Genomic DNA, 57,671 nt, shown 5'->3' with positions numbered 1-57,671 from the left:
GCTCGGTGCCGAGGGCGACCAGCAGGCCCACCACGGTCCCGGCCGTGAAGAGGACAGCCAGCGTCTCGGCCATCACCCGGGGCGTGGCCGCACCTGTCTGCGCGGGGTCCTGCACGCAGAGGTGTTCGGCAGCGGGTGCCTGCCCGTTGACCGGCCCTCCTCCTCCCGGGTGACCGGGGGCGCTGCTGGCCGTCGCGCGCTCAGCCGACAACGGGGTTTCCGGCGTTCTGGTGGTGCACAGAGGGCCGGGAACCTCGTTGTCGCGGGTGCTCCCCGCCGGGAGGACCTGTGCGCCCTGGGCCGGTGGGCCGAGGTGGGGTCAGGCGGTCCGGCGGTCGCCCGCGACGACGGTGGTGCGCAGGACGCCGAGCCGGTCGACCTCCACCTCCACGACGTCGCCGGGCTGCAGCAGCCACGGCGGCGTCCGGGCGTAGCCCACGCCGGACGGGGTCCCGGTGGCCAGCAGGTCGCCCGGGTGCAGCGTCATCGTGCGGGACACCAGCGCCAGGGTCTCCCCCACGCCGTAGACCATCTGGTCGGTCCTGCCGTCCTGCACGGTCTCGCCGTTGACCCGGGTCTGCACCCGCAGCCCGTCGCGGAGGTCGCCGACCTCGGCGGCCGGCACCATCGGGCCCAACGGCCCGGACCGGTCGGCGTTCTTGCCGAGGATCCACTGGCTGGTCAGCTTCTGCGCCCGGCGGGCGGTGATGTCGTTGAATGTCGAGTACCCGACGACGGCGGCCAGCGCCTGCTCCGGGGTGGCGTCGACCAGGGTCTCCCCCACCCAGGCGACGACCTCGCCCTCCCAGTCCAGCCCGTCCTCGTCGACCGGCACCGGCACCTCGGCGTCGCCCACGGTCAGCGAGGCGGTCCAGCGGGCGAACAGCGTGGGGTGCTCGGGCAGCGGCTCGCCGCTGAAGGAGCCCTCCGCGATGTGCTTGAGGTAGTTCAGCCCGATGCAGATCACCCGCGCGCCGGGCAGCACCGGCGGCACCAGCTCGACCTCGCCCACCGGCCGGGGGTCACCGGTCGGCTCGGCGGCCAGGTGCCGGGCCGGGTCGGCCCAGAAGTCGGCCAGCGGGGCGATCTCCCGCACCGTACCGCCGTCGTCGGCGAGGGAGCCGGCGACGACGCCGCCGTCCCGCGCGATGCCCACGAGTCTCATCCGTCCACCTCTGCCGATCTGAACCCTTGAAAGGTTCGGGGGTTTGCGATTCACTGCGACCATGGCACAGCGGACCGCACCGGGACAAGGCGTCCGGACCCGCGCCGAGCAGCTGGCCGCCGACCTCGGCGAGCGGCTGGCGACGGCGTCCCCGGGCGACCCGGTCGGCACCATCGAGTCGCTGCGCGCGGAGACCGGGTACGCCTACTCCACGGTCAGCGAGGCCGTCCGGCTGCTGCGCGACCGCGGGCTGCTGCAGATCCGGCCCGGCCGCGGGGGTGGGTTGTTCGCCGCCGACCGCGGGCCGGTCGTCCGGATGCGGCACACCCTGCTCACCGTCGCCGACGACCCGGCCGCGGTCGCCGACGCCGTGGAGCTGCGCGAGCACCTCGAGGTGCTCGTCGACGTGGGCGCCGCCCGGTGCCGCACCGAGGCCGACATCGCCGAGCTGCGCGCGCTGCTCGCCGTCCTGACCGAGGCCCCCGACTGGCCGTCGTTCCTGCACGCCAACTGGACGCTGCACGAGCGGATCGCCGCGGCCTGCCCCAACGCCACGGCCCGGGCGGTCTACACCGCCACGCTCGGCCAGCTCGACGCCGCCGAGGTCCGCCCGGACGACGTCGACCCGGCCTACCGCCAGCATCGCGTGCAGGTGCACCACGACCTCGTCGAGGCGATCGCCGCCGGCGACGAGGCCGCCGTCCGGGCTGCCGTCGCCCGGCACAACGAGTGAAGGGGACGACGATGTCCGAGTTCCGCCAGTACCTCTTCCCGTCCGGCCACCCCCGCATCGCCGAGGTCGCCGGCCTGGACCCCTACGACTACCGCGACCACGCCCGGACGCCGGGCACGTTCACCGGCGGCCTGGTCGAGGGCTGGACGCCGCTCTACCGGTCGCCGTTCCGCGGCATCACCGAGGACGGCACCCTGCGCGAGGGCCTGTACCCCCTGGAGCCCGCCCGGCCCGGCGAGGAGGCGCCGGTGGCCGCGATGGTCGACGCGGCGCACGCCCTGCTCGGCCTGCTGGACGACGACGACCGGTCCCGGGTGACCCACGAGGTGGACGCCGTGGAGTGGCAGACCTGGGCCAACCCGGAGTTCATGCAGTTCGACACCGGCCTGCGGCTGGAGTTCCAGCCGGTCGCCGTCCGGGAGGCCGCGCTCGCGATGATGGCGGCCTCGCTGTCCCCGGAGGGGTACGAGCAGGCGCACGCGATGATGCTGATCAACGGCTTCCTCGGCGAGGTCGTCGGGCTGCCCACCGTGCTCAACGAGTTCAGCTACAACATCGCCCTCTACGGCGAGCCCGACCTGCGGGCGCCCTGGGGCTGGCAGCTCTACGGCCACCACTGCGCGGTCAACTGCCTGGTGGTCGAGGGCCGGATGGTCGTCTCCCCGGTGTTCCTGGGCGCGGAGCCCGATGTCATCGACGAGGGCCCGCACGCCGGCACCGGCTCCTTCGCCGACCGGATCGCCGCCAACCGGGCGGTGATGGCCGGGATGACGCCCGAGCAGCGGGCCGCCGCGACGGTCTACGCGGAGATGGTCGACCCGGCCATGCCCGAGGGCCGGGTGCACCCCGGCGACGAGCGGCACCTGGGCGGGGCGTTCCAGGACAACCGGGTGATCCCGGTCGAGGGCGTCCGGGTCGCCGACCTGCCGCAGGCCGCGCAGGAGGCGGCGCTCGCCGTCGCCGCCCGGGCGCTGGCCCTGCTCCCGGAGGGTCCGCGGGCGGCGAAGCTCCGCGAGGTGCAGGAGCACTGGGACGAGACGACGTTCAGCTGGATCGGCGGGCACGCCGACGGCGACGTCTTCTACTCCCGGCTGCAGTCCCCCGTCCTGATCGCCGAGCTGGACCACCACTGCGGCGTGTTCCTGGACTACCGGACGCCCAAGCCCTTCCACATCCACACCGTGCTGCGCACCCCGCACGGCAACGACTACGGCCGGGCCTGGGTCCGGCAGTGGCAGGCGGGCCGGGCGTCCGCGGGTCGGTAGGTCGCACAGGGCAGGCTGTGCCCGTGCACCTCATCGGGATCGACCTCGCCTGGGGCTTCAAGAACCCGACGGGCCTCGCCGTCCTGGACGACGGCGGCCGGCTGCTGCACGTGAGCGCCGTCCGCACCGACGACGAGATCGTCGCCGCGCTGGACCCGTTCACCGCGGGCCCGTGCGTGGTGGCGATCGACGCGCCGCTGCTGGTGCCCAACGAGACCGGCAACCGGCGGGCGGAGCGGGAGCTCAACGCCGACTTCGCGAAGTTCCAGGCCGGGGCGCACCCGACCAACCAGGGCAAGCCCGAGTTCACCGACGGCGACACCCGGGGCGGCCGGCTGGGCAAGCGGCTGCGGCTGGACCTGGACCCGCGGTCGGGTCGAGACCGGCGGGCGATCGAGGTCTACCCGCACGCGGCGACGGTGGCGCTGTTCCGGCTGGGCCGGACGCTGAAGTACAAGAACAAGCCGGGCCGGACGGTGGACGGGCTGCGCGCGGAGCTGCTGGTGCTCATGGGCCACCTCGAGGGTGTGCCGGAGCTGGACCTGGGTCCGAGCTGGGTGGCGCTGCGCTCGGCGGTGCAGACCGCGACCCGCAAGAGCGAGCTGCGGGTGGTCGAGGACCAGGTCGACGCGGTGGTCTGCGCCTACGTCGCGTGGGTCGCCGTCCGCCGTCCGGAGGAGGTGACCACCTACGGCAGCGCCGCCGAGGGTGCGATCGTCACGCCGACCCTGCCGCCGGACCTCAAGCCCGGCCCGCCGGTCACCGCGGCGATCGACCCGGCGCAGCGGGCGATCCAGGCCTACGCCGACGGGTTCGCGGCGACGGCGGCCGCCGCCGAGCAGGCGCTCGCGCTGGTCACCGGCCTGTTGGACGAGGCGGGCATCAACTACCTGTCGGTCGCTGGGCGGGCGAAGACGGTGGCGTCGTTCGCGGAGAAGGCGACCCGCGAGGTGGACGGCGTGCGGATCTACACCGACCCGGCGGCCGAGATCGGCGACACGGTCGGCGTCCGGGTGATCACCTACGTGCAGAGCGACGTGGTCGCGGTGGCCGAGCTGCTCGGGGACCAGGTCGTGGTGCACGACGACCGCGACCTGGGCTCGCAGACCGCACGGGAGGGCAGGTTCGGCTACTCCAGCCGGCACCTGCAGATCGGTCTGGACGCCGCCCGCGCCGGTGAGTGGCCGGCGCTGGTGGACCGGCGGGTGCAGGTCCAGGTGCGCACGGTGCTGCAGCACGCGTGGGCGGAGTTCGAGCACGACATCCGCTACAAGGGCACGGTGCCGGCCGAGCACGCCTCGGAGTTCGACCGCCGGTTCACCCTGGCCGCCGGGCTGCTGGAGCTGGCCGACCAGGAGTTCACCGCGATCCGCGAGCGGCTGCGCGCCCCGGCGCCGGCCGCGGCCGTGGACGACGAGGACCCCGACGACCCGCGCATCGCCCCGCGCGAGCTGGCCGCCTTCCTGGCCGGGCAGTACGCCGACGCGGGCTGGTCTCGGCCGGACCACTACGACTGGATCTCCGGGCTGCTGCTCGAGCTGGGCGTGACGTCGTTGGTCGAGTTGGGCGAGGTGCTGCGGTCGGCGGACGACGCGGCGATCGCGGAGCGGATGGGTTACCGGTATCCGCCGGGTGCGGTGCGGCGGCTGGACGACGCGTTGCTGGCGGGCTTCGGGATGCGGTACGTGGACCTGCACGGCAACGCGGATCGGCGCGGTGCGTTGGCGGCGCGGTGGGAGAAGCTGAACGCGTAGCTAGCTTGGTGGCCGCGTGGCCGCTGGGCGTCACATGACGCTCACGCACCATTCGGCGGCGGTTCTGATGCCTCAGCGTCATATGACGCCTCGTCGCGGTGGGTGGTGGCCGCCGCGCTGGGCGTCGTATGACGCTCATGCACCATTCCGCGCCGATTGTGGTTCCTCGGCGTCAGATGACGCCTCGCTTGGCGGGCGCGGTCAGTCGTAGGGGTTCGTGAGGACGGCGTGCGCCTCGACCGCGGTCAGCTGGACGGCGGGCCCGTCGGTGGTGGTCGTGCCCGCGACGTCGACCGGAGCGCTGCCGTCGACGGTGAAGGTGCCGCCCCAGGTGACGGTGAGGTAGGTCGAGTAGCTGCCGGACGTGTAGTCGAAGGTGACCGTCTCGTCCGGGTACGGGGCGCCCGGACCGTCCGAGGTGACGACGGCGTCGCCGGCGCCGGTGTGCCAGGTGAAGCTCTGGGCGACCGCGGTGATGACGACCGCGAAGCCGCGGATGTCGACGGTGAACACCTGCTCGGTCGGCGCGTCGGTGTAGAAGATCGTTGGCAGCCCCACGAGGACGGTGCCGCCGGGCGGCTGGACGGCGGTGGTCAGCTGCGGGAGCGGGAGGGTCTGGAAGTACCGGAACACCTCCTCGGGAGTCGGTGCGGGGTTCAGGTCGGTGACGTCGACGCACCGGGCCCCGACGAGCGCCCAGTTCCCGTTGACCGCACCGACCTCCGGCCCCTCGACCACCAGCGCGCGCCGGGACACCACGTAGTAGTTGACGATCCGATCCGGCGGAGCGGCGCAGGTGGGCTGACCTGGGTTGCAGCCTCCTTGGTTCGCATCGTCGGCCTGACAAGGAGTCCTGAGACGCCACTCGAATGGCGGCGGTGGCGCGTCAGCCGGCCCTGCGTTGCTCGCGAAGTCGACTGAGCCTGGGCGCTCCTCGTAGTAGGACGGGAAGAGCGCGCCATCGCCGGCAGCTACCTCGGGGGCGTCTGGGCAAGTGCCGTATCCGCAATCTTCTCCGGCCGCGATGGCTGCTGCAGTCCCGCTCAGCAACGCTACGGCCATCGCGACGCAGAGCACGATCGTTGCCCGGCGGATCACGTGTCTTGGACCAAGTTGAGCTGGGTTGCGACCCACGCTTGTCGGGTCGAGTCCCATTCGAAGACCATCCCGCCGCGCAGCAGTACAGCGGGAGTGGAACGCACCTCAGCACCATCGGGCCCGGTGACGGTGAGCGCCGATTGCTGGACAGTGAACGGAACGTCCGCAGAGGAACCGCTAACGGTCAGAGTTCCGAAGTCCGGCTCATCCAACTCCGTGCCGCTGTACCGATACCCCAGGCTCTGACCATTTTCGAAGCTGGCGGCAATCTGCCCGCAGACATCGCAGTCGGCACTCAGGGCGCGCAGTGGCTCCGCATCCAAGGCAGGCGTACCCACCTCGTTCTTCGTGTGGTCGATTAGGTCCAGGTAGTACGTCGCCATCGTCATCGCGCCCGCCTCGGTCTGCTCACGCGCCTCCGGCGGCACCGGGAAATCCGCCGGCCCCAATGCCTCCAACGTCGGCTCCGCAGACGTGCTCACGGCGGTCGGCAGGCTCGTGCTCGGCTGCTCCGGCTCCGAGCAGCCGGCCACGGCCAGCGCCAGCACCGCGAGCACCGACGCCCACGCACCTCGTCGCACAGTCCGCTCCCGTGGTCATCCGACAGTTCGCGGGAGTCTATGCAGGTCAGTGACCCGCCGGGCACCTGCCTGTGGACGGGACGCCCTCCGTACTGTCGTCGGCGTGCGCGAGCCCCTGACCTACGACGACCTCGAGGCCACCGAGGGCCACCGCTCCCCCGACGCCCACCGCGAGCTGGCGGAGCAGATCCTGGGGTGGGCCGAGGTGGAGCACCCCGACGACGAACCGTCCACCGCGGAGTTGCTGGCCGAGGCCGGCTGGCATCTGGACCTCGCCGGTGACACCGACGCCGCGATCGCCGTCTTCCGCCGCGCGGTCGACGTCGAGGGCCGCCGCGCCGTCCCGGACCCGCGGTGCTCGATCGCCGCCGTCCTGCTGGCGTCCGACCGTCGGGACGAGGCCCAGGCCGTCGCCGACGAGCTGCGGCGCACCCGGCCCGACGTCTCCGACTGCCTGGCGATGGCCGAGGTCTTCGAGACCGCTGGCGACCTGGCCCAGGCCTCCCGCTGGACGGCGATCGGGCTGGCCCGGATCGAGCTGTCCACCGACGACGAGCTCGACGCCGGCGAGGCCGAGCAGCTGCTGGTCACCCGGTCGCGCATCCGCACGGCCCAGGGCCTCCCGCCGGAGTGAACGGTCCCGCCCCCGGGAGGGCGGGACCGGCAGATCACTTCTTCTTGGCCTTCTTGGCCGCCTTGCGCGCCTGCTTGGCAGCCTTCTCGGCGTTCTTCGCAGCCTTCTTGGCCCGCTTGCGGTCCTTGCCCTTGTCGCTGCTGTTGACCTTCTTGAGCAGCTTCTCCCAGCGGGACTCGGCCTTCTTCACGGCCTTCTTGGCGTCCTTGGCAGCTGTCTTCGCCATGTCCGTCCTCCTCGTGCTGCGGCCCCGAGCGGGCCGATCGACCGTCCAGCATGCCTCAGCTCGCCGACCACGCAGCCAGGGGCCTTGCCGCCCGGCACCGGGTCCACCACGCTGCCCCGCATGGATGTCCGGCCCACGGCGCGCCCCGACGTCCTGGTCGCCGGGGCCGGGGCGGGCGTCGTGCTGGCCCTGACCGCCCTGCGCTGGGACGGCGACCAGGGCTTCGCCACCGACCCGGTCGGCGCCCTCGCGCTGGCCGGCGGGGCGGTCGCCACGGCGGTCGCGTCCACCCGGCTGACCAGTGCCGCCCGGCGCTCCGCACGCTGCCTGTCGGCCTCGCTGCTGGCCTACCTCGCCGCTGCCGCCTGGGCCGTCGGGTCCGGCAGCGCGCTCGCCGTCGCGATCTGGGGATCGGCCTGGATCCCCCCGCTCCTGCTGGCCCAGCTGACCGCGGCCGCCGCCGTCCGCCGCAGCTCCGACCCCGCCTGGGACGCCCGTGTGGTCACCGGCGCGCTCGCTGCCGCCACCGCGACCAACCTGCTGCTGACCAGCCCCGCCGACCCCTTCGCCGGGGTCGCGACCATCGCCCCCGAGGCCTGGCGCACCGCCGCCGCACCGGTCGGTGCGCTGCTCACCCTCGCCGCCGGCCTGGCTCTGCTCCTGCTCCCCGTCCGCCTCGGCCGGGCCGCCCTCACCTCGCAGGGGCCGGCGCGCGCCGGACTCGGCATCGCCGCCGCCGGCACGGCCGCCGCGCCCCTGGTCGTGCTGTTCTGCCTGCTGCTGGCCGTCGCCCGCGACCCCGGCGCGGTCGACCCCGCCCTCGGCTCGGTCGCCTTCCTCGTCGCGCTGGCCGGCGGCAGCACGTGCGCGGCCGGCTGCGCCGTGCTCGCCTCGCGGGACGCCGCCGCGGCCGTGCCCGCCGTCGTGCGGACGACGACGGTCGCCACCGCGGTCCTCGTCGTCCTCGGCGCCGGCACCCTGCTGGCCGCCCCCGCGGTGGACCTCGGCCCGACGCTGACCGTCGCCGCGGTCGCCGTCCTCGCGGTGCTCGTCGTCGGGGGCGCCTGGGTGGGCGGCGGACGGCTGGCCGCCGCGCTCGCACCCGCCGAGCCGGGGACGCCGACCCGGGTGCCGGGGCTGACCGCGCGGGAGAGCGAGGTGCTGGGTCTGCTGGCCTCCGGCGCGAGCAACGCCGGGATCGCGGCGCAGCTGGTGATCTCCGAGCGCACCGTCGACGCCCACCTCCGGTCGGTGTTCGCCAAGCTCGACCTGCGGGCGGACGGCGGGACGAACCGCCGGGTGCAGGCCACCCGGATCTGGCTGCAGCACACCTCCTGACCTGCAGATAGGTGTTGGGGCCGATGCGCCCGGGCGCGTGCGGGAGCCAGCGTGGAGACACCCGATCGACCCCGGAGGTCACCTGTGTCCCAGTCCGTCCGCTCCGCCCGTCCCGTCGACGCTCCGGCTGCCGCACCGCGCGGCGCCGTCGTCCTGCTCGCCCTGCTGCTGGCCTCGCTCGTCGCCCGGCTGGTGTTCACGATCTGGGAGGGACCGTTCGACGGCACCATCGACGTCGCCGACGCCGCCCGCGCCGGGTACTGGCAGATGAACCTGTACGTGGGCGGCCCGGGCTACATCGTGTCGTTCGTCGCCGCGGCCGTCTTCCTCGTGCTGCTGGGCCGGCACTCCGTGCTGGCGTGCGTGTCCGCGCTGCTGGTCAGCCTGGGCGGAATCGTCTTCGGCCTGGTCATCACCGCCGAGGCGCTGCCGTTCGTGCTTGCCGTGGACCCCGCCGTGCTGCCTGCGGCGGAGGGTGCCGAGCTGGTCGGGTCGCTCAACGGCCGGCTGGACCTGCTGCTGCCCACCATCCTGGGCTCGACCGCGGTGATCGCCCTCGGCGGGATCCTCGGCCTGGTGGCGGCGCTGCGGGCCGGGACGACGCCGCGCTGGTTCGTGCCGGCCGCGCTGGTCGCCGTCGTCGCCTCGCAGGTGCTGCCGGTGGTCGGCCTGACCATCCCCGGCTACCTGCTCGAGCTGGCCGCCCTCGCCGGGATCGGCTGGTTCGGCACCGCGGTGGAGNGTCGGCACCGCCGTCCGCGCCGCCGTCCGAGCCGTGGTGCCCGTGGCTGCGGCCGGAGCCATAGTCGGCGCCGCCGTCGGACCAGCCGGTCGAGGTCACCGCTCCCCCGCCGTCGGACGACGTGTCGCGGCGCCGGACGGCGGGGCGGGTCGGCGTCCGGCTGCGCTGGTAGGTCCGGGCGACCAGGGCCAGCACGACGAGGACCAGCACGACGGCGATCAGCTTCCCCATGCCGCACACAGTGCTGCCTGGGCGGCGGGAGCGCCAGCAGGGTAGGACGGGACCGTGCACCCTCCCCTGGTCCTGCTCGACGTCGACGGCGTGCTCAACGCGTTGGACGGCGGTGGGGTGGCCGGGCGGGAGCGCGGGGTGTTCCGCGGCTACACGCTGTCCTGGGACCCGACGGTCACCCGGCGGCTGGCCGACTGGCACGCCAGCGGCCGGATCGAGCTGCAGTGGCTGACCACCTGGGTGCACCACGCGGACGAGCTGCTGGCCGACCCGATGGGTCTACCGCGCGGCCTGCGGGTGCACGAGCGCGCCGACGGCGAGGGCCCGACGGGCTTCACCACCAGCCTGGCCGGTGCGCCGAACTGGTGGAAGCTCGTCGCCGCCCAGGCCGTGGTCGCCGAGCAGCCCGGCCGGCGCACCGTCTGGATCGACGACGACCTGGCCATGCAGGCCGAGGACACCGCCGCCTGGTTGGCCGGCAACCCCGACGTCCTCGTCGTCGCACCCGTGCTGGAGACCGGCCTGACCCACGCCCAGCTGGACGACGTCGAGGCCTGGCTCAGCGCCGGCTGACCGCGTCCCGGCCGACGTCGGACGACGTCCGGGCGGCGGGCGCGACCGGTACGTGCTGCAGGCAGACGACGGTGTGGTCGTCGCGGCGCGGCTGGCTGCCGCCGAACCGCATGCTGGTGGCCGCCACGGCGTCCACCACGCGGTGGGGGTCCTCCGTGCCACTGGCCGCGACCGCCCGGTGGATGCCCTCGGTGCCGAACTCCGCGCCGGCGGCATCGCGGGCCTCGGTGACGCCGTCGGTGTGGACGAGCAGCAGGTCGCCGGGCGCCCACGCGGTGGTCGTCGTCGTCCAGTCCCGGCCCACGAACACCGAGGACAGCAGCGGGCCGGTGGTGTCCAGCTCGGTCCACCGACCTCCGGCCGCGACCAGCTGACCGGCGGGGTGGCCGGCGTTGGCGTGCTCGACCACGCCCCGCCCGGCGTCCAGGACGGCGACGAACGCGGTGGCGAACTGACCGGCCGGGACGTCGGCGAGCTCGCCGCAGACGGTGGCCAGCGCGTCGCCGGGCGCGAGGCCGGCCCGCAGCGCGGTGAGCAGGCTGTGCTTGAGCCGGAGGGCGAAGACGGCGCTGGCCGGGCCGTGGCCGGCGACGTCGCCGACGACCACCGCCAGCCGGGTCGCCGACAGCGCGACGGTGTCGTACCAGTCGCCGGCGAGCACGCCCTCGGCCGGGTCGAGCCGCGCGGCCACGACCACCCCCGGGATCACTCCCCCGGCTGGTTCCAGCGCCGAGCGCAGCGCGGAGACCGCCGGCCCGGTCTGGGCGAGGGCGTCGAGCGCCTGCCGGGTGCCGTGCAGGTCGGCGGCGAGCCGGTCGCGCATGGCGGTGACGTCGGTGGCCAGGCTGCGCATCTCGGGCGCGCCGGTGGCCGGCAGCGTCGCGGCCAGGTCGCCGGCGGCCACGGCGCGGGTGGCCGCGGCCAGTCGGCCCAGCGGTGCGACGACGGAGCGCCACAGCACGACGCAGCCGGCGACGGTGACCGCGAGCAGGGTGGTGAGGGTGGCCGCGAGCAGCCCGGTCATCCGGGTCTGCAGGCCGGACAGCTGGTCGGCGGTGACCAGAAGAGGGCGCTCGCACACCTGACCGGATGGTGCGCCGAGCGCTTGCTATGTGCAACGCGTGCGTGGAACATAGCGACATGCCCACGCTGTACTTGCGGAACGTCCCCGACGACGTCATCACTCGGTTGGAGTCCATCGCCCGGGCCGAGCGATCGTCGGTCAGTGCAGTGGCGGTGCGCGAGCTGGACATGGTGTCTCGCCGGGCCGACAACGGTCGCCTGCTCGACGCACTCCCGGACACCGGGATCTCGGTGGACACGCTGGTCACCCATCTCGACGAGGGCCGCGCCGAGAAGTGATGGTCCTGGACGCTTCAGCCGGACTCGCCGCCCTGCTCCGTGCGGGCCCGGCCCGCGCGATGCTCACCGGCGACCAGGTCCACGTGCCACACCTCGCGGACGCCGAAGTAGCTCAGACCCTCCGCCGTCTCGCCCTCTCCCGCCAGCTGACCCATACGGCGGCCGAAGCCTGCCTCGGGACCTGGGCCCGGTTGGCGCTGGTCCGACATCCCATCCACCCGCTGCTGGACCGCATCTGGCAGTTGCGGGACGCCGTCACGGCGTACGACGCCAGCTATGTCGCTCTGGCCGAGGCGCTGGACTGTCCACTGGTCACGGCCGATGCGCGCCTGGCCCGGTCCGGTGGGCCCCGGTGTCCCATCACCGTCGTGCCCAGCTGAGCCGGTCCTGACCCGCATCGGCGGCAGCGCGGCACTCACCGGTACTGCCGCGCGGTCGGGGGTGATCACTCGACGTCTGTCGGGCACCCCGGTGGCCGCGGCACTGGCCCGGACGGTGGCGGACCTGCAGTCCGTCTGACCTGCGCCCGCCGTTCACAGGTCGGCGGCTGTCCCTGGCGTCTGCGTCGATCGCTGGGCAGGGTCCCCCAGGTGGCCCGCACCCCACAGCCCCCGCCGCACCCCGGCTCGTCGAGCGCCGTCGTCTCGGCGCGGATGCGCAGAACACGGAGACGTGACAACGGACCAGAGCTGGCTGTGCGGCGCCGGCTGCACGCGGCCGGCCTTCGGTACCGGGTCGCCTACCCGGTGCCGGGCCAACGCCGGCGGACGATCGACATCGCCTTCACCCGGGTCCGGTTGGCCATCTTCATCGACGGGTGCTTCTGGCACTCGTGCCCGGAGCACCTGCACCATCCCCGGGCGAACTCGGCGTGGTGGGTGGTGAAGCTGGAGACCAACCAGCTGCGGGACCTCTCGGTGACGGCGCAGTTGGAGGGCATGGGCTGGACCGTCCTCCGCTTCTGGGAGCACGAACCGGCGGACGACGTCGTCCGTGCGATCGCGGGCACGTGGTCTGCATTGCGGCATGACCTGCGCCGTCAGTCCCGGGCTTGAAGCGCTTCCACCCTCGAACCGGACGTGGTCGCCCGGTCGTCGAGCTCGACGCCCGCGAGCTCGTCGAGGGCGGCGGCGTGGCGCCGAAGCGCTACCAGCTCCTCCAGCGCCGCGTGCACGGTGGCCTCGGTGGTCGTCGTGCCCAGCAACGCCTTGGCCTGGTCGAGCAGGCCCTCGTCGATGTCGACCTCCGTCATCAACGCGCCACCTCCACTCGTACACGGGAGAGACCCATCTTGCTCAGGATGACGCTTGGCTGGCGGTCGCCGGCCATGGTCATCCCTGGACACCAAGGCGGTGGGCGACAGCGTCTCCGCCGACCCGCCGGATGAGTTCCGGATCGCCGCACACCACCAGCAGGTCGCGCGCCCGGGACAGCCCGACGTAGAGCATCTCGCGGGCCCGCTGCTCGTCCCGGAAGCCGTTGATGGCCAGCACGATCGCCGGCCGCTCGAGCCCCTTGAAGCCCAGGACGTGCCCGTAGAAGAGGTCCTTGTCGTCCCAGTACGACGCCCAGTAGGCGTCCTGCCCGGCGGCCTGCCGCTCGATCTGCACGGGGTGCCGGCGCAGCGTGGTGAGCAGCGCGACCGACTCCGGTGGCCAGCCGGCGTCGAGCAGGCCCACCGCCACGTCGTCGGCCACCTCGAGGGCGTCCTCGTCGGTGCACGGGACGAAGCGGACCGGGAGGCCTTCGCCGCCGAGCAGCGTCATCTGGGCCCGGGTGAGGCTGGAGAAGGTGCCGCCGATCTGCTTGGTGTTGCGCAGGTTGGCCTTGAGGTCGTAGGTCTCCAGCGGCACCGGCGAGCTGCCGTGCCGCATGAACACCCGCTGCCCCTCGTCGGAGAAGATGTAGAGGCACCCGTTCTCGGGCTCCCGGAGCGACGCCAGGACGGCCGGCCACCAGGACTGGTCGAAGTCCTGCGCCTCGTCGATGACCACCGCGTCGAACAGGTCGGCCGCAGCCAGCTGGCCCGCGCGCTCGACCATCTCCTCGGGCAACCGGCTCTCCCAGTACTCACCGTCGTCGTCCCGCCCGCGCTCGACGCCCCAGGCGATGCCCAGTTCGTGGAACTCACCGACGTAGGCCGGCCGCTGCTTGCGCGGCAGTGTCGCCACCCGGCGTCGCAGGAACTCGGCCAACCCGCGGGAGTAGCAGAGCAGCGCGACCCGCTGGCCGTCTGCGGTCAGCCGCCGGGCCTTCTCGACGGCCAGCCAGGTCTTCCCCGAGCCGGCTCCCCCGCGGATCTCGACCCGGTCGTGCGACTCGAGGAAGTCGAGCAAGCGGGCCTGCTCCTTGGTGAGCAGTTCGACAGCCGCCTCCCGCTCGCCGAGCTGCGCCACCAGGTCCGCCTGCGGGATCAACGTGCCGACCAGGCAGTCGACGAGCAGCTCGACGTCGTCCGCGCTCGGTGCGTCCGGCTGGTTCTCTGCCCGGCGCAGGGCCGAGGCGATGCGTCCAGCGGCTTGGTCAAGCTCGGTCTTGTCGATGACCGCCCACCGCGGTGCATCCGGGGCGACGAAGCCGTCGGGCAGCGTGGTCGTGGGCAGTGCGACCAGGTGGGCGAGGCGGGGGTTGCCGCGCGACCACCGCGGCGCGTGGTCGAGGAAGTCACGGGGGGCGTACTTGCACTTCAGCGCCTGCTCGACCGGGGGGATGGCCTTGCTGCGGCCACCGGTCTGCCACCACTGCCCGTCCTGCAACGAGACGCTGCCGCCCTTGACCTCGAGCACGGCAACGCCGTGACCGGGCCAGGCCACGATCACGTCCGCCTCCCGGTCGGCACCGCGGTCGGTGAACCGCTGGTTGCAGATCAGCACGGCGTCGTCGGGCAGCTGGCCCCGGAGCGACTGCACGAACAACCGTTCTGCAGGCGAGGCGAATGCTGGGTCCTGCGGGTACATCCGCGCCGTCATCGCCGTTCCCCCGTCGTCGTCGACCCCGTCCCCGGCAGCTTGGCAGGGGCACGTGCCGTCCGGGAGCACGCCCAACCCGGGCGGGTCATGCAGCTGGCCCGGTGGCCCGCGCGACGTCCTCGACGACGTCCCAGAACTCCTCGATGTCCAACGGGAAGACCATCCGCACCTCGGCGTGGAGGCCGACGACGAGCAGGTCGCCGTCCTGATTGCTGATATCCACCCGGGTCCCGGCCATCTCGTCGAGGTCAGCGATGTCCGTACTGCCGGTGTCGTCGAGCAACTGCGCCCAGTCCTGCACGTCGAGAGACCGCCAGGCCGTGTTCGCGACCTCCACCAGATCCGGGTGCCACCGCACCCCGGACTTCATGAGCACCGTGTGCAGGGTCAGCTCGTCGGGGTCGGCCAGCGGGACACGGCGACCCTCGATGGCGGCCACCCAGTGCACGGGCCGGCAGGCTAGGCCGGCGAGCTCACCGAGGGTGAGACCCAGGATGGACCTCATCACCCGGAACTCCGGGCCGGTCGGGATCGGCCCCTGCGGGAGCTCCTCGGCCGGGTGGAAGTCGACGGACTCCAGCTCGGCATGGGTCGGCATCCCGGACACCCAGCGCCGTCGCGGCTCGCTCACCGCTCCAGCCCGTGGTGGCGCTGGGCGCAGTCCACGCAGACCCCGCGGTAGGCCGCGAAGTCCTCGGGTGCGTGCGGCCGACGGCAGGTCGGGCACCAGCGGAAGCTCCGGCGCCGTCCGCGCGCGAACTCGTCGGCTGCGGCGACCAGCCACTCCGGGGAGCAGAGCAGGTCGTCCCGGCTGAACGTCCGACCCTCGTCCTCGATGACGGCGAGGTCCGGGCGCGCCGGGCCGACGACGAGCACACCGGCGCCCACACCGACGGCGACCTGCGCCGGCTCACCGCTGACGAACCAGGTCAGGCTGACCACGTCGTCGCCCACCTGCCGCCAGCCGGTGCCGAGCGCCCGCACGACGTCGTCGTAACCGACGGCGAGCAGGTCGGCGAGCGCCTGCTCGTCGGCGGTCGGGTCGTCGATGGACCCCCACTCGTGCGAGCACACCCGGCAGTGGAAAGCGCCTCGTCCCTCGACGACCACGCAGCCGGCGAGGACGGCCAGGCCACGGTCCGCGGCCCGCCCGAGCTCGGGGCCCGGCATCCCGATCACCACCGGGACGGCGTCCTCCAGCCCGCACTGCGGGCACACCTGCCCCGCTGAGACGCCATAGTCGGCCATGCCGAACCTCCTGCCGGCCGACCCCGTGACGACCGATGCGGACATTGGCACACAGGTCAGACAATCCCCAGCCATGGCGCTCGAGTTGGAACACCACCGGTCGGCATTTCGGGTAGCCGCTGGATGGTGGATGCTCCGGACATGACCGCCCTGGACTCCGACGCCGAGAAGCTGGCCACGTGGCTGCAGAAGGAGGTCTTGACTGCGGCTGTCCGATGGCCAGGGGGAAGGCCCGGCCAAATCGAGGCCGCCCTGGTCGACTCCGTCCTCTCCATCCGCGCCCGGTACGGGCGCGCGGCCACGGACACGAGCGCGGCGACCGGAGTCCAAAGGGCTGTTGATGCCTACAAGAAGAGCCGCGAGGGGTCGGTCGACGACCTCACGGCCCTCAGCACTCAGGACGCGGAGACACTGGCGAACATCCTTGGCGTCAGGCAGAAGACATCAGGGCGGACCAAGGCGTCGGCCATCGTCGAGGCGGCGTCGAACTTGGTCGCCGTGGGTGTGGCGCACGGCGCCGACGTCCGCGTCGACGACCATGACCAGAAGGCCGCGTGGACATCGGTACGAGGGCTCGCCGTCGTGACATGGAAGTACTTCGGAATGCTGCTCGGCTCGCCTGGCGTGAAGGCTGACACCTGGGTTATCCGCGGCGTCAGCAAGGCCGTCGGCAGGCGGGTGTCCGCTGCTAAAGCGGAGGCTCTCGTACACGCCGCCGCCCAACTCATCCCCGGGAAGAATGCGACCGACCTGGACCACGCCATCTGGGCCCACATGCGCGTGGGTGCCAGCAGCGTTGGCGAGCTCAGCAACCCCGCCCCCTAGCTCCGCCGGTACAGCTGCGCCGGCTTGCCGACCGTCCCCTCCCGCACCCCGGGCACCTCGGTCAGCAACGGCAGCATGGCCCGGCGAAAGGTGTCCGCCGACCGCGGCAGCCGGCCCAGCACGGCCTGGTGCACGACCCGCAGCTCCCGCAGGGTGAACGGCTCGTGCACCAGCCCGGCCGGGTCGGGCCGCTCCCGGTACCGCGCCCGCACGTGCTCTGCTGCCAGCCGGACGATCGTGTCGTGGTCGAACGCCAGGCCCCGCACCTCGTCGCAGGGCCGGTGCACGACGTCGTCCGGGCGGGCCTCCAGCACCGGCGCCAGCTCGCCCCACGGGACGACGTCGACGTGCGCCGCGCTCAGCACCCATCCGCGGTCGTCCCGCTCCGGGTCGTCGAAGACCTGCAGCTGGTGCGGCGACCGATCGCTCAGCCCGACCTTCTCCACGAGGGACCGCCGCACGGCCTGGGCGAGCGTCTCCCCCTCGTGCAGGAAGGTCCCGGGCAGCGCCCAGCCGCCGTCCGCCCGCACGAGCACGACGTCGAGGGACGCCTCGACGGGCGGCACGGTCAGCACCGCGGTGTCCACCGCGACCGACGGCCGTGGGTAGTCGGTCAGCGCCTTGCCGCTGGAGTCTCGGTACACGGGTTGACTTTAGCGCAGAACCCGTCTATCTCTTGTTATGCGCAAGGTTGCGCTAATTCGAACGGGGTGGTCAGCATGGTTCGTCTCCGACTGCACGTGGGGCAGGGCACCCACCGCGGTGCCCTCACCGTCTTCCCGGTCTGGACCGACGCGTCCCCGGTCACCGGCCTCGCCACCGGCGCCGATGCCGCCGTCGACGTCAGCGAGCGGGCGGGCTCGCCGTCGGTCGACCAGCTCGTGGTGACCAACCGCTCGGCGAAGCCGACGCTCCTGCTGGCCGGCGAGCTGCTCGAGGGTGGCTGGCAGAACCGGACGCTCACCGCATCGACGGTGCTGGCCCCGGCCACCTCCACCGTCCTCCCAGTCCTCTGCGTCGAGCACGGCCGGTGGGGCGGCGAGAGCACGCACCGGCGCCGGGCCCGACGCGCACCAGTTGCCCTGCGACCGCACCTGGAGCAGCCCGACGGGCAGGACCGGGTCTGGCGGCGGGTGTCCGGCTACTCCGCGGTGGCCGGCCCCTCCCCCACCGACTCATTGACCGATCGGCTCGACCGGGCCAAGGTCGAGGCGATGGACCTGGCCCCGCTGGCAGGACAGAGCGGTGTCCTCATCGGGATCGCCGGCAGACCGGTGTCCCTTGAGCTGTTCGGCTCGCGTCGAGCGCTCACCGCCCACTGGCGGCCCCTGCTCGAGGCCGCCGCGTTGGACGCCCTGGGCCGGCCCGCCGTCCGCACGACCGCTGCGCTGGCCCGCGGGTTCGCCGAGCGGGTGCAGGGCACCGACCTCACCGCGGTTCGTGGCGCCGGCGCGGGCCGCCGGTACGGCGGGGGCGGTCGCATCAGGGTGGACGACGTCCGCTGGCGCGACCGCACCGTGCACCTGACGGCAATCGACCTCACCCACCCAGTCCTGGAGGCGTCATGACCATGCCCCGCCCGCACCGCGCCGCCGGCGCCGTCATCGGCTCCGCCGTCGGCGACGCCCTCGGCGCCCCGTTCGAGTTCGGCCCGGCTCGGCGCTTCTCGGCCCGATTCCCGGACGACGCCCGGGGCGCCGCGACGGAGATGTGCGGCGGCGGGTCGTTGGACTGGGAGCCGGGCGAGTTCACCGACGACACCCAGATGGCCCTGCTCGTCGCCGGTTCCCTGGCCGAGCGCGGCGGCCTGGACGAGGCCGACCTGTTCGACCGCTTCCGCCGCTGGGCCGAGGCGAACCCGCCGGACATGGGCAACCAGACGCGCGCCGTCCTGGGGTCCGGTCGACGGTGGGACGTCGCCGCGGCCGAGCACTTCGAGCGCTCCGGTCACGCCGCCGGCAACGGGTCATTGATGCGGACGACGCCGGCGGCGGTCTTCTTCGCGCCGCAGGGACGGGCGGCGACCATGGACGCCGCCCGTCGGATCTCCGCGCTCACCCACGGCGACCCGTCGGCCGGCGAGGGCTGCGCGATCTTCCACGACCTGGTGCGGGTGGCCCTGGACGGCGACGATCCGCTGGCCGCCGTCCCCGAGACCCTGCAGCACGTCGCAGCCGAGCACCGTGAGCGCTGGGCGGCGGTGCTGGCCCCCGACTGGACGCCGACGGATGCGACCGAGAGCAACGGAGCCGTGTGGCCCACGCTCGGCCAGGCCGTGTGGGCGCTACGTGGGGCGACGTCCTTCGCGCAGGTGCTGCGGCGCGTGATCGACCTCGGCGGGGACACCGACACGGTGGCCGCCGTCGCGGGTGGGCTGGCCGGGGCCGTGTTCGGCATCGCGGGCATCCCGATGCGCTGGACGTCGGTCGCGCACGGACGGGTGCCCGGGTTCGGTGGCCGCGTGTGGGACCTCCCGGATCTGCATGCGTTGACCGCCGGGCTCCTCGGCAAGTCTCAACCCCGACACGAGCCGCCATCCACTCAGGCGCTTGAGCCACGCGAGATCACCGACGGCGTCTGGGCCAGCGACCTGGACGGCGCCCGGCACAGCTCGCGGGAGTTCGCCGTCGTCTCGCTGTGCCGGACCGGTGAGCCCTTCGACCACGAGGTGCAGCGATTCGCCTACCTGACCGACGACGACGCCAACAGCGAGGTCGACGCCGTGCTGGCCGACGTCCTCGACGACATGGCGGCGTTGCGGGCGGAAGGACGACAGGTCCTGGTGCACTGCCACGCCGGGCAGTCGCGCACCGGCCTGGTGCTGCGTGCGTGGTTGCGGCGGAGCCAGGGCTTGACCGCGGAGCAGGCAACCGACACGGTCGCTGCCAGGTGGCCGCACCTGAGCGAGTGGAACGACAGCTTCACCGCCGCGCTCGAGCGCGTGCGCTGACACGGGGAGGACATCATGCGACTGGTTGCATCGTCAGAGGCTGGTGCGGTCGAGCGGTTCGAGGCCATCGACCTGCTGGAGCAGCGGACGGTCCTGGCCACCGCCGTGGTCCGCGAGCTGCAGAAGTCCGGTGGCGAGAACATCTACGGGCGGCCGACCGCCGCGCTGAACTTGCTGCGCCGCTGGGTCGGCGAGCGCTACGAGGCCAAGGTCGAGACCCACGCGAAGGACGGCCTGGCGTCCATGGTCGTCCCTGAGGGCTACGAGGACACCATGGCCGAGCTCAAAGACGCCACGGACATCTGCGAAGCGCTCGCGATGGCCTGGACGGCGGACACCCGACGCGAACTCGACGGCGACCTCGCCGACATCCGAAGCCTGGTGTCCAGCTATGCCTGGTGAGGTCATGCCGCTCGGCGAGGCGTGCTCGATGAGGCAGGCCGGACATCGCGCCGGTTCGTCCCGGGCCCTCGGCGTTGTCCGTGCAGAGACCGACGGCCCGATGTGCGAGGTGAACCTGTGAAAGAGGACGTGCTGGAGCAGGTCGTTGAGGACTACCTGCAGCTCAACGGCTACTTCACCCGCCACAACCTGAAGTTCCGGCCGTCGAAGGCTTTCCCGGGCTACAGCGCACACGAGCACTCAGTAGCCAGTGACGTAGACGTCATCGGGATTCACCCGAGCCTGTCCGGGCCCGACCGAGTCCGGGTCGTGTCGTGCAAGGCCTGGCAGGCTGGCTTCTTCCCTGCAGGGAAGCTGGCCGAGCTGCGGGAGGAAAAGGCCAACCCCAAGAGGGCAACGTGGCGCCACTTCCGTGAGCTATGGCGGCCGGAGTGGTCCGAAGCTTTTCGGGATGAGGTCGAGAAGGCGGCTGGTCAGCGCGACTTCCACTACTCCATCGCGGTCGCCGCGCTCAAGGGTCCCGGTTCGAATGATCCGACTGCCGCCGCTGCAGCGTGGTCGGCGGACCCGACCATCGCCAAGCATCTGGACGGGTGCACCTTCAGCTTCCTAACGATGAAGGACATGTGGGCCCACCTCCAAGCGTCGCTCACCACCACTCCCGCCGCGTCCGAGATCGGCCGGCTGGCCCAGTTGCTGCGAGCGGCGGGGGTCGAGGCCTGACCAATCGCGTCTGTTGGGACACGCTGCAGACCAACCGCTCGTCACCAAGGTCACCATTCTGATTGCCTGGTGGCATGACGGGTGATGCACGGCCGAGCTCTGTGGTCTACGGGTTCTATCGACTGCACGAATCGCTGTGCGTCATCGACAGAGATCGCGCACGGGCATTGAGCGACGCAATTGCGCGGGTGAAGGAGTGCACCACCGTCGGTCAGGCCATGGATCTCAACCGCGAGCTCAGCGCAACGTGGGTCCCGGGTGCGCCCGAGAGCGCGGAGGAGATGGAGGACGAGGACCTCACTCCGGAGTCGCCGTACTCGTGGGACGACACCGGCGCCGTCCTGGACGGCGACTGGCCGCCCATGCCGACCGCGCTGACGTTGGAGTTGTTCGCGGAGAGCGACGTCGAGGCGTGGGCTGCGCTGAAATCACCGCCCATGGGCGCCCGCCGTATCACGACGACACTCAACGGCGACTACCTCGAGATCGACCCAGCGCGGGAGCAGGTGCTCGTCGATGCGCTGAAGGGCTTGGGCATCGACGCCGTCCGCGACGATGCGCTCATCGACACCTTGTCGGGAGAATGACGTCTACCGCCGACGACGTCCTCCGACGTTTCGGGAGCCTGAAACAGCACCGACGCGACGGCACCCGGTCGCCTCACAAACCGCTGCTGGTGCTGCTCGCCCTCGGTCGACTGCAGTCAACCGGTAGCTCGGCGGTGCCGTGGTCGGTCGCCGAGACCCAGCTCGCAGAGCTGATCGCCGAGTTCGGTCCGGCGTCCCGGACATCGCCTGCGCAGAGCGCCGCGTACCCGTTCACCCGACTCCGAGCGGAGGCCGTCTGGCACCTGGACCACGACGTCGCCATGGACTCAGTGGGGCCTCTTCGTCGGGACGGGGTCACCGGCGCCTTCGTCCCGGAGATCGAGCAGCACCTCCGGTCGGCCCCGGGCGCCGTCGCCGAGCTGGCTCGCTCGTTGGTGGACAGCCAATTCCCCGCCACCATCTCCGACGACGTCCTCACCGCCGTCGGTCTCGTCGAGCTGGTGGAGACAACCGTCGGCCCGTCGACGAACCTTCGTCGGCGGGATCCGACGTGGCGGATGTCTGTCGTCGACGCCTGGGACCGGCGGTGCGCCTTCTGCGGTTACGACGGCCAGGTCGCCGGTGTCCCGGTGGGGCTTGAGGCAGCGCACGTTCGCTGGTTCGCCTTCGACGGTCCGGATGATCTGGACAACGGGTTGGCGCTGTGCATGCTCCACCACAAGCTGTTCGACCGAGGAGTCCTGGGGTTCGATGACCGGCACCGGGTCACGGTGTCCGGTTCTTTCACGGCGAGGACCGAGGCGGGCCGACAGGTCTACTGGCTCCACGGCCGTCCTCTGTCCGCTCAACCCGGTACGCCGCTTCCCGCACCCGTGCACGTCGCCTGGCAGAGGGATCAGGTCTTCAAGGGCGCCGCGCTCGCCGCCTAGGAGTCGGCCGACGACCCTCCCGCCGAGTCCAACGCATCGAGGACGTCGCGCCAGTCCTCGGCGTGCTGACCGGACGTGGCCCACTTCTCGACCCAGCTCCTCAGCTGTGCGAGCTTCTGCGCCGTCCTGCGCTCGTCGTCGTCCCGGATCAGCGCCGAGTACCGCGGGTCCATGAGCGTGGCGGTGCCACGCGCTGCGTGCTGCGCGACCCGGTCGAGGAAGACGTCGAGCTCCCGAGCCGCGCTCACCATCCGGGCCGAGCGCTTGTCAACCGTCTCCTCGGAGGGCGCGGCGCCCCCGACCGAGAGGTAGCGCAGCTCCGGCGCCCACAATTCTGCGGAGAGTGGGTCGTCTTGAAGTGTCACGACCGTGCCCAGCTCGGCCTTCCCGCCTCGTTTCTCCTTCAGGACCGCCACCTCGTGGACGAGCCTGATGACGTTGTCGTCGTTCATGGAGGCGCCCACCACGAACAGGTGGCGGGTCAGCAGCGTGGCCTGCAGGACGGCGGCCAGAGGCCGCTGCTCGGCATCGTACCGGACGAAGGATCGGCGGTCCAGGACGACGGTGTCCGGCTCGCTGGCGTCCCCGTGCAGCTTGAGCAGCCACCGTCCTGAGCCGCCCTCTGCTTGCTCCCCCTTCGGGAGCAGCACTTGAGGCCGGGCGCCGGTCGCGGTCTCGACGGCCCGTTCGTACAGGTCGTCGAAGTTCGTGGTGATCGCGTTGCCGACGTTCAGAGCAGCGAGCAGCGCGTGACTGAGCGCGAACCGCGCGGGCGTGCCGATGACATCGGCGACCCGCTCGCCGAGCGTACGAGCCTTGTCCCCGGACTTGCTGAATGCCCGCCGAAGCACCTCAGCGGCGTCCAGCGGGTTCATGCGGGCGAGCGCTTCGGCTCCGCCAGGCATGCGTACGCCCTCGGCCAAGCGCGTAAGCAGACCGTCCCAGAGCGGGAGACCTGCAGCTACCCCTGTCCCGGCTCCCATGAAGAGCGCGAGCTGGCCACGCCGAGCCAGGTCACCTAGTCGTCGAGCATCCCCCTCGAGGGGTGCGACGAGTCCGCGCGCAGGAGCACTGCGTCGGAGGGATTGGAGCGCCGAGTAGTCAGAGGCCGCTCTGGCGACGATGACCACGTCCAGGCCGTGCAGTTCGGCAGAGTCGTCGCACGCCTTTAGCAGCTCCTCGACGACTTCACCGCGCTGCCCGTCGAGGCCACCGCCATCCACCCCGAAGACTGGTCCCGCCCCCCGCCTCGGCCGTCCGGGGGTCAGGTGCTCGGCGCTCTGCGAAGCGATGGCCTCCAGCACCTCGCGGACACCATCGGCGACCCAGGACGGGCCTCCACTTCCTCGAGACCCGACGGCGAGCAGCCACCGACTCGGCTCGACGCCGGTGCCCGACGCAAGTCGAGTCCATCGCCCCCGTGCATCCTCCGGCCGTGCGGCTGACCGGTCCGCTTCGGACCTCCACCCCAGCGCAGGCCACCACGACCTGCGTACCCCAGCGGCCCCCCGCCCATCTGTGGACACGACAAGGTCATCGCACACGATGCCCTCGATGCTGCTGCGGACGACGAACACATGACCGGTCACGGCTTCATCATCACGTCCCTCTCGCCCATCCATGACGGCGGTCACTCAACGGGGTGGAGCGCTGGCGCCATGACTAGCTCGGCGGGACGTGACCGAGAACGGCCAGCATCCGCTGGGCACCGGCCCGGCTGAGCTGCTCGTGGTGTCGGGCGTTCCGGTAGGACCGCAGGCACCCGTAGCAAGCTGTTTCCGGTCCGCATTCGCAGGACGACACTCGTTCCAGAGCGCCGCCGACCACCAGGTCCAGGGAGTCAGCGACCAACTTGGCTCCCCCCGCCCCACCCGGCACCGTGTCGAAGAGGATGACGGCCCGACGCCCGTTGGGTGAACGGAAGAGTGCCCCGTCCAGATCGTCCTCGCTGATCTCCAGGCTCTCCGTAGCTCCCCGAATGATCGCGTACAGCAGGGACAACCAGTCACTGTCACCCGTGAGGGTGTCCCACGCGCTGCTCGTCAACTCCACGATGTCGGTCTCGTAGGAGTGGCCCAGCGATCGCTGGGCCCACCCACCGTTGCAGTCCTTCCGGTCGGTGGGTCGTTTGTGCGCGGTCCACCTCTGCCCCGCCTGCAGGACAGTCGTCCACCCGCACCAGTCACAGATGTGGAACTGCGGCCCACCGGCATCGGAGATCACGGAGATGCGCCCTCGCGCGCCAGCCCGGGCGCGGCAGAGCGCGCCCGACGGCATGGCCCATTCCTTCTCGAACACCTCGGCACCCAGGGACTGGATGTACGTCGCGCCTCCCCACCGTCGCTCGGGAGCACCCGTCCCCACGTCTGTCGGATCGGGGTCGCAGTTGAAGCCGAACTCGGGGATGACGTACGTGCGCGGCCCACGGCTGTACGCCGTGGCGCATGCGGGGCACGCCGGTTCACTCGCATCCGCGCCCTCGACGTAGGCGCCGCATGCGCTACAGGCCTGGTAGTCAACAGCGACCAGGTCCTTGCCCGGGAATCGGTGCAGGCCTGCTGAGGTCCACCGCTTCCCACCGGCGATCACCTGGTTCCCCGGGGCGTAGTCGTAGATGGCCTGCGAGAGATCACGGCTGAGCTCGAGTTGGCGACCGACAGGTTCACCGGAGTGCAGGGTGCGCAGCTCGACCGTGTCGACCGGAAAGCCGTATTTGGGCAGAACATTGCGGCTGCCGAGGTAGCCGAGCAGGTCACGGCCGTTGATCGTCTCTATGGTCTTACTCATCGCCTGCGCGGGCCCGAACTTCGCAGCTGAGACGAATTCGTCGATCCGCTTCTGGTAGCTAGCTAGTTCGGCGTTGACCTCGTCGCGGACGAGGTCCAGCAGGTCACAGAGCTCGCCCACCCACGAACCGTCATCGACGCCGATGCGCTCAGCGACCCCGGGAGGAAGCACGGCGCGGAGCGACGCCAGAACATCCGTCGGGACAGGGGTGAGGAAGGAGCGCACACCGTCACTCGGAGCGATACCGCCGGAGTCGGTGAAGAATTGCCCCACCTTGGACCATCGCGAGCCATCAGCCTGGAAGCACGCACGGAAGTACGCGGCCATAGCGATGGAGTGTGCGTGCCGACGATCGATGCGGTCGTTCTCGAGCGGGATGATCGGCACCCGCATGTGCCCAGCGATCATCCGCTCAGGGTTCTGGAACCGAGACAGGTCATGGGAACGGCGCTGGGCGAACGTGAGCACAAGAGCAGCCGAGGCAGCCCGCCTCCCCGCTCGCCCAGCTCGCTGCACGTAGTTCGCGGTCGATGGAGGCATGTTGCGCAGGACCACCGATTGCAGATCACCGACATCGACACCGAGCTCGAACGTGGTCGAGCACGACAACACATTCGTCTTGCCATCGACGAAGTCGTTCTGGATCTCCGCGGCCCTCGTCGACGACCACTGCGCCGTGTGTTCTTGGGCCTGCATCGGGATGGGTTGCATCGTGCGGTAGAGCCGCCGGTAGTGCTGGTCGTCCTCATCAGTCGACGGGATCGACATCGCGACCATGACCCCGTCGCAACGGAGGGTCGGACACACGGACCGGACCGACCTCGGTGCAGTCGTTCTACACCTCGAGCAGCGGAACCACCGGCCTTCGTGCTCTGTGGTGAACCGCAGAGACTCGATTTCGTCCTGGAACAAGGCTCCCAAGGTGCGGTCGGTCGTCGACGCCAGCCAGCCCAACTGCTCCACGAACTTCCAACAACCAGCGAGCATCGCGGCCGCGGACGACTGGTGCCCGGACTTCTCAAGCACTCGACTTAGGTAGTCGAACCGACGGTTGGTGCCACGAGTGGGGCTCCAGCTGAGGACCTTCTTCTTCTTCTCGGACCCCGTCTGCCGCATGTAGATGGGGCCAACTCGCGGCAGGAACGCCTCGTCCTTGTGATCAACGCCCGGCGGCATGGTGATGGCGCCCTGCTGCCGCATCGTGCCGACCAGTTCCTCCAGCAAGTCCCATCCCTCGACCTGACCCAGACCGGCATCCAGCAAGGGTGCAGGGAGGGCCACCTCCGACTGCTGGTGCCGTACCACCAGCAGACCCAGGCCCTCGAGAGACTGCCGTCGGTCCATGGCGACCAGTTCCAGGGCCAGCCAACGAGCTACTTCCCGCCGCTTGGTGTCCCGGGTAGCGGTGGACCTGAAGAACTCGGCTTCGTCGGCAGCCTGGAGGGTGTAGTGCACCAGGTCGTCGACACCAACTTCTCCCGATTGCTGCACGGCGCGGCCCAGGCCATCAACCAGCAGAGAACGTTGCTGCAGCTGGCCGTAGGTATTTTCGAGGTAGGGAGCAGCGAAGGCGGCGGCCTGCCTGCTGTCGCTGAACAGCAGGAGCTTCCGCCCCTGCCCCGGGAGGTCCGCCGCAGCGCTCGGGCCAGGAGGGAGCTGCTGGTACAGCGCCGTGGTCAGGACCGACGGCGGGGCGTCCGAGCCGGTCTGCAGACGGCGGACGACCTCTCGCGCCCTCGCACCGCATCGGGTGCACGAGCTCATCACCTTCTGGGATCGGTCGAACTTCCGCACAGGCCTCAGCGCAGTGGATGAACACCCTTGAGCACCGCACACCGATCGGGTTGCCGCGTGCAGGGCGCCGCACTCCGCGCAGAGATACACGGTCTGGTTCGCCGCTGTGGATCGTCCGCCCACATCGAGAAGGTCCTCGTCCTCGTCCTCGAACGCGACCTCGTTGCCGAGCATGAGCCAGGTGTGGCGACCGTCAGCGGATGGGGAGGGCACGAAGTAGTTGTCCTGATCCCGCTGCTCGAGGGAACCGGCCAGGTATACAGCCCCGCATCGCTGGCATGAGCCGAACTCGAAACACGCCGCTGTGCAGTCCGGGCACCGTTCGTGGCGCGCCAGTTGGACGTGAGGGCCAGCGGTAGACAGACAGGTGAAGGCACCTTCGGTCGCCCGGATGAACTGGTGGTATCGAGCTGACAGCACCGGGTTCCCTGTGCTGTCCAGAGTGGCGCTGGCAACCGCGACGAGGTCTCGGACGATGCTCTGCGGCTGCGGCCGGCCCGGGAACATCCGGCCGGCGATGTCGGCGACCGTCTGGGGTCCGTCGGTCAGGAGCCGCTTCAAGGCGACCACGGAGGCCTCTTCGTCCAAAAGTTGGGCGGGGTCGAGGCCCTGGGAGCTCGCCGGCGCGTAGGACAGCACCGCTCCGGCGGGGTCCTCTGCGCCCCTCAGCGCGGACCACTGGTCAGGGGTCAGTGGACCCCACGTCGACTCAGTGGGGGAAGCCACCCGGCTGGCGGTCACGAGGTCCTGCCGCGTGACGTCGTCGTCGATCCACTCGAAGGGGCTCGCGAAGAGCTTCCTGGCGAAGTCCATGATCTGGGTCGGTCGGCCCTGGACCGAGGCGCTGGTCGCGATGCACTGCAGCTTTCGCCCGCCACCCACCCGGTCGTGGAGGCGCCGGAGCAGCATCGCGATCTCCGCGCCCTTCGCTCCGTCGTAGACGTGTGCCTCGTCGAGGGCGACGAAGGCCCAGCGGTCTCCCTGGAACAGGGCGAGGTCGAGGGGGCGGAGAAGGAGGTACTCCAGCATCGCGTAGTTGGTGAGCAGGATGTGCGGTGGCGCGGCCCTCATCTCCTCGCGGCTCAGCACCTCGTTGGACAGCCGAGGTTGGCCCGGGTTGAGCGCGGTGAACTGAGCCAGGGCGTCCGCCGTCCGCTCCTTCGTCTCGCCCGTGTACCTGCCGAACGTCAGCCGAGGATGTGCACTCAGCAGAGTGCGGAGCCTTTTGACCTGGTCATTCGCCAACGCATTCATCGGGTAGAGCAGAAGGGCGCGAACACCGGGGCCCAGACTCCCCTGAGCTTCTTCCGTCACCAGCCTGTTGATGATGGGGATGAGGAAGGACTCGGTCTTGCCCGAGCCGGTTCCGGTGGTCACGACCACGTTCCGGCCAGCGACTGCCTTCCGGATGGCTTGCTCCTGGTGGGCGTAGAGCGGCCGGTCCAGAGGCATGGCTGCACTGGCTAGCGAGGCGAAGCCTCGGTGCAGAACGCCTTCATCGATCAGGTCTGCCAGCGAAGCACCGGGACTGTAGGCGGGAGTCGCCTCGAGGTACGGGCCCTTCGCAAGAGCGCCGCCGTGGTCGACAGCCGCTGCGAAGGATCGCGCCATTGCCTCGTCACGGACGTCGACCAAGGTCTTGACGTATCGCTGGTAGGTGTCGGTCACCGCCCGGCTCGCTACGAGCGGGTCGAGCGCGTCATCCATGGTGATCCCTCTTCTTGCTCGCCGTCGCAGCGGTGTACGCGTGGGCGTCCGCCAGCACGATGTCCATGCCTACGTAGTCAGGTGCGTGGGTCGCCAGCACGAACCAGGCCTCGCGTCGCCCGTCCCCCAGGAGAGGAACGGCTGCGCTGTTGTAGGCCCTCAGCCGGGCCAAAGCGGCCCAACCGAATGAAGCGGCCGGCAACAGGCCCCAGGCAGCAGTCGGGGTGCCGTCCAGTCGCGCTTCGAACTGTGCGAACAGATCCGGAGGAGCAGCGCCCACGAGGCACTTCCGCACCCGTGAGAGGTCGCGCTCGATGAAGGCGAGCACACCTGTCAGTTCCTTCTCCCGGCGCGCGTCGAACAGCTGCTTGGCTGCCGCCATCCGGCTGTCCGGGTGGAGCAAGCCTTCGGGGACGACCTGCACCGCGCTCCACAAGTCCTCCACACGAGCCGGATCGAGCTGGTCCAGGGCGCTGGCTGTCGGCCCGAAACCACCTACCTCCCGATGCGGGTCATGACGCGAATCAAGGATCGCCACGAGACTCTCTCCGCCACCGAGAGCCAGGGACCGGCGAAGGTCATCACCGCTGTTGTCCGACCACTCGTCCTTCCGCCACTGCGGAACAGCAGCGAGTGCGGCGAGGACCGGAGCAGATGCCCACCCGCGTCGGATCGCGTCTTGCTCGATGTCCCGGAATCGGCGTTCGACGAGCCCAGCCCGGATGAGGAGACGAACAGCTGCCGCACGGTCGCGCACCTGGAACATGAGTGATGAGAGCGCCGCCGGTGGGTCACTGTGCAGTGAGTCCAGGACAAGGCGGCGGACGCGTCGGGCGGTGTCAGTGGGGAGAGGAAGTCGATCCTCCAGATCAAGGACCGGCCAGACCGCCGTCAGGTCGGTGACCACGCCGTCGTCAGGGACTGGCGCCCCTGCGAGAGCAGCGGACAGGAGCTCTGAACCGGAGTCGACCGCCTCGTGATGACCGGGGCGAGCAACCTGCAGTGCCGTGGGTCCCGGCCAGTCCGGCCAGTCCGTGGGGGCCCAGGGATCGACGACCGCAAGGCTGACGAGCAAGGGGCCGGCCTGCTTGAGCTCGTCGCCGAGCTGGACGAAACCGGACTCGTCGACCTCCCGCACCACGGGTGGTAGCCAGGGAGCGGTGTTGCGGTACGTGGCTGCATGAAGTCCTTCGACGTACCGGAGGTCGTCGAGCTGCAAGCCTCTGTCCACCGCCCTGGCACCCGACGCGAACGTCCTGGGCCGGAGCAGCGCCACGGTGGACCTGCTGTCGATCCCGACCAGGTCGAATCGGCCCGAGCCCACACGTCGGGCGGTGTCCGCGAATCGGCCGAGGCTGAACAGCCGAGTTTCGCGGCCCCGCCGGTCAGTCGACTCGATCGACTGCCGGTCGTCGGCATCATCGGCTGACAACTCAAGGCGATAGGCACAGTTGTCCCCCGGCAGCCGGACACTGAGGAACGCCTGCGCGTCGAACGTCTCTGCATGCACGATCGGTGGGCGCGACGTCCACCCACCGGGCAGACCTTGTCCCGTCACCTGCACCTCGACAGCGGGAGGCCTGATCAGAATTGTGCGCGCCTGCAGGCCGACCTCGCAGGTCACGTCGCTCTGCACGGTGTCGGCGTCGAAGGAGAGGGCGCTGGACGACGTCGTCATCCCGGGTGCGGGTCGAATGGTCGCGGCTGCTGGGTCAAGCAGCCCTGCAGTGGTCCAGCGAAGACGAGGGGCAACGTCGACGCCCAACCCCTCCGCGACGAACACGGTGCGCTGGGCCTTCTTCCCGAAGGCGCCGCGTACCGAGATGGTGAACTCGCCGAGCAGGGGTGAACCGAACTGGTGCAACGGGTCGTGGCCGCCTGCGATTTGTGGGCATTCGGCCAGCGCCATCCTCACGACGCCCCGCCCCCTGTCATCGGGGCGCAGGACCTCGACCTGCCACTGAGAAGGGTCGCTCCCGGGCGGGAGGACGACCGTCGGGCGGGTGCTCGACACCTCCATGCCCCGGCGGGTGGTGACGGCTGCCAGCGGGGAGATGCCCTCGATGGATGGGGCACCGGAGCTGCGGACCAGGCGCGGACGCACCGTGGAGGCAGCGGCGGACAGCCGGCCCGCCGATGCGTTCTGGAGATCGAGAGAGCAGATCAACCAGCCCCTCCACCCAACGGGTTGCCCCAATTGGCCCATGATTCGAAGGGGGGTGCCGGCCACGTCGACGACCTCCTTGTCCTTCGGGATGACCGCCCAGACCTCGCCGCGCGGCACCGGGAGACCCGCTGGCAACAGCTGCCCGTCGACGTCGAAGAGCAACAGAGGATCAGAGGGGTCGACCAGCTCGACGTCGAGTCGCTCCTGCCCACGTAGCCGCACGTTGAGTCGCCGCACCGGTTGTCGGACTGCGGCTGCGAGCGGTGTCGTGGTTGCCGCCTTGCCGACCCACTGCGCAGCGGCGCGTATCGACTCCGTTGCGCCATCGCCCGCCACCGACCAGACCGCGGCGCCGTCCTCCGCGGAGACCGCAGGCAGCATCACCACCACGGCCCCCGCCCCGACGTCCAGGGCAACGGTGGGCTCCGTGCGGTGCTTGCGGCGTAGGGGTGCAGGCTGGATCACGAGGTCATGACGACGTTCGTGGAGCTCCTCGACCAGGGCCGTGAGCATCACGCTGGGAAGCCCCGTTGTCTCCGTCGACAGCGTGCCGTCGTCGAGAGATCCGAGGTGCTCCCCCGCGTGGGCGACGACTTCGATGACGCGGTCGAGGACGTCGAGAGCCAGCTCGTCGCCGAACTGGAGAAACCTGCCGACGGAGGAGTCCACGTAGTTGAGGCGGCCTGTGTTGGCCGTCAGCCAGGTCAGGAGGTCCGCTCCAGCAAGTCCCGGGTCGTGACGCCGGCGGGCAAGGATGACGTCGACGAGCCGGTGCATCCCCGAATTCGGAATGGCCGCATGCATGGCGGCGGGGCCGACGAACCGTCGGTGGGCGACGACGTCGGTGAATTGTGGCAGCCGGGCACGCCCGAGCGCTTGGAGGAAAGCATCACCCACGAATCGCTGGAGATCTTGATCCGGGTGAATTTTGGTCGCGCGCCAGAACTCCGGCCAGAACGTGTTGGCCTCCGGCGCGATGGCTGCCGTCCCCACCATGCCGACCAGGAGACAGTGCGGGTAGCGATCGAAGGCCCGTTCTGCGGGGTCCCCGCGCCTGGCCAAGTAGGCGTACAACGAGCCCAGAGCCGCAAGGATGTTGTCGACATCCCCTCTGTCGTAGTCAGCCTCGACCACCAGCGACGCCGAGCGCAACGCAGACCGGTAGTGGGCTTCTTTCTCGCCCATGAAAGCCGATCCGTTCACGCGCCCCCCGAATCATCATCGATCACCGCTGGCCGATGCTGCCCTGCGATTGCCTAGGCGTCTGTCGCCACGACTGTCGTCGAGCGCTCTGCCAGATTCAAGACCCCGTCATCCGAGCGGGTCATGATCTCTCGCCGGAATGGTGGCCCGGGATGAACGACCGGGCTCCTGGTCGGAGCCAACCTGCTCCCGTCCTCTTGGTAGAGACCGTAGAAGCCGATCGGTGATGAGCCGTCACTAGTCACGCTCTAAGGCCGGGGGGCGAAGATCGATGACGTCAGCTGACTTCAACTCGTCGTCGCTTCTGCGCGAGAGCAACTTGAGCAGGTCCTCCTGGCGCGGCTGACCGAAGGCCAGTCGGTACATGGCGAGGTCGCGCTTGAGCCGGTCGTACCGGGGGCCGTCCAGGCTCAGCGCATACGGGTAAACATGTCGCTCGATCTTCGCCGGCCCGTCGTAGACCCAGTACGGCACGAAGTCGCCCTGGTCAGCCGTGGCTCGGTTGGCCGCGTCGTACGCCGCTCGCCACGGATCCACGTCGTCGGACGACATCACGTCCGATCGGTGGGCAGCGGCCACGTTCCTGCGGACAGCGTGCCCGCCGAAGCGGTGCACCCTGCCCTCCCGCTGCTCGAAGTCCACGGGGTTGGCCGGGGTGTTCCAGTGCACGATGGCTGAACACCACCAGTGGAAATCGATGCCCTCCTGGCCCGCCGAGGTGGTTGTCAGCACGAAGGGCCAGAACGGGCTGTTGAAGGCGGCCCGCACGTCCTGCTGCCGGACTTGCGCAGCCTCGGCGCTGTCGCCCGCGGTTCCGCGCGCCGAGCCGTAACGCAGCGCAAATCGGCTTCGCAGGCGTGGACCGTCGTCCTGCACCGGGAAATAGGGGGCGTAGTTGACCACGCGGAGCGTGATCGCACTGACGATCCGGCCAGCCAGGTCGAGCAGGCCGTCGTCGTCGAGAGGACCGTCGGAGAACGAACTGCGCAGGTGGTGGACGTACTCGTCCAGGACCGCCTGCAGGTTCCCGGCGGCGCAGTAGTCAAGGACGGATCGCCAGTAGGCGGCGTCGTCCTCGCCGATGACCAATGTGCCCTCGAGCCGATTGAACAGAGATCGCAAGCCTGCCGCGAGGTGCACCGCCGCATGCCAACGGCCCTGCGGGCTGACGTCTGCTTCCGCCAGCACCCGGCCGAGCGCGCGCCAGGCGATGTTGCCCGGGCTGTGGGCGGCCAACCGGACGACGTCACGGCTCAGGGCGTTCCGCCGTCCGAGGTGCGCCCTCCCCGTGTCGACGACACCGAGCGCTGCGGCGATGTGGGCTGTCAGCCCGGTGCCCGCCTCTGCCGACTCCTCACCCGCGCCCTCGCTGTCCCCAGCCCCGCCCGCGAAGTAGGCGGCCACGTCATCGGCCTCCGCCCACGCCTCCGCGGGAACTGCGCCGGGCCAGCCGAGGTAGCGCCGCCAAGCGCTGTCCCCGTCCGTGGTCGGTTCGTCCTGAGCTCCCCGTGCCTCGAGTGCATCCCGCACCCGGGTCTCGAGGTCCGCCTGCGAGAGCAGCGCTCCCCCCGCTGAGCGAGCGATGGCCAGGGGGTCTGCCGCCTGCGCCAGGACGGGGTGCGGCCAGAAGAGCGCAAGCGCACTCATGGCAGAGGGACGCCCGTCTTCGAGGCGGTAGTCCAACCGGCTCGCGACCGCGGCCCGAGCCGCACGGGAGTTCTCCCTCAGCGCTTCGCCGGACAGCTTGCGGTCCGCTTCGTAGCTGAGGAGTCCCGCGATGGCGGTGGGCGTCGCAGACCAGGACGAGAACACCAGCCGCTTGGTGATGCCCGCGGCCGCGTGCTGCGCGAACGGGGCCCGCAGGGCGAAGTACGGCATGGACGGCGGCAACCACAGCAGCTTCTCCCAGCCCTGGTCGACTGTGTCAGCAGCCAGCCGGCGCAGGCGGGCGTTGCCGAAGTCGATCGGCCGGAACCCGCGGACGGCCTCTGCGTCCATCTGCTGCGCACTGGACACAAGCTCGCGCACGGCGGCGGACGGCCCGTCCTTCACAGCCGCCTTCAGCCTGTCGCCGAGCTTGTAGCCGTCGGCGAAGTTGAGGAAGTAGGGGGCCGACTTCCAGTACTCGAGCGTCGCGATCCCGCCCAACTCGTCCGCCAAGGCCCGCAGCGTCACGTACCCGCGGACGTCGTCCACCGCGACGTCGGCGAGGTCGTTCTGCCGCTCCACCACCATCTCGCCGGTGCGCAGGCGGGGTCGCTCGGACCGGGTCATCACCGGCAGAAGGAGTTGGCGCACCCCACTCGCAGCGTCAGCCGCACCGGCGCCGGATGCCAGCGCGGTCCGGTACGTCTCCAGGGCCTGCCGGACGTCGCCCAGCCATCGGTCATCGTCGCGGAGGAACCGCAAGGTTGCGAAGAGGTCCTCGTGGTGGCTCTCGCCGGTGTCCGCGGCTTCCTGGTCCAACGTGAACGGTTTGTACGGGGTCGCCGACAGGAGGAGCACTTTCGCGGCGCCGTACCCGAACAACGCCTGCGCCAGCTCGGCGCTCTCCGTGTGAGCATCGGTCGACAGCAGGTTCCGGAATCGCTGGAACTCGTCGAGGATAACCAGATCGGGCTCGAGGCTGTCGATCGAGGCGCGCGCGAGGTGGCCGCGCATGAGGCGGATGAGCTCGACGGAGCGCTGGTGCAGATCGGCGGTCAGCTCCCGACTTCGGCCGACATCAGCGAACAGCGCTGTGGCGTCGCCCGCGGCACCCGATCCGCGGATCGCCGCTGCGAATGACTCCGCGATCACCGCGTCGGGGCCGTTCCCGAGCTCGGCGCGGAGGCTTTCGACGACCTGCCGGAAACGGCCGAAGGTGCGAGTCGTCGCGCGCAGTGTGGTGAGAGCACTGCGCGCGTCCCAGCCAGTCAGTCCGAGCTCCTGCTCGAGCAACAAGTAGATGAGTGCGCGCTCCTGGGCGAGCCCGGTGCTCCACCCCTGCTCGAAACTTGTGCCCGGGGTGAAGGCCACCAGGTTCACTGGCTTGCCGATGTGGGTCCGGTCGGCCGCAGCCAGTGCCGCGGTGTGGCGGGCCAGCATCGTCAAGCGGGTGGAGAGGTGGGTGGCCCGGGCTCCGGCGACCTGGAGCCGCTCGATGTTCTGCCTTGCGATGTCGGCATTCGAGCAGATGTAGACGATGTCGATCCTGTCCACGGAGTCGTCGTCCTGGAGGTGCTGCAAGGTCTTCGCGACGACACCACGCGCGACGACGCTTTTGCCGAGGCCGGTCTCGTCTGCGACGAGGAAACGGCGGGTGGGCTCGGTGTCGACGAAGAAGCGCTGGGCGACGTGCTCGACGGTCGCGCGTTGGAAGTCCTTGAGCCCGGCCAAGTCCGCCGCCGCGTCGTAACCGGTCACTGCTTCCCACTTCCCTCGGCGCGTGCCGCGTCGACGACGGCCCATATCTCTGCGAATCCGGGAGGCAGGACACCGGCCCCGGCCACCTTGGGTACGAGCCGCGCGAGGTCCTCCAGGCGATCTGGGTGGTCGACGAGGGCTCTCATCAGCAGCTCGAACAGACCCGGCGCCTCGAACCGGACACCAACTGCTCGGCTCGCGTCGCCCGCGTCGGCCGCGCCCATGAGGAAGGTCGAGTCCCCCGCTCCCAGCAGCAGGGCAAGGAAGCGGAGGAACTTCTCAGGGGTGTCGACCTGACCAGCGATGACGGCGTCCAGCCGTCCGCCGGGGGCATCGACGAGGTCGGCGAGCACCAGGCAGCGTGCTCGTGCCCCGTCTGGGCCGGTGGCCGTCAGCACGACGAAGGCGGAGATCTCATCGATGGCCATAGGACCGAAGGTGAGGTCGACAGGTTCGCCGGCGCGAAGTGGTTGATCCGATCCCGGGAGGGTGATCATCCGCGCCGAGACCTCGATGCCGGCCTCCCCGGGGGCGAGGGCCGGGCCCGTGAATCGAGCGCGGTACGCGTCGTCGCCACCGAGCACGGTGACCGTGAAGAGCCCGGACGCCAGATCGACGAGGACGTTGTCCAGACGCGTCAGTTCCGCGTCGTCATCCTCCGGGGTTTGCGGTGTGTAGGTGGTCAGGATGGAGCGCAGCGGGCCGTCGTCCCCGAACATCTCGGCTGCGCCCAGCTTCGACGAGGGCCCCACGAGGGTCACGATGATCTCCGCGTTCCCCCCGAAGGCAGCTTCAGTGGCATTGGCTGACCCGACGCGGATCCAGGTCCTGCGGTCGTAGCTGAGCACGTAGCACTTGGCGTGCAGACCGGCGAGGCCGGTGGCGACTGGCGGTCCTGCGTCGGGGGCCTGGACCAGCTCGCTGGTCAAGGGGTCGAGGACGTAGACGTCATGCCCGGCCAAGGTGTCCGCAGGGAGCGCGTCGAGGGTGGCCTGGCGGCTGATGACCGTGGCCGGACGACCGGCCGTCACCGTGGCCAGACCGGCAGGGGTGAGGAACGGCGAGATGACGACGACGTCTCGCGTGCCGACGAAGAAGTCGTCCTCCAGGACAGCTCCGAACCCGAGGACGTCGAAGCTGATGTCCGTCATGTCCTGGGGCAGCTCCCAGCGCGTCCGTCGAACGTCGTCGGCCACCCGCCCGATCCTCGCCCGCCGCACTTGGGACACCTCCCCGACCGAAAGACCGGGAAGGGCCTCGAGCAGCCGGGCGACCGGTTCGTTGACCGGATCGGCCGAGTCGGTCAGCTCACCATCGAGCTGCAGCAGCAGATCCCAGCTGCGGTCGCTCGTGAGGTTCCGGCTCGGAACGACGAGCCGCATGCGCACCCCTTCGCCTTCGTCGGCCACGAACCGCAGGGCCCACAGCTTGGGGTGGAAGAGGTGCCCGGCCTTCGGGCGCCGGACCGCATGGAGCACTGGCTCGAGGAAGGCCACGATCGACGAGTGGGACTGTGGCGCAGCGGCCATGCCCGCTTGGTGGAAGACGTCGAGCCGGTCGGCGGCTGACCGGACGGCCTCCATGAGGGCGATCGGATCTGCGCTGTCCGCCAACCGCCGAGGGATGAAGGCGAGCGCAACGGACAACGCGGACTCGAGGTGGACGGTGAATGTCGTCGCGACGGCACTGTCGAGGATGTAGCCGTCCGGGGGGCGGAGGGCATCGAGCAGGAGCGCGCGGCCGTCAGGCTCCAGCACTGGCGCTCTCCGCTCCTGCGTGGATGTCGGACACGATCGTCCGGACGTTGGTCCACCGGAAGTCGAGTCGGCGACTTCCCGAGGCCCCTGCCCATGTGCGGAGCAGCTTGTCGTGGCGGAGCCGCGACTGCGGGCCTTTGATCGAGATCTCCCGGTCGCGGACGAGCGCCCTCAGATCGGCGCGGTCGGCCATTCCGGCCAGCTCACCGAGGACGCCGAGCCAGGTGGAGATGAACAGGCGGGCGCGCGGATTGCCCTGGATGCGTGGGTTCTGGTTGGTCACCCGGGCCCACATGCTGGCGGTGTCCCAGGATGAGAGCCGGGGGTGCCCGGACACCGTCTCGGCCCACTCGTCGATACGGCTGCGGTAGCGGTCGACGGGCCCCACCACGGAGGTCAGATCAGCCGCCTCGTACTTCTCCGCGATGAGCAGGTTGTAGAGCAGGGCCGCTCCGTGCATCGCGAGGGAGAACAGCTCTGCGTCCTGCACGACCGCACGGGTCTCGCTGTCGGCGTCCGTGACTGCCGGGTGCGACCACGCCCAGGGCACCTCGTCAATCGGCTCGGAGGACTGCAGCACGTGCGCCAGGAAGGACGTCGGGCAAGCGGACACGATTTGCTCGGTCAGCCACCGTGCCTCGTCGGCCTCCACACGCAGTCCGCCTACGACGCTGTCGGGGAAGCCAGGCGGTGCGGGCGGGACCGAGGGCACCCAGCGGCCGCTTGCCCGGCGAGTGACCTCCTCGCCGAGCTCTTCCTCCAGCGCAGTCCGGTCGTCGACATAAGCCCGCGCGATGCCGTACCGCTCGAGCGCCTGGTTGTAGATGACCGATGGCAGGTTCTTGACCTTCGCGCCAGCGCGGGCGCCGATGATGCCGAAATCGTCAGGCGCCTCGGCCAGCAGCGTCAGGACGACGCGCCGCTCGACGTCGGCCAGCGACTGGGGTCGACGCTGACGAGCAGTGCGGTCCGCGGCGGCGGCGCACCAGGGAACCAGAAGGAAGTAGCGGGCTCGCGTGAGCAGGACGGACATCCCCGGGAACATCAGGTCGGAGAAGGCATCCCGCACCTGACCGATCCCGAGCTCGTCCCGGCTTTCCTTCTCCTCGAACAGCCGCAGCATCTCTCTGGTGCGCCGCTGCTGCTCGGCGTCGAAATCCAGCCAGGCGAGCTGCGATGTCACGGCGCCACCACCTCGGCGTCGAGCATCCGCGGCGCCAGTCCGTTTTCGAGCATCCAGCTGAGCAACCGACGGAGCACCTCAAGCTTCTTGTCGAGGTCGGCGATGCGGAGGGACTTCTTGTCGCTCAAGCTGGTCAGGCGGTTTCGTTCAGCTGCGACCTCCGTCTCGAGGGCGACGACGTGGAACCAGACCTGTTCCTCCGGCGTGAGGTCCAGCTTCTGCCGGGCACGTGCCGCCGACACCTTCACGAGGACGTCGACAACGATTTGGTCGAGCGACGCATCCGCCGCACTGGGCGCCGACGCAGCGGCCGCAGCTGCGGCACTGCCGGCCGATGTCATGGTCCCGAGAAGCGCCATCCCGCCGACCATTCCGCCAGGACCGAAGGCCGCCAGCGCGCCAGTGAAGGCAGCCGCCCCGAACGCGCCGGCTGGTGCGGCGAGGGCGACGCCCAGCGGTCCCGCAGCCACGAGGGCCACGCCGGCGGCACCGATAAGAATCCGACCCCACGGGATGCCTGATGACTTCACGAGGGCGTCACGGACCTCACTGATGCACGCAGCGATCGTCTCGCCGCTCTCCGGCTGAATCCCGACCTCGATCGCCATGTCCCGGAGGGCTGCCATGGGCGCCTTGCCCGGGTCGATGTCGTATGGCTGGACCAGGTTGGACAACGCCGACAGCACCATGGGTTCGATGACCTGGTCGAGCTCCCAGTCCCTCTGGACCCGGGGTGCTTTGCCGTCCGTCAGCGCGAGAACGGCGGGGGTAGCGAGCCTCCCCTCGGCGGCGAACATCGTCCGGAGCCTGTTGCTCATCTCCTCCTGGACGATCTCGAGCGCAAGGGCGTAGCGGCGGGCCACCGCTTGGTCGGTGATGTTGCGCCGGACGTGGTGGGCGAAGGACAGCGCGAAGACGGCCATCTGCTCGGGGACCGACTCTGGCAGATCGATGGCCCGCTCCACCGGCACGAGTTCCCGGCTCTGCGACCCGAAGACCGCTTCACCGAGCAGGGTCGCGACGTGGGAATGCTGCAGGTAGAACTCCGCCCCGTGCGAGACGCCGACCGCGAGCGGGAAATCCTGGGCTGCCGGGAACGTGCCGCCGAGCCCACGACCTGCGGTGATGGGGTCGAGACGGCCGTAAAGGTTGGCCCAGTCGCGGACCGTCCCGTACGGAAAGCGCTTGAGGAGCCGATCGGTCTTCTCGTGGAGGAAAGGTGACCCGGCCGGACTGCCGACGGTGATCAGGCGACGCACGTGCACCTGCGCGGGGAGGTGATCCAGGAGGTCGATGGCGACCACGGAGCCCAAGCTGTGCCCCACCAAGACGATGCTGCCCTCGACCGGCAGCTGCTCCAGGACGTTGCGCAGGATGGCCCCGCGGACCCCTTCGTTCTTCAGGTAGCGAGTGACCTGCTTCATGAGCCCGGGGTCGACCAACGTGGCCGCATCATGGATGAGGTCGACGATGAGAGCAGGCACGTTGGCCAGGCCGCCGGGTTCGACACGGTCGTCCTGCCCGATCAGGCGCCCCAAGCTCACCTGCTGACGCTCGTACAGCCGACGGCGCTCGTCTTCGTCGTCGGGCTGGTATGTCCGCGCCGGCACGGAGGCCGACACCCCGTCCATCTCGAGGATGCTGCTATACCGGGGGGCGATGGTCTGGCCCTTGTCGACAGCGTCGTAACCGACTGCCTCAAGACCGGCATTCATGTGCCCGAACCAGCCAGCACTGGGATCGCCGTCACCTACGCCGTGCAGGAACACCACAGTCGGAACCACGACAACCCCCGTCGATGTGTCGAACGCTTCGCCGATCGACAGCACTTAATCATGCGGTTCTGACACCGAGGGACTGGCACCGCTCTGGGTGAACTGTGACTGGCCACGCGACAGGCCCACCCGCCGGACTTACGTGACATCCCGCCCTATTCCGGAAACGTTTACCGCGCCCCAACGCCAGCCAAACGAGCCCAGCTCGCGACCCGTCGGCTGCTCGCGCTTCACGTAAACATTGTTCGACAATAGATCTCGACAACCTTCCTCCTGGTCTCGACAATCAACCAATACATCAGCTATGTATTAGGACCGGCCAAACGACTAACTGTCTCGATGCTCTCAGCGCCACGACGCGTTCCGCGGCCAGCGGAATCGACCCCCGATTGGCCGTTCGCATACACCTATTCGACTCATTACGGTGCGGTCTGTCCATACCCGTCCTCATGTTGGGGTTCCGGACCCCAGCCCTGACTACGCCATTTGCGATAGCGAACCGCTAGTTCAGCTACGCAACTTGTGCAGGCGCTCGCTGCGGAAAACACCTCCATGGGTGTTGAATTTAGTTCAGCGCCATCACTGCCCTCGACACGCAAGTATTTCAGCTGGGGCAGTGGTGGCCCCAGCGTAAGGGTGATGCTGCCATCCCATTCAAACGCATGGGTTACGGCCAGACTTTCCGCCTGCCGAAGCGAGCGCCAGAGGTCCACCCCCTCGCCAACCACATCAATCTCGAATTGATAAGCCTCTATCGCACTCTGACCGTCTTCCACGGCGGAAATGACATCCCTCAACCTTCGGCCAACTTCGCCGCCTGAGAACGGACGGGCGTCCACGTCGAATTCAGAATTCAAGATTGCTACTGCCTGGTCGAGTTGCACCTGCGCGAGGAGGAACAGGGTCTCGGCGGTCCGGTCCGGATCTGGTCGTTCGCCGTGCTGCTCAGAAGCGAACTCGTCATCCAGCCGAACCTGCCAGTAATCAAGTGCCTCACGGGCACCCATGAACTCGGCAAAGCCGACCTTCAACACCTTCGGAACATCACCGAACCAGCGCATTCGGTCACCTCCATCGTCACCCGGACTGGCCGACATGCATCGGAATTACGCGGGCGTAAGAGGTGACCTACTGCAGGGCAAGAAGGGTCAACCTCGATGACAGCCGACCAACTCATAGTTCCGCACACTTCGAGTGGACACATCAAGTACTAGCCAGGTTGTACAGAGACCCGTGTTTGCTTGTCATCACAGACTCGATTGATTCGGCCAGACCGCTATCATGCAGCAAAAGACCAAACTCGACGTTGCGATTCTCAGCACTGTATGAGAAGTTGGCACTAGTCAGAAGCACTAGTTGATGGTCAACCACAACAAATTTCGCATGACTGACGACCTTTTGTCCAGAATCCAGCTCGCTTGATCGGTAGACAGTCGCACCGGCAAGCTGCTTCTGCACAGCAACCGCATCCGCTTTCGAAGCGTCAATATATACCGTGACGGCAACCCCGGGCCGACCTGCGGCGAGTGCCAATTCGGACCACATCTGTGACGAAGATTGAAAGTTGTACGTTGCGCACGTAATGGACTGCCGCGCACCCTGCACGAGGACGTGGAATTGGCTGGTTAAATGCCCAACGGTGGCCTCGTTGCCGGGCATCGTCCACACGGGAGTCACTTTGCGGTCGGAACCCTTCGCACCCGCAACGGCAGTCAGGACAGCTACCGCCAAGTCGGCGGTTGTGTGATTTAGCCCGGCCGCCGCCAGCAATTGACCACCTTGGGTGCGCCTGGCCGAATCAACAGCAGTGAGCACTTGAGTGATGTGGCGGCCACCAGCGAACCCCGCAGCGAGGGCCCGGGCCTCAGCTCCTGTGAAGTAGCCGCCGAGGTCGTTCAACGGATCAACTGCCATTAGTGACGCCGAAGAACCCAGGCACTCTAGCGCCAGTCGTCGTCGCGAGCGTGAGCATAAAACGCCGATCGAGAAATCGGTTGGCGTTCTCACAAGACGTCTCGGATGCAAACGTGCAGCAATGACACGCCGCTCCGTGTAGGAAGTCCTCAGGGTCCCTTGGTGTCCGCATCGCACAGACCGGGTCCGACGAGCAGCGCGCAGCCCGCCGAAGTGCCGAGGACACCAACGACTGCAACCGCTCTGGTTGCGATAGTGCAACCAGACCTCCGAGCGTGCCCTCGCTGTCGGACGCCGTAGTGCAAATTAGGAGGCCAGCCGCAGCGGACCGTTCCGCGGAGCCCGGCCAGCCGTAGATGCGCTCGGACAGGCTCGCTGCGCCGTATCCGCTGTACATGGCCATTTCCCGGATGAGCGCGTGCGAGAACGTATGCAGCAACCAGTACCGGGGAGCAGGGAATCTCGTCGCTGAGTCGACGTTCTTCGCTGTCTCCGAGAACCGCCGGGCGAAGTTGCGGTCATGCGCCTGCCGATGCTCCGCCCACAGCGGGGACGCCAGGACGACGGTCTCCCATGCGGCAACCGCGTCAACGTCGAGCTGCAGGAAGACGCCTTCCCCGCGATCCTCGGTTGCCGGCACCCACCTGGGCCGCTTGTTGCGAGTCAGCTTGACCAGCCGGCTCGACAGGTCGTTGACCCGGTCCATCTCGTCCAGTCGGGTGAACCCCAGGACGGCGTTCACCTTCTTCATCTTGTTGACCGCGACCACGCGCTGAACGTGAGGATGCAGCTTTGCGCCTCGGTCGCGCTCAGTGACCATAAGACCAGTGCTGTTGGACTGCTGCGCAAACAATGCAGGTTGCTGGAGGTAGGCCCACTCGGGCACCAGCAAGTCAATCGGGTCCCAGCCCGCCAGCTTGTCTTGGCGCACCTCATCGGAATCCCCCGCCATCGCCTTCGCGGCCGCAGCCGCCAGCTCGTCGTCCGTCACCGTCTCGAGGTCGATGTGTGCCGACAAAAGATCCCGCAGGAAGTCCGGATGCGCCTGGTACTTCGCGACCTTCTCCAAGCCGAGTTCAGCGCGCATCTGGTCGGCCAGCGCAGCCGTCTGCTGCTTGTCATCGCGCGGCATCACGATGACCGACTGCGTCGACGCGAACCACAGGTTCGACGCACCCATCAGGACGATGGCCGGTCGCGCGTCGCAGTCGGCATCGAAGGCGCCGAGATGTGGGTGGCGGCCGCGGCACTTCTGTGGCAACTTGTCGCGGCCGACCCGCCCCTGCGCCTCCGACATTCCGCGGCTGGCCGAGCACTGCGTGCACACGATCGTGGAGCCGACGCTGCCGCCGACGTTCGCGTCCCGCATTTTGAGGTCAGGACTCTCAGCCCTGGGGCAGGCCCTCCCCTTGTGCACCCACAGTGCATACGGGAACTCGTCGAGGTGTCCGTTGGTACAGGTCAACAGGTGTTGCGCGGGCACAGCCGGGTTGCTCCGCTTGCCCTTCCCCCCGGACTTTTTGCCTCGCCCAGGGCAGCTCTCGTGGGTGAACTGCGCGAGGTCGGGGCGGAAGGGGTGGGTGTTCGTGTAGGTGAAGCGCGGCAGCGGACCGAGGTAGTCGCAGCCGGTACACCGGAACCACTGCGGGAACACGCGAGCCGGGACACCGAGGTCGGTCCCCTCGGTGGACGGGCCTCCGCGTTTCGGCTGCCAGGGGTAAGGCCGGAGGGAGTCGACATCCCTGCCGAGGTGCATCCGGACGACGTCGAGCAGCCGTGGCTCGATGATGGTCGGCACGTGCTCGCGACGCTTCCAGATGGGGTCCCAGTCGTCGAGCCCGGCCGGCATCACGGCGAAGTTCGGCAGGTCCATCACTGCGCCGGGGCCGTAGGTGTACAGCAATGACGAGGGACGGGCTGATCCAACTCGAGCACGGTTCTTGACGTGTGCGTTCTCGGCGTCGGTCAGCGGGTCAAGGGAGTCCGTGGCGTCGGCCAGCATGTCCGCGACTGCGTCGGCCGATGCGGTGGAGGCTTCGGCCATCAGGCGTCGTCCCCTGAAGGCAAAGTCCAGGCAGGAGCGCCCTCGGGCGCACGGGCGAAGAGCCGGTCGGGCAGCGGACTGACCAGCAGGTTGATCTCCGGCTGGACCTCACGCATTGAATTGGCGATCCGGAAGGGCGCGGGCACCGAGCTGCCAGCAACGGCGACGGCGTTCTCCGGGCTGATCATCAGCGGCATGTGAGCGTTGCCCTTCCCTGTGCGCTCGTAGACGAGAGTCTGTCCGTTGGCCACGGCTTCTCCAGCGCGCTTCGACCAGTGCTCGACCCGGTTGACCAGTAGATGGTCTGCCAGCTTGGTCGCGTCCTCGTCCTGCGCCGCGGCCTCAATCCGCTGCATCAAGCGGGACACGAGCCCCTGTACGGCGGTGAGGTTCTGCTTGATTCGTCCCGCTGCCTGCTCGGGAGACAGACCGTCGGCGGTGGCGGCCTGGAGCACGCGGACGACGCTCACCAGCAGGCCGTCGATCCCACGCTCGAGAGACGTCGGCGAGTAGGGGGTGACCGACAGCGCCTCCACCTGCGCGTAGAAGGTCTCGTGGTAGTGCCGGAACTGCTCGAAGTGTGCAAGGTCGCGCGGCCGCGCCCAGTTCCCCAGCGACACCACCAGACCGGGCCGATCATCCGAGTCTCGGCCGACCCGAGATGACGCCTGGATGTACTCGGCGGTGTTCTTCGGTTGCCCGACCACGAGCATCAGACCTAGTCGCTGGACGTCGACACCGACCTGCAGCATCGAGGTCGCCAAAACCACGTCGAAGGGCACGTCCTTGCGAGGGGAGGCGGACACACCCGCATCGGCTGCCGCCATGCGCGCCCCGAACGCTGCGGAGCTGTCGTAGTCCGGGTTGAACTCACCACCGAGGCGGTCCAGGGTCCGACCAATCTCAGCCGACGCGATACGAGAAGTCAGTTCACCCACGTGGAGTACACCGAACGAGGCCCCGAGCCGGCTGGGGAACCCGGCCCCCCGGCGCGGTCGCTTAACCCGGTTCTGGACGTCGTCCGCGACATAGCGGGCCATGCCAGCGAGCTCACGCGTGGCGTTGAAGTAGCCCACCAGGGTCATGTAGGGGTCCGCGGCCTTCCGCGCGTCCCCCGTCAGCGCCGGGTCGTCCGCGGAACGGTCGAAGAGCAACTGGCCTGCCGACAGCAGCACCTCGGCGACCCGGATCTCGGCGCTGGAGAGTCGCACGCCCTGAGCACTGACCCCGATATAACGCCGCCCCGGGTGTTCCTTGCTGATCGGGATCTCGTACGAAAAAAACGTGTTGGCGACGTCGAGCACCTGCGGCGGAAAGATCTCCACCCAGCGCCCGTAGAGGGCGCGCACTTGCGCTTGCGCGTTGCGCACGGTCGCGGTCGAGGCCACAATCAGCGGCTTCACCGGCATGGCGTCCGGAGTCTGCCAGCTGCAGAGGGTCTCGATGGCCACCTCAAACAGCCCGACGGATGTGCCGAGCGCCCCGGTGATCAAATGCAACTCATCCTGAATGATCAGGTCCGGTGGCCGGAGCCGGCTCACTGGCACGACGGTGGCCGCCGGGCCGCCCTTTGAGGTGTGTGAGCTGCCCGTGCAATGCGGGTAGTCGACGTGCACGTACCCGTGTCTGCCGCACCTCCGGTTGACGTAACCGAACAGGGCCGCGGCCTCACCCTCCCGGGCCAATCGCGCAAACTTGTCGACGGTGGCGATGACGAAAGCGGGGGTGAGGCGATAGATCTCCTCGTCAACGGTCAGGACTGGCAAGCCCTCAGTGACTGCGCCGCCCTTCGCAAATGGACAGCGAGCCAGCTCGTCTCCGCAGTACACGAACACCCGCCGCGCGACGGGGTCGGCACGGACGTTGGCGGCCCCAATCGGAGTGCCACACCAGGGGCACCGCTGGACCTGCAGCACCGTGAGTCGGTGGCTGCCGTACTGGTTGGCCTTGACGAGCTGGTCCTCGGCCTCCTCGTACCGCTTGGGGCTGACGGCGGTACCGACCCAAAGTCCGATGCGAAAGGGCGTTGTCCCCCAGGTGGCTTCATCCTCGCACCGGGCCAGCTCAGCGGCGCAGACGAGGGCTGTCGCTCGTTGGAACTGTTGAGCGGTCAGCAGCCGAAGCGTGTAGCGCATGAGCACGGCGACCCCGTCGTTTCCGTCGAGCGGGCCGTCGTCGGAATCGACAACACCCTGCCTGCGGCGGATGGCGAACGTGTAGGCCGCCAGGCCGAGGTACGCCTCGGTCTTGCCGCCACCGGTGGGGAAGAACAACAGCTCGACCTGCGCCTGAAGATCCGCGCTCCGCAGCCGGGCAGTGGGGTCGGTGAGCGCCCCGAGTTGCATCAGGATGAACGCGAGCTGGAACGGGCGCCAGGTCGCGGCCTTGTCGCCACGGGCTGCCACCAACGCATGCGCGTCAGCGATCGACATCTCCGCATTCGAGGCGCGTCCAGCGGCAACCTGCGAGGCGATGCGCTGGTCCCGCATCACTCTGTTCATGAACTGGAAGCAGCGCAGGGCCTCAGGCTTGGACGTGACGTGCGCCAGCCCGGCGGTCAGCCGCTTGTGCACCTTCCGGGCCTCGAACAGGGCATCCGCGGCGGTGTCCTGGAGGTGGGCCGGGAGTTTGGTAGCCAGCTCCTCCTGCTCATCAAGCCAGGCTCCGTAGCCGGCGAACAGCGGAGACAGCCCGGTCGCCAACCCGGTGGAGTCCGCCTCTGCCAACGCGGCCATGGACAGCATCGCGTTGTCGATCTCGCCGGCACGCGTTTGCGGCGTCTCTGACACAGGCAGCCAGGTCGTCTCGACGGACGTGGCACGTCGTGATCCGACTTCCGCCTTCCACGTGACTGAGCAGCACCGGCCGATCGCGAACTGCAGCCGATCGCGGTACTGGAGATCGAGCCGCCGGACCTCGGGGTCGTGCTCTGCCCAGTGCTCCTCGAGGGCGTCTCGGACCGGAAGGAAGACCTGGGCCCCATCGGCGTCGATGACGAGTCGAGTCTGGAACAGCCACATGCCGATCGGGATCGGCATCGGGGTGACTCGGTCGTTGCACAGGGCGATCTCCACGAGCACGCGTCCAAGGGCCGTGTCGTCGTAGCGGTCGATCCGCAGGCAGACCTTGTCGCGGAGGGGCACTGTGTGGGTCTCACCGGGCACCAGATCAGCGAGCTCGACGGTCCGGGGCTCTTCAACAGGGGTGCGCTGGTAGTTACGGATCGGCCGGCCGGACTTCGTGACCTCATCGGTCTCGACCGGCTCGTACACACCCCAGGAAGCGCGCACCGTGAACGCGGCCAGATCCGCGGGTACCTGAAACCGCAGACCCATGGACGAGGGGATCATGAGTCCCTGCTTGGGCGTGCGGTCTTCGGCGTCGTCGTCTTCCGACTCGGCCTCGGAGTCGTCGGCGGCGAATACTGGTACACCACGCCCTTCAGCCAGGGCGGCCTCGTCAGTGCGGACCTGCACCAGGTCACCGCGGCCGGACTCTCCCTCCTCCACTTCGGCGACGGCAACGTCGTCGCTCAGCTTGACCGGAGCAATGTGCCCGACCAGGTACTGCTGGCGCGGACTGAACGTGAGCACCTCGTCTGGGCCACCGACCGGGCCAAGCAGCTCCCGCTCCAGGATGTCGACGAGGTTTTCACGCACCTCGTACGACGAACCGTCGAGCTCGTGACTCAGTTCGTACGTGCCTTGCGGACGGGCGTTAGAGGGGGTGGCTGCGGTCACGGGAAGAGTGCCTCCTGTTCCTCAGAGAAGATTCGCCGATTGGCACCCTTACCGGTGACACCCGCTGCCTGCTCGGCTGCGGCCCGGAGATGATTTTCCTCCAGCAGCCGATCGAGGATTTCCACCCGCGCGGCAGGGCTGACAGTCCACCGCGTCATCTGGCGGTAGGTGTGGAACCCGTGGTCGAGTTGAACGTCGCCCCAGCCGTAGGCCGCCATCACGGCTTGGTCTAGCTCGACGTGGATTGCGCGAATCCGATTCACGTCTGAATCCACCGAGTCGCCAATTTCCGAGTCGTTGACCTGGTTATACAGTGAGGTTAGGCCCAGCTGTCGACGCAACAATGCCTCACGCCGCTCCGAATCGAGCGCTTCGCCAACCTGAGCTAGCCAGTCCGTCGACGGGGGGCGGGGAAAGGTCTCAAAGACGTCAGAGGGAACGTAACGCACGCGAGTCTCCAACGTGGACCCGTAGGTAATTGCCCACAGCTGATGCACCGAGGACGAAAGGACGCTTTGCAGGACATGATTGTCGCACGCAAAGACACCCAAGGTATTGCTGAAGACCTGCCGAGCCGGCACTCGCATAGGCATGACAGACTTGCTCAATAGCGCAATCACTAGAACTTCATCAAGGTTGGCGATAGCCTTAGTCAGAGCCGGCGCCGACCTCCAATATTGCCACCACGGGAGCTGGCGAACTAGAGGATCACGGTTCGCCTGCCGCTCTTTTGCCACCGTTTCCCGCAGGCGCTGAGACGGAAGTTCAAATTCGAGACCAGGCGCCTGACGAATGCTTCCGAAGTTGATAATCCATCGGGATGCGCTTGCGCCCACGTTTGAGTTTACGTCGTCGCCAGTCAGAAACTTCTTAAGTACGTTTGAGTTTGCGGGAGACTTTGCAGTCCACGTCTCTACATCCTCCTGTGTGACAAGAAAGCCTTCGCCTCGATGAATTGCTCCTTGAAAAACAATCCCAGAATTCTCCGCGAGCCGCACCGGATTCCCAGTCACCCGCCCTTCGGCCTCTAGACGCGTCGAGATTCCGGCTACCACAAGCTCGTCGCTGACCCTTGGCACGTAGTCGGCCACGGCCGAGACGGTGCCCCATACCGCCGCAAACTCCAGATTGGCGCTCTTCGCCGGCCAAGACCGGCTCTGGATGGCGCGAGTGATTGTGAATCCCGCGTCGACCATCCGGTCCAAGCCCACCTCCCGGGTGTCGCCCTGAGCGATGGTGTTGGTAGCGATCAGCCCGACCGTGCCAGTGCTGCGAAGAAGGCTCGTCGCACGAAGCAGGAAGTAGGCGACCAGGTCGGCGCTGCCCTTGGTCCCGCCCGCTAGCGCGTGCACGAACCACTCGCGTACTCCGTCGCCCATGGCGCCGGTGAGCTTCTGACCGCCAAGGAAGGGAGGATTACCGACGATCGCGTCAAAGCCTCCATGGTCAACGAGGACGTCGGGAGCTTCAAGCACCCAGTGGAGCGGCTGCCATCGCCGGTAGTCGGTCGCGACCGTGGGCGTCAAGCCCTTGTCGATCAAAGTGTCGAGCATGGCAGGGTTGCCCGGCTCGCCATCACGGGGAGCTGCGGTTCGGGCGGCGATGCGGAGGTTCTCGTAGGCGTCGTCCAGCTTTCCACCCGGTTTCCCACCCAAGGGCAGGCCAGCGGCGATGACGCCGTCCGCAAGCCGACGCAGGTCCGCGGTGAGCCGCCGTAGGTCTGCAAGCTGGCGGCGTTTCGCTGCACCGTCTCGGGCGGGGTCGCGATCGTCGATCTCGGTGGCGAGCTGAACGCGGAGCTCCGAGGCGCGGCGTACCACCTCGTTGACCTTGACGTCGTCCACGCCGTACGTCTCGAGCCTCTTCGCGCGGCTTGGATCGATGTGCAGCGTGCGCAATTGCTGCACATCGGTGAGCCCGAGCAGCGAGTTGCCGAGGAATATCTTGTCGTCGACGAAGGAGAACGGTTGATCCCGGTCAAGGGAGACCAGCCAGAGTGACAGCTTGCACATCTCGACGGCCATCTCATTGATGTCCGCGCCGTAGAGGCAGCTGGCGACCACCTCACGGATCGCCCGGCGTTCAAGGTCGGTGCGAGCCTCATGGTCGGGGTTTTGCCGAACCCACGCCTCGACCACTCGCTCAGACAGGTACCGGGCGGCGGCGACCAGGAACGCCCCGGAGCCGCACGCGATGTCGGCGACTTTGAGCGCAAGGATCTGTTCCGACGTCTTGGGCTTCCACTGACTCTCATCCGCCGTCTGGTGCGGCCCGGGGTCGAAGCACAGTGGCTCCAGTGCGTGCCTGACAACGTCAGTGGCCAGCGACTTGGGCGTGTAGTGGGCACCCGCATTGCGGCGCGACGGCGTCTCCTTCACCAGCAGGCCGCCGTCCAACACGACAAAGGGCTGTTTCCGCAAGTCGAGCCGAGCCAGGCCAAGCCACGGGAGCACCCGGCCGTGAAGCGCTGTGTCGTCCCCGACCGCCTGTCGCAACGCACTGACGGCGCCAGGGTCTGGCTCCGCACCGATGCCCTTGGCGATCGCGGTCGCCGAGGCCGGGACAGCTGCGGGCTGGTCGTCCTTGAGCCACTGCCGGATCGCTTCGGCCAGCTTCTTCGGGTCTGCGTGCTCGGCCGCTAGATCTTCGAGCACGGCCACGGGGATCTCCGGCTCGCTGCCGGCCTTGCCGATCAATCCCAAATGGGGCTCGTCGACGCGCTCAGCCGTGTAGCCGAGCAGTCCCTCGTAGATGTAGCCGATCTGCTCGACGTCCAGCTCACGGAACGAGATCTGACGGGCCTCGCCACTCTTCAGCCGAGGTAGCTGCACGGACCGCAAAACGTGCAGCATCACCCGGTCGGGCACGGTGAGCGCCAAGGTCTCTCGGTCGGTCGTACCGGTCAAGAAGGGGAACCGGGACGGATCGAACAGTCCCCCTCCGTAGGGCGGCATCCGGAGGTTCTCGAACGAGGCCCCTGTGTAGAGGGCCCGGCTGGTGGCCAAGAGCCGGTGCCAAGTCAACGAGGTCGAGTCGAGCGCCTCTTCGGTCTCAGCGGCCTCACGCTCGACCAATCTGGACAGCTCTCCGGAGATCCCGTACCCCTGCTCGAAGAGCTCGCCGGTCGGTAGCAATCCCCGCTCCTCCGCGAAGAGGAGGAAAACGATCCGCATCAGCACCGTGACCGCACCCTCGTACGTGTCGTGAGCTCGACGGGGAAGGGGGTCGGGCAGTCCGTGCCGCTGTGATTCAGCGGCGGACTCGGCGAAGGATTGGATCAGCAGCTCAACTGCCTGGCGCACCTGCGCGCCGAGCGCCTCGGTGATCTCCTCTGCTTCAGCCACCGAGTCCTTGAACAGCACTGGCAGTCGCTCGGCGGGGTCACCACCGATCAGCTGGCGACGGGAGACCAGCGAGAAGAACGCATCCCGCACCCGGGGCTCGGCGACCCAGTCCAGAGCGTCGACTACCCCCGACGCAACCATGGCGCCCTCCCGGGCGCACACCAGACCCCACCAGCGACCATCGGTGACCAAGCCGACCTCAGGTCCGCCGGCCCGCAGCAGAGCCTCCAACCTGTCGACGGGTGAAGCAGCCCACCGGTCGCCCGGGGCTTGGCGCAGCGAGTCAATTGGGTCGACCAGGTGGACGAGGCAGCCCCATCTGTCGCCGTCCCGGATAGCCGCCTGCGCGGTCACCGTGACCTCCCGGCCGGGCGACGACGCCACCAGGCCAGGAATCTCTTCCCAGCTCATGGACTCGGCCCAACCCGCGACGTCCCGGAGCACGATCTGCACCCAGGCGTCCCGGGCGTCCCGGTAGTTGGCGAGCGCGTGCTCTTTGGACGGGTCCCGGTCGTAGCTTTCCCACGCGGCGACGAAGGTGCGGTGCGCCGACGCCAGGGCGGCCTTTGCCTCGACGGCGAGGGCCGGCATTCCTTGAGGCCACACGCGCTTGAGGGGTGGGACCGCGAGAAACGGGCCCTCAGTGTCCAGGAGGGTCAGCCACGAGCGATGCAGCTCGGCGGCGCTCATCGGGCGCATCCAGGCACCAGTGACCTGGCGACCGCCCTGACCGGCGGCGGAGGCAGTGCGGGCCATCAGGCAAGCACCCCTCGGGCGTCGGCCGGCGTCAGCGCGAAAACCACCGCAGCCGCCGTGGTGTGCGGCTTGACCTCGGCGTATCGATCGCGGATCGCGCCGATCTCCCGGTCTTCTTCGTCGCCGAGCTCGGCGAGACGCCGCAGCATGCCGTCGATGTCGCGGCGACGTTGGCGTTCCTGTTCATCCGGGAGCAGCGACAGCTGCTGGTCGTTCTCAACCTGCTCCAGTGCTCCAAGGCTCTCGCTCAGGTTGGTGCGGAACGCGGCGAAAATGTCCTGCGCTCGCTGGACGTCGGCCGCTTCACGCTTCATCAGCTGCTCGACGACGAGCGTGTGTCGGCGCTCCGCCCGTTGACTCATCGACTGCTCCAACCGCGCCCGTAGCGCTCCATCATCGGCGTCCCACAGCCCCTCCAGCTGGACCCGAAGGTCACGCTGGGCGGCGATGAAAGCGCCTCCGTCCAGAGCCGTATCCAGCGCGGTCTCGGCAATGTCCTCGGCCATGACCCGCCGTCCACGCAGCCGGACGCCGGCGAGGAACACCTCCTCGTGCAGCCGCAGACCGCCCCGGCCGACCAGCACCATGCGCGTCACCGCGGCGACGAAGGACTCGGGGAGCCCATCGACGACCACAGCGGTCACCCGGTTCAGCGGGGAGTCGGCGCTCCACAGCGAGCGACGCAACGACCGCTGTGCCTTCTGCACGATGGGGTGCCCGAGGTGCACATAGACCAGGTCGTCGCGTCCCGCGGTCGCCTCCGGGTCGAAGGTGATCGGGCGGGAGATGCCGGGCTTCCGACGGGTGTCGAGGCCTCGCAGAGCAGGCCGCCATCCCGCCGTCAGCGCGGGCACATCGAACACCTCGGCGTCGAGGTCCTCGACGAAGTCGTCATTGGGGATCAGCGGCAGCTGGTGATTGATCTGAAGGGCGGTGTCAACGACTCGGCGCAAGTTGGCGGGAGACAGGTGCATCGCCGTTCGGGAGGCGCTGTAGCCCTGCTCCAGCTCGGTGAGCTTGTAGTTCAACGTCAGCCCTCCGGCCAGCGCCTGAGAGATCACCTGATTCCCGTCGAGGCCCTTCTTCTTCTTCTTGGTGGCCCGCCCCCCAGCGAAGTGCCTCGTCAGCTCACCGGCCACGACCTGATTGGCGGACCCGAGGTCGTACTCCACCTGGGCGATCTTGCGACCGATCATCGACAGGAAGTGAGCATCGGCGCCGAAGGTGGAGGAGGTCGAATCCGGGACCAGGTGGAAGACCTCGGGGCGCTCGGTCTGGCCGTACCTGTCGATGCGGCCGATCCGCTGCTCCAGGCGCGAGGGGTTGAACGGAATGTCGAAGTTCACCAAACGGTGGCAGTACTTCTGCAGGTCGATGCCTTCGCCGGCCGCGTCGGTAGCCAGCAGCACTCGGACCACTTCCGTAGCCGGGTCGGCGTTGAACTGCTCCCGGAGTACCTCGCGGTCTTCAGTCGGCGTCGACCCCTGAACGACGGCCAGCACGTCTGCGTACCCGCGTTGCGTGAGCACCCTGGTCAGCCAGTCGACGGTATCCGCGTACTCGGTGAAGACCACGACGCGCTCGTTCGACCAGGAGCCGGCGGGACGGCAGACGGCGTCGAGGAACTCAACGAGTCGTTCCAGTCGTGAGTCGGGCTTGCTCTCATGGCTGAGCCCCCACTGGGCGAGCTCTTCCAATTGCCCCGACTCGGCTCCGCTGAGTGGGTCCGAACTCTTGGAGTCCCGGAGCCGGGTCGCCTCGTCCTGCTCCCAGAGCCCTTCCTCGTCGTCGGCCTGCCCCTCTCCGAATACGTCGTCGTAGTCGTCATCGACCAAGCCGGCACCGGCGCGTGCGGCAACGTAGTGGGACAACGTCGTCCCAAAGGCGTAAGGGCTGGACAGGAATCGCTTCTTCAACAGCATCGTGACGATGTCACCGCCCGGCCTGGTGCCGTTGAGCTCCGCACTCCGCCGGACGATCCGATCGAGCAGCTCGAACTTGCTCTGCTCCTCGGCGCTCGGGGAGTAGGAGAGCGCTGTGACCGAGCGCTTCTGAAAGCCCTTGTCGGTCAGGTCCGTCTTCAGTCGTCGGACGGTGACGTCACGCAGCGCCGCGGCGTCGAGACGAGCACCTCGCGAAAACCGACGGGGATCGATCATCTCCATCAGGGCGGTGAATGACTCAGGGTGACCGTTGTGCGGGGTGGCGCTGAGAAACAGCCGGTGCTCGCACTTCTCGGCAAGCTCACGCACGGCCACGGTGCGGTGGGTGTCAACCGCGTAGCCCCGGCCCCCGGCCACCGCCGACGGGCTGGCAGGGGCAACGTGATGCGCCTCGTCGACCACGATGATGTCAAAGGCGAAGCGCTTGGCGGTCTCTGGGTTGGCCGTGCGCGAGTACACGTCGCGCAGAAGACGCTGGGCCCGCGCCTGAGGCAACCACGCCATGCTCACAATGACCCGCGGGAAGAGCGTGAACGGGTTCGCGTGCAGCCCGTGGGAGCGGCGGATCTCCGCCATGAGCTCGCTGTCGACGATGGTGAAGTCCAGACCGAACTTCTCACGCATCTCGTCCTGCCACTTCAACGACAGGCTAGGCGGACAAACGATCACCACAGAGCGAGCTCGGTGACGGAGCAGCAGCTCCTGGATAACCAGGCCGGCTTCGATCGTCTTGCCCAGGCCCACGTCGTCGGCGAGGAGGAGGTTGGTGCGCGGCGCGCTCAATGCCCGGCGCAGGGGTTCCAGCTGGTAGGCCTCGACGTTGACACCCGACCAGAACGGCGCCTGGTAGCGGTTGGGGTCGGCTGAGGTGACGGCACCCCAACGCATCGCGTCGATGAAGCCAGCCAGCACGGTCGGGTCGTCGAAGGCATCTGGACGGATGCGCTCTGGAAGGCCCTGGTCTGGAGTGACTGTGTGTCCGACCTCGAGCTCCCACACCACAGAAAGCTGCTCGCCGAGTCGATCCTCGTCGAGCGACTGCAGTTCGACAATGTGACTCAACTGCGCGGCTGCCTCATCGGCCGGGCTGCGTGGCAACCCTTGGGTAAGGACATTAGCCACCGCCCAGGTCGACCCGCGAACCTCGACCACCTGACCCGGATCGGGAAGGGGAGGGCTCGTGCGCACCCCGTCAGCGCCAACCGATACCGCGTCCGCCCGTCCTCCGGTCACGTTCCGCACTCTATGCATCACACCGCGGCTTACGACACGGGCCGGTATGAAACCGGCTCAGCAGTCAGCCTCAGGCCCGGGAACAGAAGTGACGGTCTATTGACAGCGCAGCTATCGATAGAGATGCTGTCACCGTGCGCATAGCCGAGCTAGCTCGCCTTACCGGGGTGAGCGCCGCCTCGATCAAGTGGTACGTCAGTGAAGGCTTGCTCAGCCCCGGCGAGCGCACCGGCTACAACCAGACCGAGTACGGCGAGGACCACCTCGCCCGCCTCCGTTTGATCCGCTCCCTCATCGAGGTCGGCGGCCTGAGCGTCGCGGCGGCCAAGCAGATCCTCATCGCGGCCGACGACCCCGCCCACCCGTTCGGCAACACCCTGGGCATCGCCCAGGCGTCGCTGCCCACCGTCACCACCCCGCCGTCCGAGGAGTCCCTGCAGCGGGTCGCCGACGTCGTCCGGCGGCAGGGCTGGACGTTCACCCCCGACGGCCCCGGCATCACCGCCGCGGCCACCGTCCTCGACCGGTACCGGGCCCTGGGCCGCGACGACCTCGCCGCCACCCTGCCCGCCTACGCCCGCGCCGCCGAGGTGGTCGCCGAGGCCGACCTCGACACCGTCACCAAGAACCTGGACGCCGGACCCGCCACCGCCGCCCAGACCGTCGTCATCGGCACCGTGCTGGGTGACGCCCTCTTCGCCGGTCTCCGCCGCATGGCCCAGGCCAACGAGTCCGTCCGCCGCTTCGGTTTCGTCCCCGGGAGTCCGTCATGACCGCCGTCCTCGAATCCCCCACCCCCACGAGGCCCGATCTCAACCGGCCGCTGCTGGTCCTCGCTGCGGTCATGGCCGTCACGGCGGTGGTCACCGCGATCCTGGCCGTGGTCGACCCCGTGCAGATCACCGGCACCAACGGCTGGCTCAAGCCGCTGAAGTTCTCCATCTCCATCGCGATCTACGCGGTGACGATCGCTCTGCTGCTCACCCTCCTGCCCGCGCGACGCAGGAAACTGGGCCGCGGCATCGCCTGGGTGGTCGTCACCGGGATGGTCGTCGAGATGGCGGTGATCGTCGGCGCGGTCGCCACCGGCACGACCAGCCACTTCAACGTCTCCAGCCCGTTGCGTGGCGCCGCCTGGGCCAGCATGGGCTTCGCCATCGCCGCGGTGTGGCTGGTCACCCTCGTCCTCGCCGTCCTGCTGTGGCGGGCCTCCGACGACCCGGCCCGCCGGCTGGCGATCCGCGCCGGACTGGTCATCGGCCTGGCCGGCATGGCCGTCGCCTTCCTGATGACCTCGCCGACGGCCGAGCAGCTCGACAGCTTCTCCGGCATCGCCGGTGCCCACGCGGTCGGCGTCGCCGACGGCGGACCCGGCCTGCCGCTGCTGGGCTGGTCCACCACCGGCGGCGACCTGCGGGTCCCGCACTTCGTCGGCATGCACGCCCTGCAGGCGCTGCCGCTGCTGGCGTTCGGGCTCGAGGCGCAGCGGCGTCGGGTGCCGGCGCTGGAGAGCTCCGGCACCCGGTTCCGCGTCGTCGCGATCGTCTCGGCCGGGTACGCCGTCGTCGTCGTCCTGTTGACCCTGCAGGCCCTCGCCGGCATCCCGGTCACCCAGCCCTTCGGCTGATCAGCCCCCCACCGGCAGACCCGACGGGGTGAACCCGCCGCCCGCACGCTCAAGCCCGGTGCACCCGCGACCGACGACCCCGGCGTGAGCCTCCCCCGTCGCGCGGTGCCCCCGGACACGGCGGTGGTCGCCAGCGCACCCGTCGCCACGGGTGTCCTGGCGGTCGCCGCCGTGCTGCTGGTCGCGGGCTCGGTCTGGCCGGCCACCCGACCGGTTGCGGTGCTGCTGGCCAGTGGGCTGGCCGCGGTCGCACCGCTGGTGGGTCTGCGCCTGTACCGGCCCGACCGCCGGGGACCCTGGCTGTTCATGTCGGCCTCGCTGGCCTGCTGGACCGTGGCGTTCGCCGTCGGCGGCGCCGCACCAGCGCTCGGGATGGCCTTCCAGACCGCCGGCATGGTGGCGGTCGCCGGCTTCCTCCCCTGCTCTTCCTCCGGCAGCGCTCGGGGGCGCGGCCCGAGCCGCGACGGCCCCGCCGGGAGCACTGGGGACGGCGGGCCGACCGCGCCATGATCGCCAGCGTCGTCGCCCTGGCCGTCGTCCAGGCGGCGCTCGCCATCCGGTCCCCCGACCTGACGTGGCCGCAGGCGGTGGCGGCGCTCGACGCTGTCATGGTGTGCCTGGCGCTGCGCTACATCAGCTCCCGCGCGGACCTCGGACCCAGCATCGGGCTGGTCCTGCTGGGCGGGGTCACCGCGTCGGTGTACGACGCCCTGGTGTCCGACACCGGCGTCCGGCTGGCCAGCGTCCACGCCGAGCAGGGCGTGGTCTGGGTGGTCGCCCAGGTGCTGTTCGCTGCGGGCTGCCTGCACCCCCAGGTCGCCTCCGCCTTCGCCACCGGGGGCCCGGGCCGCCAGCGCTCGGAGTCGACCCGGCTGCTGGGCACCACCCCGGTGGTGCTCGTCCCGATCGCGCTCGCCCAGCTGCAGAGCGGCCAGCTGCTCCCGAACCAGGCGTACCTGGCCATCGCGGCGCTGCTGGCCGGCCTGGCGATCGCCC

44 protein-coding genes (2 of these 44 only partly in view) are annotated in these 57,671 nt (G+C 69.3%); 20 read left to right on the top strand and 24 right to left on the bottom strand.

All coding sequences use genetic code 11. The features are described 5' to 3' along the window. Both LFA75_RS19320 and LFA75_RS19315 read right to left on the bottom strand, forming a co-directional pair. Positions 1–73 carry the 5' portion of a GGDEF domain-containing protein gene (locus LFA75_RS19320; RefSeq protein ID WP_225235218.1) on the bottom strand. The gene continues 845 nt to the left of window position 1, outside the view, so the window shows 73 of its 918 coding nt (coding positions 1–73); its start codon is at positions 71–73; its stop codon lies beyond the left edge, outside the window. A gap of 246 nt (positions 74–319) precedes the next feature. Beyond that, a complete protein-coding gene (locus tag LFA75_RS19315; protein WP_225235217.1) occupies positions 320–1,165 on the bottom strand; it encodes a fumarylacetoacetate hydrolase family protein in 846 nt (281 codons plus the stop codon). A gap of 61 nt (positions 1,166–1,226) precedes the next feature. On the opposite strand from LFA75_RS19315, the gene LFA75_RS19310 reads away from it, so the two are divergent. The 3 genes from LFA75_RS19310 to LFA75_RS19300 are packed head-to-tail and all read left to right on the top strand — an operon-like array spanning position 1,227 to position 4,917. Next, a complete protein-coding gene (locus tag LFA75_RS19310) occupies positions 1,227–1,898 on the top strand; it encodes a FadR/GntR family transcriptional regulator (protein WP_225235216.1) in 672 nt (223 codons plus the stop codon). Positions 1,899–1,909: 11 nt separating this feature from the next. Next, positions 1,910–3,163, top strand: a complete 1,254-nt coding sequence (locus LFA75_RS19305) for a DUF3500 domain-containing protein (protein WP_225235215.1) — start codon at positions 1,910–1,912, stop codon at positions 3,161–3,163. A gap of 23 nt (positions 3,164–3,186) precedes the next feature. After that, positions 3,187–4,917 (top strand): DUF429 domain-containing protein, encoded by a 1,731-nt coding sequence (locus tag LFA75_RS19300; protein WP_225235214.1) that lies wholly within the window; start codon positions 3,187–3,189, stop codon positions 4,915–4,917. Between the two features lie 201 nt (positions 4,918–5,118). On the opposite strand, the gene LFA75_RS19295 is transcribed toward LFA75_RS19300, so the two are convergent. Together LFA75_RS19295 and LFA75_RS19290 are read right to left on the bottom strand one after the other, a co-directional pair. Continuing rightward, complete coding sequence (locus LFA75_RS19295; protein ID WP_225235213.1) at positions 5,119–5,676, bottom strand: hypothetical protein; 558 nt, start codon at positions 5,674–5,676, stop codon at positions 5,119–5,121. A 335-nt stretch (positions 5,677–6,011) separates the two neighbouring features. Next, positions 6,012–6,572: a hypothetical protein gene (locus LFA75_RS19290; protein ID WP_225235212.1), complete on the bottom strand. Its 561-nt coding sequence runs from the start codon at positions 6,570–6,572 to the stop codon at positions 6,012–6,014. A gap of 127 nt (positions 6,573–6,699) precedes the next feature. Here LFA75_RS19290 and LFA75_RS19285 point away from each other — a divergent pair, with 127 nt between their 5' ends. Beyond that, positions 6,700–7,230, top strand: a complete 531-nt coding sequence (locus tag LFA75_RS19285; protein ID WP_225235211.1) for a hypothetical protein — start codon at positions 6,700–6,702, stop codon at positions 7,228–7,230. A 34-nt stretch (positions 7,231–7,264) separates the two neighbouring features. Here LFA75_RS19285 and LFA75_RS19280 read toward each other — a convergent pair whose 3' ends face one another. Continuing rightward, positions 7,265–7,456, bottom strand: a complete 192-nt coding sequence (locus LFA75_RS19280; protein ID WP_225235210.1) for a hypothetical protein — start codon at positions 7,454–7,456, stop codon at positions 7,265–7,267. Positions 7,457–7,576: 120 nt separating this feature from the next. On the opposite strand from LFA75_RS19280, the gene LFA75_RS19275 reads away from it, so the two are divergent. Both LFA75_RS19275 and LFA75_RS19270 read left to right on the top strand, forming a co-directional pair. Continuing rightward, positions 7,577–8,794, top strand: coding sequence for a helix-turn-helix transcriptional regulator (locus LFA75_RS19275; RefSeq protein ID WP_225235209.1), 1,218 nt, complete (start codon positions 7,577–7,579; stop codon positions 8,792–8,794). Between the two features lie 1,027 nt (positions 8,795–9,821). Beyond that, positions 9,822–10,340, top strand: coding sequence for an HAD domain-containing protein (locus LFA75_RS19270; protein ID WP_225235208.1), 519 nt, complete (start codon positions 9,822–9,824; stop codon positions 10,338–10,340). Here the strand turns inward: LFA75_RS19270 and LFA75_RS19265 are convergent. Then, positions 10,327–11,421, bottom strand: coding sequence for a SpoIIE family protein phosphatase (locus LFA75_RS19265; RefSeq protein WP_225235207.1), 1,095 nt, complete (start codon positions 11,419–11,421; stop codon positions 10,327–10,329). The genes LFA75_RS19270 and LFA75_RS19265 overlap by 14 nt on opposite strands. Before the next feature lie 59 nt (positions 11,422–11,480). Here LFA75_RS19265 and LFA75_RS19260 point away from each other — a divergent pair, with 59 nt between their 5' ends. The 3 genes from LFA75_RS19260 (at position 11,481) to LFA75_RS19250 (ending at position 12,757) form a co-directional block, all read left to right on the top strand. Further along, on the top strand, positions 11,481–11,702 hold the full coding sequence (locus tag LFA75_RS19260; RefSeq protein WP_225235206.1) for an antitoxin: 222 nt from the start codon (positions 11,481–11,483) through the stop codon (positions 11,700–11,702). After that, positions 11,702–12,082 carry a type II toxin-antitoxin system VapC family toxin gene (locus LFA75_RS19255; RefSeq protein WP_225236091.1) on the top strand — a complete coding sequence of 127 codons (381 nt, stop codon included), beginning with the start codon at positions 11,702–11,704 and terminating at the stop codon, positions 12,080–12,082. The genes LFA75_RS19260 and LFA75_RS19255 overlap by 1 nt, the downstream gene beginning before the upstream one ends. Positions 12,083–12,355: 273 nt before the next feature. Continuing rightward, positions 12,356–12,757: a very short patch repair endonuclease gene (locus LFA75_RS19250; RefSeq protein WP_225236090.1), complete on the top strand. Its 402-nt coding sequence runs from the start codon at positions 12,356–12,358 to the stop codon at positions 12,755–12,757. On the opposite strand, the gene LFA75_RS19245 is transcribed toward LFA75_RS19250, so the two are convergent. The 4 genes from LFA75_RS19245 to LFA75_RS19230 form a co-directional block, all read right to left on the bottom strand. After that, on the bottom strand, positions 12,742–12,954 hold the full coding sequence (locus LFA75_RS19245; protein WP_225235205.1) for a type II toxin-antitoxin system VapB family antitoxin: 213 nt from the start codon (positions 12,952–12,954) through the stop codon (positions 12,742–12,744). The two genes, LFA75_RS19250 and LFA75_RS19245, sit on opposite strands and share 16 nt — an antisense overlap. Before the next feature lie 79 nt (positions 12,955–13,033). After that, positions 13,034–14,659 (bottom strand): nuclease-related domain-containing DEAD/DEAH box helicase, encoded by a 1,626-nt coding sequence (locus tag LFA75_RS19240; RefSeq protein WP_225236089.1) that lies wholly within the window; start codon positions 14,657–14,659, stop codon positions 13,034–13,036. A gap of 97 nt (positions 14,660–14,756) precedes the next feature. Then, complete coding sequence (locus LFA75_RS19235) at positions 14,757–15,302, bottom strand: hypothetical protein (protein ID WP_225235204.1); 546 nt, start codon at positions 15,300–15,302, stop codon at positions 14,757–14,759. Then, complete coding sequence (locus tag LFA75_RS19230; protein WP_225235203.1) at positions 15,299–15,919, bottom strand: hypothetical protein; 621 nt, start codon at positions 15,917–15,919, stop codon at positions 15,299–15,301. The genes LFA75_RS19235 and LFA75_RS19230 overlap by 4 nt, the downstream gene beginning before the upstream one ends. A 141-nt stretch (positions 15,920–16,060) precedes the next feature. Here LFA75_RS19230 and LFA75_RS19225 point away from each other — a divergent pair, with 141 nt between their 5' ends. After that, positions 16,061–16,744: an HhH-GDP family DNA glycosylase gene (locus LFA75_RS19225; RefSeq protein ID WP_225235202.1), complete on the top strand. Its 684-nt coding sequence runs from the start codon at positions 16,061–16,063 to the stop codon at positions 16,742–16,744. Here the strand turns inward: LFA75_RS19225 and LFA75_RS19220 are convergent. Then, positions 16,741–17,388, bottom strand: coding sequence for an NUDIX hydrolase (locus LFA75_RS19220; protein WP_225235201.1), 648 nt, complete (start codon positions 17,386–17,388; stop codon positions 16,741–16,743). The genes LFA75_RS19225 and LFA75_RS19220 overlap by 4 nt on opposite strands. A 75-nt stretch (positions 17,389–17,463) precedes the next feature. On the opposite strand from LFA75_RS19220, the gene LFA75_RS19215 reads away from it, so the two are divergent. From LFA75_RS19215 to LFA75_RS19190, 6 genes are all read left to right on the top strand, one after another. Continuing rightward, positions 17,464–18,312 (top strand): ARPP-1 family domain-containing protein, encoded by an 849-nt coding sequence (locus LFA75_RS19215; RefSeq protein ID WP_225235200.1) that lies wholly within the window; start codon positions 17,464–17,466, stop codon positions 18,310–18,312. After that, a complete protein-coding gene (locus LFA75_RS19210; RefSeq protein ID WP_225235199.1) occupies positions 18,309–19,694 on the top strand; it encodes an ADP-ribosylglycohydrolase family protein in 1,386 nt (461 codons plus the stop codon). The genes LFA75_RS19215 and LFA75_RS19210 overlap by 4 nt, the downstream gene beginning before the upstream one ends. A 15-nt stretch (positions 19,695–19,709) precedes the next feature. After that, positions 19,710–20,096, top strand: a complete 387-nt coding sequence (locus LFA75_RS19205) for a hypothetical protein (protein ID WP_225235198.1) — start codon at positions 19,710–19,712, stop codon at positions 20,094–20,096. A 117-nt stretch (positions 20,097–20,213) separates the two neighbouring features. Then, a complete protein-coding gene (locus LFA75_RS19200; protein ID WP_225235197.1) occupies positions 20,214–20,819 on the top strand; it encodes a hypothetical protein in 606 nt (201 codons plus the stop codon). Between the two features lie 101 nt (positions 20,820–20,920). After that, positions 20,921–21,406, top strand: a complete 486-nt coding sequence (locus tag LFA75_RS19195; protein ID WP_225235196.1) for a hypothetical protein — start codon at positions 20,921–20,923, stop codon at positions 21,404–21,406. After that, complete coding sequence (locus LFA75_RS19190) at positions 21,403–22,296, top strand: phosphorothioated DNA-binding restriction endonuclease (RefSeq protein ID WP_380093117.1); 894 nt, start codon at positions 21,403–21,405, stop codon at positions 22,294–22,296. Before LFA75_RS19195 ends, LFA75_RS19190 begins: the two co-directional genes overlap by 4 nt. Here LFA75_RS19190 and LFA75_RS19185 read toward each other — a convergent pair. The 13 genes from LFA75_RS19185 to drmD all read right to left on the bottom strand — a co-directional run bounded on the left by LFA75_RS19185 (position 22,293) and on the right by drmD (position 55,048). Beyond that, positions 22,293–23,600, bottom strand: coding sequence for an SIR2 family protein (locus tag LFA75_RS19185; RefSeq protein WP_225235194.1), 1,308 nt, complete (start codon positions 23,598–23,600; stop codon positions 22,293–22,295). The two genes, LFA75_RS19190 and LFA75_RS19185, sit on opposite strands and share 4 nt — an antisense overlap. A gap of 358 nt (positions 23,601–23,958) precedes the next feature. Continuing rightward, the gene (locus LFA75_RS19180; protein WP_225235193.1) at positions 23,959–28,584 is read right to left on the bottom strand and encodes a DEAD/DEAH box helicase; all 4,626 of its coding nucleotides are present in this window, start codon (positions 28,582–28,584) and stop codon (positions 23,959–23,961) included. Beyond that, positions 28,577–31,936 (bottom strand): hypothetical protein, encoded by a 3,360-nt coding sequence (locus LFA75_RS19175; RefSeq protein ID WP_225235192.1) that lies wholly within the window; start codon positions 31,934–31,936, stop codon positions 28,577–28,579. The genes LFA75_RS19180 and LFA75_RS19175 overlap by 8 nt, the downstream gene beginning before the upstream one ends. A gap of 255 nt (positions 31,937–32,191) precedes the next feature. Continuing rightward, on the bottom strand, positions 32,192–35,359 hold the full coding sequence (locus LFA75_RS19170; RefSeq protein ID WP_225235191.1) for a helicase-related protein: 3,168 nt from the start codon (positions 35,357–35,359) through the stop codon (positions 32,192–32,194). Beyond that, positions 35,356–37,116 carry a phospholipase D family protein gene (locus LFA75_RS19165; protein WP_225235190.1) on the bottom strand — a complete coding sequence of 587 codons (1,761 nt, stop codon included), beginning with the start codon at positions 37,114–37,116 and terminating at the stop codon, positions 35,356–35,358. Before LFA75_RS19165 ends, LFA75_RS19170 begins: the two co-directional genes overlap by 4 nt. Then, positions 37,103–38,299, bottom strand: coding sequence for a DUF6361 family protein (locus tag LFA75_RS19160; RefSeq protein ID WP_225235189.1), 1,197 nt, complete (start codon positions 38,297–38,299; stop codon positions 37,103–37,105). The genes LFA75_RS19165 and LFA75_RS19160 overlap by 14 nt, the downstream gene beginning before the upstream one ends. Beyond that, positions 38,296–40,128 (bottom strand): GPI inositol-deacylase, encoded by a 1,833-nt coding sequence (locus LFA75_RS19155; RefSeq protein ID WP_225235188.1) that lies wholly within the window; start codon positions 40,126–40,128, stop codon positions 38,296–38,298. Before LFA75_RS19155 ends, LFA75_RS19160 begins: the two co-directional genes overlap by 4 nt. Before the next feature lie 365 nt (positions 40,129–40,493). Continuing rightward, positions 40,494–41,135, bottom strand: a complete 642-nt coding sequence (locus LFA75_RS19150) for a hypothetical protein (protein ID WP_225235187.1) — start codon at positions 41,133–41,135, stop codon at positions 40,494–40,496. Positions 41,136–41,277: 142 nt separating this feature from the next. Continuing rightward, complete coding sequence (gene drmC, locus LFA75_RS19145; RefSeq protein WP_225235186.1) at positions 41,278–41,973, bottom strand: DISARM system phospholipase D-like protein DrmC; 696 nt, start codon at positions 41,971–41,973, stop codon at positions 41,278–41,280. Between the two features lie 4 nt (positions 41,974–41,977). Next, entirely contained in the window at positions 41,978–44,032 is a 2,055-nt protein-coding gene (drmB, locus tag LFA75_RS19140; RefSeq protein WP_225235185.1) for a DUF1998 domain-containing protein, read from the bottom strand. Further along, positions 44,032–47,772 carry a DISARM system helicase DrmA gene (gene drmA / locus LFA75_RS19135; RefSeq protein ID WP_225235184.1) on the bottom strand — a complete coding sequence of 1,247 codons (3,741 nt, stop codon included), beginning with the start codon at positions 47,770–47,772 and terminating at the stop codon, positions 44,032–44,034. Before drmA ends, drmB begins: the two co-directional genes overlap by 1 nt. Further along, positions 47,769–51,806 (bottom strand): DNA methyltransferase, encoded by a 4,038-nt coding sequence (locus tag LFA75_RS19130; RefSeq protein ID WP_225235183.1) that lies wholly within the window; start codon positions 51,804–51,806, stop codon positions 47,769–47,771. The genes drmA and LFA75_RS19130 overlap by 4 nt, the downstream gene beginning before the upstream one ends. Positions 51,807–51,871: 65 nt before the next feature. Continuing rightward, a complete protein-coding gene (drmD, locus tag LFA75_RS19125; RefSeq protein ID WP_225235182.1) occupies positions 51,872–55,048 on the bottom strand; it encodes a DISARM system SNF2-like helicase DrmD in 3,177 nt (1,058 codons plus the stop codon). A 134-nt stretch (positions 55,049–55,182) separates the two neighbouring features. Here drmD and LFA75_RS19120 point away from each other — a divergent pair, with 134 nt between their 5' ends. The 4 genes from LFA75_RS19120 to LFA75_RS19105 all read left to right on the top strand — a co-directional run. Beyond that, the gene (locus LFA75_RS19120) at positions 55,183–55,821 is read left to right on the top strand and encodes a MerR family transcriptional regulator (RefSeq protein ID WP_225235181.1); all 639 of its coding nucleotides are present in this window, start codon (positions 55,183–55,185) and stop codon (positions 55,819–55,821) included. Further along, a complete protein-coding gene (locus LFA75_RS19115) occupies positions 55,818–56,675 on the top strand; it encodes a hypothetical protein (protein WP_225235180.1) in 858 nt (285 codons plus the stop codon). The genes LFA75_RS19120 and LFA75_RS19115 overlap by 4 nt, the downstream gene beginning before the upstream one ends. Before the next feature lie 84 nt (positions 56,676–56,759). After that, positions 56,760–57,185, top strand: coding sequence for a hypothetical protein (locus LFA75_RS19110; protein WP_225235179.1), 426 nt, complete (start codon positions 56,760–56,762; stop codon positions 57,183–57,185). Continuing rightward, on the top strand, positions 57,182–57,671 hold the 5' portion of the coding sequence (locus LFA75_RS19105; protein ID WP_225235178.1) for a putative bifunctional diguanylate cyclase/phosphodiesterase. It continues 1,307 nt past the right edge of the window; 490 of the gene's 1,797 nt are visible here — the first part of the coding sequence; it begins with the start codon at positions 57,182–57,184; the stop codon falls past the right edge of the window. Before LFA75_RS19110 ends, LFA75_RS19105 begins: the two co-directional genes overlap by 4 nt.

It is taken from the genome of Klenkia terrae (assembly GCF_900491935.1).
Taxonomy (GTDB): domain Bacteria; phylum Actinomycetota; class Actinomycetes; order Mycobacteriales; family Geodermatophilaceae; genus Klenkia; species Klenkia terrae.
Note: the sequence above shows the minus strand (reverse complement) of the source record. Positions and strands in the feature narration are given on the sequence as shown.

Coding starts and splice junctions, on each gene's coding strand:
- LFA75_RS19190 (WP_380093117.1), top strand. CDS start 21,403: ATGACGTCTACCGCCGACGACGTCCTCCGACGTTTCGGGAGCCTGAAA.
- LFA75_RS19250 (WP_225236090.1), top strand. CDS start 12,356: ATGCGCAGAACACGGAGACGTGACAACGGACCAGAGCTGGCTGTGCGG.
- LFA75_RS19240 (WP_225236089.1), bottom strand. CDS start 14,659: ATGTACCCGCAGGACCCAGCATTCGCCTCGCCTGCAGAACGGTTGTTC.
- LFA75_RS19260 (WP_225235206.1), top strand. CDS start 11,481: ATGCCCACGCTGTACTTGCGGAACGTCCCCGACGACGTCATCACTCGG.
- LFA75_RS19245 (WP_225235205.1), bottom strand. CDS start 12,954: ATGACGGAGGTCGACATCGACGAGGGCCTGCTCGACCAGGCCAAGGCG.
- LFA75_RS19205 (WP_225235198.1), top strand. CDS start 19,710: ATGCGACTGGTTGCATCGTCAGAGGCTGGTGCGGTCGAGCGGTTCGAG.
- LFA75_RS19225 (WP_225235202.1), top strand. CDS start 16,061: ATGACCGCCCTGGACTCCGACGCCGAGAAGCTGGCCACGTGGCTGCAG.
- LFA75_RS19315 (WP_225235217.1), bottom strand. CDS start 1,165: ATGAGACTCGTGGGCATCGCGCGGGACGGCGGCGTCGTCGCCGGCTCC.
- drmB (WP_225235185.1), bottom strand. CDS start 44,032: ATGGCCGAAGCCTCCACCGCATCGGCCGACGCAGTCGCGGACATGCTG.
- LFA75_RS19180 (WP_225235193.1), bottom strand. CDS start 28,584: ATGGATGACGCGCTCGACCCGCTCGTAGCGAGCCGGGCGGTGACCGAC.
- LFA75_RS19175 (WP_225235192.1), bottom strand. CDS start 31,936: ATGGGCGAGAAAGAAGCCCACTACCGGTCTGCGTTGCGCTCGGCGTCG.
- LFA75_RS19255 (WP_225236091.1), top strand. CDS start 11,702: ATGGTCCTGGACGCTTCAGCCGGACTCGCCGCCCTGCTCCGTGCGGGC.
- LFA75_RS19275 (WP_225235209.1), top strand. CDS start 7,577: ATGGATGTCCGGCCCACGGCGCGCCCCGACGTCCTGGTCGCCGGGGCC.
- LFA75_RS19305 (WP_225235215.1), top strand. CDS start 1,910: ATGTCCGAGTTCCGCCAGTACCTCTTCCCGTCCGGCCACCCCCGCATC.
- LFA75_RS19130 (WP_225235183.1), bottom strand. CDS start 51,806: ATGAGCGCCGCCGAGCTGCATCGCTCGTGGCTGACCCTCCTGGACACT.
- LFA75_RS19310 (WP_225235216.1), top strand. CDS start 1,227: ATGGCACAGCGGACCGCACCGGGACAAGGCGTCCGGACCCGCGCCGAG.
- LFA75_RS19210 (WP_225235199.1), top strand. CDS start 18,309: ATGACCATGCCCCGCCCGCACCGCGCCGCCGGCGCCGTCATCGGCTCC.
- LFA75_RS19230 (WP_225235203.1), bottom strand. CDS start 15,919: ATGGCCGACTATGGCGTCTCAGCGGGGCAGGTGTGCCCGCAGTGCGGG.
- LFA75_RS19215 (WP_225235200.1), top strand. CDS start 17,464: ATGGTTCGTCTCCGACTGCACGTGGGGCAGGGCACCCACCGCGGTGCC.
- LFA75_RS19115 (WP_225235180.1), top strand. CDS start 55,818: ATGACCGCCGTCCTCGAATCCCCCACCCCCACGAGGCCCGATCTCAAC.
- LFA75_RS19280 (WP_225235210.1), bottom strand. CDS start 7,456: ATGGCGAAGACAGCTGCCAAGGACGCCAAGAAGGCCGTGAAGAAGGCC.
- LFA75_RS19150 (WP_225235187.1), bottom strand. CDS start 41,135: ATGCGCTGGTTCGGTGATGTTCCGAAGGTGTTGAAGGTCGGCTTTGCC.